Consider the following 57671-nt stretch of genomic DNA (forward strand, 5'->3'; position numbering starts at 1 on the left):
ATACGAACAGCATCAGTGGTAGGTATATCCACATAGACCAAGCCATAACGTGTTTGCGGGTCAATGACTGGTGCAATCATCCGAACGCTACCTGAAACGGCTGAACGGCTAGGATCAGGTGAGATGATATGCGCTGTCATGCCTTTTTTAAGTTTATATAAGTCTGTCGAGGTTACTTCGGCACGCCATTCCAAACGGTTATCACGGATCAAGCGGAACAGTTCTTGTCCCGTTTGTGCCAATGAGCCAACTGTTGCTGTACGTGCTGAAATAACCCCATGATCGGGTGCAATCACTTGGGTTTGTGTTAAACGAAGCTGATTACTGTCAATTTGGGCTTTAGCAGCATCTAAACGGGCTTGTGCTGTACTTTGAGAAGTCAGGTATTTTGTCGCTTCTTGTTGTGAAATTGCACCAGTATTTTTGAGTTGTTGAATACGTTGATTATTGATACTGGCATCAGCTAGCACAGCTTTCGCTTCTGCATAATTGGCCTTTGCTGTCGCTAATTCAGCACGAATACTTTCACTGTTAATTTCAGCCAAAACTTGCCCACGTTGTACGCTATCTCCAACGTTGACATTGACTTTGGTAATTCGTTGCCCCGAAAGTTCACTGCCAATCACCACTTCTTGCCATGCAGCAATATTGCCATTGGCTGTAAAGTTTTGCTTCCAGTTTTGCAGTTCGGGTTGCATCACCGTTACAGTCAGTGCTGGTTTTGCACTAGAAGCGGATGTTGCTGCATTTTCTGGAGAAGGCTGTTTTTTATTTGAAGATTTCCATCCAATAAAAGCCACGATTAGCACAATAAAAATAATTGCAATAATGATCCCGAGTTTTGAGTTTATGCGCTTTTTTTTCATTGGGTCATGCGATTTCATTTTAGTTTTTTAAATGAGTAGAGATAAGTTGAGTATCTCTAAAGGCTCTATGTTTGGTCAAGTTGCAATACAGCGCTTAATGTGATTTTTTGAAAGTTAAGCAGTTAAATTTTGCTATAGAGAGGCCGTTGAAGTTAGTGATATTTGTTGTTTTATGGCCTTGATTATTAGATGGCTTGAGTGGTTAAAATTATTTATATGTTTTTAATATAGAAACCATCAAGATCAGCATAATTTTGTATAAAAACTACAAGACCATTCACAATTTATAATATTTTTTAATAAATAAATACCATGAGATCTTGCTTTTTTATTTAAAAAATCACGCTTACAAAATGAGAAAGTAAGTTTAAGTAAGAGTGATTATCATTTAATATGGCGGCTTAATTTAGATGACTGTTTTAGAGCCTCCTATGCGAAAAATTAAACCCTTAATTGTGATGATGGCAGTGGCGACAAGTGCTGCAATTGCTCATGCTGAACAACAAGATGCTTCATTGTCTCAGTCGAGCAATGGTAATGCAAAACAACTGAGTACGATTACAGTAGTCGCGAGTGCAGATGCATCAGCAGAGGGTTTAATGCCAGCATTTGCTGGAGGACAGGTGGCTTCTGGTGGTAAAGTTGGGATATTTGGCAATCAGAAAAATATAGATACACCGTTTAATCTAACCAGCTATACCAATCAATATATTCAAGAGCGACAAGCAAAAAGTGTTGGGGATGTTTTAAAAGCGGATCCAAGTGTTCGTGTCGGACGCGGTTTTGGTAATTTCCAAGAAAATTATTATATTCGTGGCTTTAACTTGGGCTCAGACGACACAGCCTATAATGGCTTATATTCAATTTTACCACGTCAGTATATTCCTGCAGAGCTGTTTGAACGTGTTGAAGTATTAAAAGGGGCATCCTCATTTTTAAATGGAGCAATGCCAAGTAATGGTGGGATTGGTGGTGCAATTAACTTATTGCCGAAACGTGCAAGTAACGAACCACTTAATCGTGTCACAGTAGGTACGGACTTTAATGGCGGTTATATTGCCAATGATATTTCTCGCCGTTTTGGTGAAGATCAACAATTCGGCGTACGAGTAAACACAGCATATCATGGCGGTGATACTGCTGTTGATAATGAAGAAGCATCTTTAGGCTTAGCTTCTATAGGTTTGGATTACCGTGGTGATCGTTTACGTCTTTCTGGAGATATGGGTTATGTGAATAATCGTTTAAAAGCGACTCGTCCAAACGTGACTTTAGGCGCGGGTATTACCGAGATTCCGAAAGCAATTGATGGCTCAGATAACTTTGCACAAAAATGGACGTATTCAAATGAAGAGGATATCTTCGGAAGTTATCGTGCTGAATATGATTTAGCAGATAATTTAACAGCTTATGCTGCTTATGGTTTTCGACATGGCGAAGAGCAAAACAGTTTAGCAAATATGACATTGACCAATCAGACAACAGGCGCGGGAACCATTTATCGATTTGACAATGCGCGTGTAGATATGGTCAATACTGGTGAAGTTGGTGTGCGTAGTAAAGTAAACACAGGTTCAATTGAACATAATTTAGTGCTATCTGCATCGGCATTTCAACAGAACACCCGCAATGCTTATGTGATGGACTATAAAAATACATTAGCCAACAATATCTATAATCCAATCCAGTATGATCAACCTGCTTATTCACAAAATGCGTTGTTTGGGAATAACTTAGATACACCTAAATTAACGACTCGGACGCGTTTAAGAAGTATTGCCATTGGCGATAACCTCAAAGCTTTAGATGATAAATTAACAGTCATGCTCGGTGGACGTTATCAAACCATCATGCAAGAAAACTATAATTATGGAACTTCAACTAAATCAGGTGAGTATGATGAAAGTAAGTTTACCCCTGCTTTGGGTCTAAGTTATAAAATTCTGCCTGAAGTTTCAGTTTATGCAAATTATATTGAATCTTTAGCTAAAGGTTTGAGTAATACCAATTCAACGACGAAAGAAACCACAACACTCAAACCATTCGTTGCTAAACAAAAAGAAATTGGTGCCAAATATGAAAATGATCAGTTTGGTGCAAGCCTAAGTTTGTTTGATATCGATAAGCAGCGCGCAGTACTTGAAAACAGTATTTTTAGTGATGCGGGTAAATATGTACATCGTGGTGTTGAACTCAATACTTTTGGTCAATTGACGGATTCTTTAAAAGTGTTAGGTGGTGCAACTTGGATTGATGCAAAGCAAAAAAATACAGGAAATGTTAACTACGATAATAAAAAGGAAGTGGGTGTTGCAGAATTTCAAGCAAATGTTGGTGCTGATTGGAAATTGCCAACAGTTCACGATGTGTCTTTAAATGCTCAAGTCACCTATACAGGTTCGACTTATGCGAGTTTAGACAACAAATTGAAAGTAGGTGATTGGACAACTTTAGATCTTGGTGCGACATATAAAACTCAGTTGGGGCAAACACCGACAACTTTTAATTTCCGTGTAAATAATGTTTTCGATAAAAACTATTGGTCATCAGTTGGTCTATTTGACAACATCAACAGTACTTCTAACACCAATAACGGTTACTTGGTTGCTGGGCAACCTCGTACATTCATGTTAAGTGCTGCATTTGATTTTTAAATACCATAAAAAAATGCCCCAAATTTGGGGCATTTTTTATAACAGTATATTTTTATAAAATGGTTTTTAGACGTTGAATCACTTGCTCACATTGAGCAATATCTGCGACCAATGCCATACGGACATGACCTTCACCAGGATTGCCTTGTTCAGTATCACGAGACAAATAACGCCCCGGTAAAACTTTAATGTTGGCTTTTTCCATTAACATTTTGGCAAAGTTTTCATCATGATCGACTTTTAACCAATAATAGAAGCCTGCATCAGGCTTTTGTAATGGTAAAAGATGACCGAGTTCATTTTGGAACAAATCAAATTTGGCACGATACAGTCTGCGATTTTCTTCAACATGTGTTTCATCGTTCCAAGCAACAATTGAAGCCAATTGATGTTGGACTGGCATTGCAGCGCCGTGATAAGTGCGGAATTTTAAATAAGGTTTAAGTAAGTTTGCATCCCCAGCAACAAAACCTGAGCGCATACCCGGTAGGTTTGAACGCTTAGACAGAGAATGGAATACGATACAATTTTTATAGTCGTCACGACCTAATTCAGCACAGACCTCCAATAAGCCGATCGGTGCTTCATCAAACCACAATTCTGAGTAACATTCATCAGACGCAATCACAAAGTCATATTGGTCAGAAAGTGCAATGAGCTTTTTAAATTGTGCTTTTGAAAGTACCGCACCAGTAGGATTTCCCGGCGTACAAACAAACAAAAGTGCAGTTTTTTCCCAAACTTCAGCAGGTACAGCATCAAAATCACCGAGGTAATTGTTGTCTTCGGTACAGTTGACAAAGTATGGCTTGGCACCAGCTAAAAGAGTCGCACCTTCATATATCTGATAGAACGGATTAGGCATTACCACATAAGGTGCGTCATCACGATTAATCAAGGCCTGTACAAAAGAGAAAATCCCTTCACGTGTACCTGTAACTGGAAGAACATGATCTTCGGCACTGATCGCATTCAGTTTAAAACGACGGGTTAGCCACTGAGCAATACTTTCACGAAGTTCTGGTAAACCTTTACTGTTTGGATAAGTTGAAAGGTGCTGAAAATTATCAATGATCGCTTGCTTCACAAACTCAGGAGCAGGATGCTTTGGTTCTCCAATTGAAAGTGGGATCAAAGGTAAATCTGCAGGTTTTACATCCTGAAAAAGCTGGCTTAACTTTTCAAATGGATAAGGATGTAATAAAGACAAACTAGAGTTCATGAAACAATTACCACGATAGAAAGTAAGATTAATGTTGCCCACAGATTTGATTTGATGCTTCATCTAATGCCGCTTTTAATTTTGCGGTAAAGACTTCAGCCTCAGCTTCAGTGAGGGGGGTGCCATCTTTTTTGGTGACAAAGAAAATATCTTCTGCTTTTTCACCCAGCGTGGCGATTCTAGCAGAATGTATGTCTAAACCTTGCATCATAAATAAACCACCAACGCGTGCAAGTAAGCCCGGTTGGTCGAGGGTAGAGATTTCTACCATATTTTGCTGCAAAGCTTCGTTAAGTGTTACATCCACGGTATTTTCAATATCGAAGTGGCGAAGTTGACGTGGAATACGACGTTGCATCAAACCCGGATATTTATCTGATTCGCTTAAGGCTTTAATTAACGCCTGTTTGACTGTTTCTTCACGTTCAGGATCGGTTAATAAGGTACCGAAACGATCCAAGACTACATAAGTATCTAAACTAAAGGCTTTGGTTGCAGTGATAATCCGTGCATCTTGGACATCCAGATTCATACGATCCAAAATTGCCACTGTAGTGGCAAACAGATTGGGTTGGTCTTGAGTATAAATAAAGATCTGTACAGCATCTTGTGCTGCTTTACGGTGCGCACGCATGAGCACCAATGGTGCAGGGTTGTCGCCGTGTTGCAAAATGGCGCGAGTATGCCATGCAATTTCATCTGCGGATTCTTTAAGGAAGTATTCGTCCCCAAGCTCTTGCCAAACCTTTTCAACTTGATCGAGTGGAAACTCATCCACCAAGACTTCGCTTGCAGAGAATTTGGTATCTTCAATCAGCATTTGATAATCAACAGGTCGACCCAAACCAGAACGAATTACATCACGCGCATGGGTATAGAGTTGACGCATCAAAGAAGAGCGCCATGTATTCCAAAGTTTTGGATTGGTGGCATTGATATCGGCAACCGTCAGCGTATAGAGATAATCTAAATGCTCCATATCACCAAGCTTTTCAGCAAACTCTTTCACCACATCTGGGTCAGAAATATCTTTTTTCTGTGCGGTCATCGACATCAGTAAATGGTTTTGGATGAGCCAAGCAACCAGATTACATTCGCGCTCAGTAAACCCATGCGCAAGACAGAATTCAATTGCATCTTCAGCGCCAAGTTCACTGTGATCTCCACCACGGCCTTTGGCAATATCATGGAATAATGCAGCAAGGAATACGATGTCACGGCGGACTAAGCGTTGAAATACAGAACTGACAACAGGATAATCTTTGGCAAAGCCAGGTTCTTTAAAACGATTTAAATTACGAATTAACAGTAAGGTATGTGCATCGACGGTATAAATATGGAACAAGTCATATTGCATCAACCCCATGATTTGCCCAAAAGCAGGAATATAATTTCCTAATACACCATAACGCTTCATTGCCACCATGGTTTCATATAAACGATATGGAGAGCGGATGATCGCCATGAATAATGCTTGATGGGTCGGATTATCACGAAATGCTTGATCAATGCGTTTTGCTGCTAAAGTCAAAAGACGCAATGTACGTGCACGAATACCCTCGATTTCAGGGCGATTCGCCAAGATATAAAAAATCTCTAAAATAGCGCTTGGATTTTCGGAAAAGGTTTTATGTTGTTGAACGGCAAGCTTGCCATCAACCAATTTAAAATGTTCGTTAATATTTTCGATTTTACGTTCATAGTCGGGTAAGCGTGGGGTAATCACCGATTCATTAAAATAAGCCAATAACATTTCATTTAAGGTCGAAACCTGTTGCGCGGTACGATAATAACGCTTCATGAACTGTTCAATTGGATAATTTGGATGATGATCATCTTCTCGTGTATAGCCAAATTTAGCTGCAATATCACGTTGATAATCAAACAATAGGCGATTTTCATCACGTTTGGTTAAACGGTGTAAATGATGGCGGATTTCCCAAAGAAAGTTTTCAGCTTCTTCTAGGACGCCCAATTCAAATTCAGAAATAAAACCCAAATGAACCAAGTCGTAAATACGATTGACCCGAAAATGCCGTTTGGCAATCCAGCCAATTTGGTTAATGTCCCGAATACCACCGGGTGCGTTTTTAATATCGGGTTCTAAATTGCTTTCAGTATTGTTATGTTGCGCATAACGTTGTGCTTGTTCATCCATCTTGGCATCAAAGAAAGTCTTATCTGTCCAAGTTTGGGAAACGACACGACGAGGCCATCTTGCCAGATGTTGATTGCCAATAATTAATCGCGCTTCAATCAGCGAGGTTGCCACAGTGAGATCATTGGTGGCTTGTTCAAAACAACTTCGGATGGTACGTACACTGACACCCGGTTTAAAATTCCCCACATCCCAAAGTGTAGAAATAAATTGCGTCACTGTTTGTTCTTGTTCAGGAGAAAGATCTTCTTCTGAAAGAATCATGATGTCGACATCGGAATAGGGCAACATTTCGCGTCGCCCATAGCCACCAACAGCAAATAAACCGAGATCTGTTTGATCTAGCCCCGAATGCTTCCAGAGAAACATAAGGGCTTCATCTACCACATTTGAACGGGTACGGACAATTTCGCGTATTGTTGTACCATGATCATAGGCCTCATTTAACTGTTGCTCAACATCGCTACGCCATTGATTAATCGCTTTAATGTCATGTATATCAGTTACATATTCCAATAGAGGAGAGGTGTTGATCATGGATGTCTTGTCCGCAAATATATTGGCTAGTTGTTTAAATGAACAGTGACTTTTGCAGCCGTTTCTTGTGCAAGTTCACGTGCTTGGTCTGTTGTTTCAGCACGTGCTGTTGCCACGCCCATACGACGACGTTTAAATCCTTCAGGTTTACCGAACAGGCGTAAGTCTGTCGCAGGATTTTGCAAAGCAAGATTTAAGCCTGAGTATGAAAGATTCTTTGCATCCATACCTGCATAGATTACAGCACTTGCAGCAATACTATGTCGTTCAGTATTGACAGGTAAACCCAAAATCGCACGTGCATGTAATTCAAATTCGCTTTGGAATTGTGATGCAAGTGTGACTAAGCCTGTATCGTGTGGACGCGGTGATACTTCACTAAACCATACTTTATCACCTTTTACAAACAGTTCTACCCCAAAAATCCCACAGCCACCAAGTGCTACAGTGACTTTATTGGCAATGCGTTTGGCTTCATTTAAAGCTGCTTCTGTCATTGCTTGGGGCTGCCAACTTTCTACATAATCGCCTGAATCTTGACGATGCCCAATTGGATCACAATAAGCGGTTTCAATTTCACCTGTTTCTGGATTTTTCGAACGTACAGTGAGTAAGGTGATTTCAAAATCAAAGTCAATTTGTGACTCAACGATGACTGTACCTTGATTTACCCGACCACCAGTTTGAGCATATTCCCAAGCCGCATCTACTTCTGCATATTCTTTGACACGAGATTGCCCCTTACCAGAGGAAGACATTACAGGTTTAACAAAGTTAGGATAACCAATGTCATCACATGCAGAACGGAAGCTTTCTAAGGTATTGGCAAAACGGTAAGCGGAAGTGGGTAAACCAAGTTCTTCCGCCGCTAAGCGACGAATCCCTTCACGGTTCATGGTTAAATTCACTGCTTTTGCAGAAGGGATCACGGTTGCAATATTTTGTTGTTCGATTTCGACTAATACTTGAGTAGCAATCGCTTCAATTTCTGGAACAATAAGATTGGGTTTTACTTTTTCAATTAAAGCTTTTAATTCTGTTGCATCTGCCATGTTTAAGGCATAAGAGAAATGAGCAACTTGCATGGCAGGTGCGTTTTCGTAGCGGTCTGCCGCGTGAACTTCAACACCAAGTCGTTGTAATGAAATCACCACTTCTTTACCAAGCTCTCCTGAACCTAACAGTAAAACTTTAAATGCAGATGATTGAAGTGGGGTACCAATAGTAACGCTCATGCTATTCTTCCATGCTTGTCTTATGGACTGTTAGCATAGCAGAACTCAGGCGTGTGTTAAGGGCTGATTGACATAAAATAATGATATTGTCTAACAGATTTTTTTATAAAGTTTTTAGCTTATAGGCGGTTTGCCACTACAAATGAAGTGGCTTTGAATTTGCGCAAGAAAACTGATCAATAATTTTTGATCAATTCTTTTTACGAACCAACAGAATCAACGCAATTAGGCAGATCAGTAATTCTACAAAAAACGACCAATGCAGTATAAAGTTTAACCACCACGGCTGATAACGTGAGCTGACTTCAAAAAACACATAGGGTTGATCAATAAACGGTGCAAAAAGCCAAACATCACCTACAAAAGTATCCAAGCCGATATGTAGCAGGGCAGCACCCGAAAAAAGACTGATCATCAGGGCAGGTTTAGCCGTGTATTTTGAATGGATGAAATAAAATAAAGCGATTAGAAAGATTGGAATCCAAAATGAAAACCAATGTAAAAAATACTTATGGTGATGTACCGATCTATGATCGAATAAATAGAAATAGAATAGATCAATATCAGGAAAAACTGCACCAAGCATAATCAGCGTAAAAAAAGCTTTATTGGTGATTTTTGTCTGTTTAAATTTCTTGAGTAAAAGTTTAGCCAGTATATAGCCAGAAGGTAAGTGTGCGATAAACATATCAAGTTGCGTATTTTAAATATTTTATTTGAAAGCAATCATACACAACTAATTAATTCACATGGTTTTTTATTGTAAATTAATTAGATGAAAGCATTTTAAATCCGAAAGACTTTAAATTTACACGCTGATCTGCTGATGCATTAAAATATGCTTTAATCAACAAAACTACAGATAGGTATAGACCAAGCCATAGGCCAATGCTGCTGTGAGTGTCGCCAAAACGATTCTTTTAAATTTAAAATACAATCCTGTGAGTACAATAAAGCCCACCAACATCGCAAAACTTTTATTTGGAGTTTCGATCAATGGTGGAAGAGTGGCGACAATTAACATTGAACTGATTGCTGCAATTCCAATACTGCCTAATGCAATTTTTAACCATGTTGCGCCACGAGTTTGTGTGTGTTGTTGGCTTTTTTGCAGCAGATAGAATGGACCAAAGCGTGAAGCAAAATTTGCAATACCGACCAATATCCCCACCAAGATAATCTGTAAATCCATTTTAAATACTCACTTCATCAGTTTGCTTTAAAACATAATGTTTAAATAATCCCGCTAAAATCCCAGATGCAATCCCAATAAAAATTGCTGCCGACATGTTGATAAAATAACAGGCCAATGCGGAAACCACTAAAGATACGGCAACCACAAAAGTATGTTTTTTCTCAAAGGCTGCGAGTAAGAAGCTTAAGAACAATGCAGGTAACAAGAAGTCTAAAGCGGCTTGTAAAAATTGCGGCAAGTCGCTGACTTGATCTGCAAATAAACCACCTAAAAAGGAACCTAAGGCCCATGACATCCAGCTAAACAAGCTGAGTCCTAACATCCAAGACTCTGACCATTCCTGACGACGTTGGGAAAGTTTAATCATTCCAGCCGCAAAAACTTCATCGGTTAAACCCCATGCCCATACTGCGGTCTTTTTTAGGTTTAAACGGTCTTGAATCAGGTTTTGTAAGGCTGGCCCATAAAGTACATGGCGAATATCCAGTGCAATGACTGTAAGTGCTGTCATCCAAATAGATGTGCCACTGCCCAATAATGCAACCACAAGAAATTGGCTAGCACCAGCGTACATAGAGCAAGATAGAAATAAGGCTTCCCATGCACTAAAACCAAATTGGGTCGCGGATACACCAAAGGCAAAAGATACAGGCAGATAAGTAAAGATGATGGCTTGACTGTCTTTAGCGCCTTGCCAAAAGCCAGCAGTTTGGACTGAGGGATTGTGCTCTGACACAGGACACCTAAAACGAGAGTAAAACAAAAGGTAAAATCAAGATTGTGTATTCTACCCGAATTTACTAGCATAGTAGCGAAATGTTTATTTAGGCGTAACTTTATGTTCGCAAATCAGTCGAAATTATTATTGAGTATGACCTTGGTGTTAGGTGTTTTAGGTTTACAAGCATGTGGTAATTCATCTTCTGAACCTAAAGAAAAAGTTGAAATTAAAGCTGCGCCAAAACTAACCAATGATGCGACAACCTATGCCAACGAAGCATGGAAACTGATCAATCAGGTGGAACCCTTTGTCTACCGTAAGCAATTAAATTTGATTGAAGACAGTGTACGTAAACCTTTACGAAAGCTCAGTACCGACTGGCGTATCAATGTCAAAATGACCGATTCAGTGACAGAAGGTAAATACGCGTTGTGTCGTAAAGCCATGACCAGTTTAGACACTTGGGCAAGATCGACATTGGAAAAAGATGGTGAAATGCAAAAAAATCAAGCGCAATATGAACGTGATAAAGCCCAGTGCAAAGATGCAATTGAAAATCCAAGTTTAGGTAATACCAAAGCAAATAATAATATTTTTTAAATGATTTTAGAAAAAATGGCGCAAATATGCGCCATTTTTTTATTGATATAGATCTATGTTAAGTACGTTCGGTGTTACTTAAGGTTTTAACGGATTGGTCGATGCTGTTTTCACTGCTTTGTCTTTAGCAGCAGTTGATTTTGCAGCAGCGTCATTTTTCACTGCTTTGGTTGTTGCTTCAGCTTTTGCTTTGCTTGCAGCAGTTTCAGTTTTTACCTTTGCCGCTGCTTCTTTCGGTTTCGCTTCAACAGCTTTTGTTGCAGCTACACTTTTGTCTTTTGCTTGCGTTGCATCAGCTTTGGCTTTTGTACTTGCAGCCGTTGCTTTTTGAGTCGCTTGAGCTGCAGGATTTGCAGCGACGCATTTGCCACCTTTATGGTTTGGGCCTGTACCACCAACCAATGTTGTACCTTTAGGGCAAGCAAAAGCAGAAGCGCTAAGTACAGTGAATAATCCCGCTGTGAGCAATGTTGTGATTTTTTTCATTTATTTCAACTTTTATTGAGATGGCATTAGCGCCTCGCTAAAATATAATTGTATTTTTCACAAAGTAGAATAAATAATTTGTATATTTTATTTATAAAATGATTATATATTCCAGCCGTTTAAGGTGAATTTAATATTTGTCTAAAAGTAGAAAAGTAATGAGTTAAATTAGAGTTGGCCGAGTGAGTGAGCTATAGAATGTAATTGCTTGATATCTAAAATTTCTATTTTTTTAAAGGCAATTTTTAAAACGCCTTGTTGTTCGAGTAAATGTAATTCTTGGTTAATGGTCTGACGTGAGCATTTGAGCAGCAATGCCAATTGTTCTTGAGATAAATGAATGATGTTATTTTCAATACGGATATGATTGCCATAGCCGTTTAAGATAAACATCAAACGCTGAGCCAATCGTTGTTGTATATGCTGGGTTTGAATTGAAATGAGTTCTAAAAAAGCAAAGCGAAGTTTTTGACTGGTCAATTGGGCGATATGGAACCAATATTGCGGATAGTCATTTAGAATTTTCTGAATCGCTTGGCTGGGGAGATGTAAAACTAAACATTTTCCAACAGCAATGGCATCATGAGAACGTGGTTGTTGATCCACCAAAGAAATTTCTCCAAACCACATAATCGGTTCTGCAATAGCAGCAACGGATTCATTTCCTTCAATATCAATATAGCCTAAGCGTACCCGACCATCTAAGACCGCATAGATGCCATTAAATAGATCGCCTGATCTGAAAATCGCTTGATCACGCTCAAATTTTTGATAATGGGCTTGTTGTTGAATCAATTGTTGAAAAGGAATAGGCAGTTGTGAATACCATAAATTCTTTGATAATAATTCAAGGTCCGTTGAATTCAGCACAATATGTCCTTTTATGTATCATTGTTAATCTTTGCTTTGATTTTCAAATATATCTAACAGCATAGTCAGTAGGATAGAAAGTTCCTTAGATAAAATCAGTAGCGATAAGCACTGAGTAGAACCATTTACAATCCTCCTTTAAGAGCAGCAATTTAGCGTAAATATGACAGAGTCACTGGCCATAATGTATCAATAAATTTATTGTGAAAGCTGTTGTTATTTACTTCTTTGCAAATTTAAATGAAAAATCAATTCAACTTGTCAGCTAGACGACAACTTTTATCTTAGCGCTTTTATATAGTGAAATGAAGAGATTAACAAGGACGCTGAAAATGAACAGATTAGAGCAACTTCTTAGCCAGTACGCAGCTTATCATTTAGACCATAAAAATGTATTTACGCATTTTATTGGTATTCCGATGATCGTATTTTCAATCATGTGTCTAACGGCTAGAGCAGGGGTGATGCTTTCAGGTTTTGAAATCACTTTGGCATTGATTCTATTGGTTTTAAGTGTGATTTATTATTTTAGTCTGGATAAATTATTCGGCTTTTTAATGTTGCTTATTTATGCAGTAGCCTATCCATTTGCCTATAAAATTGCTCAATTAGGCATGGGAACTTGGCTAAGTATCAGCATTGGTACTTTTGTTGTAGGATGGGTATTCCAATTTGTAGGGCATTTTTATGAAAAGAAAAAACCTGCATTTGTTGATGATTTAGTCGGTTTAGCGATTGGTCCATTATTTGTCTTAGCTGAGTTTGTATTCTTGCTGGGTTTTCGTAAAGATTTACAAGAAAAAATGCTAGCAGAAGCCAGAAAGCAACGTACTGCAATGGATGAAAAATCATTAGACGCTTTACACGCGAAATAATTTGAAAGATAAAGAATCTAGTTTATGATAAAACCCTTTAAGTCAGTAATTTAAACTGACTTAAAGGGTATCGACTTCTATATTTTTGTTTGTTTTAGAATAAGAATTCTTTGATAAATATCACTAAACCAAAGAAAAAAATGGCGCAACCAATATAAAATTTTATTTTTTTAATCAGTGAAGAATTGAACATTGGCATCGTCATATGGTCTGTATAGTATTTCATTGGATTGCTTCTAAATAACGGCGATTCACTTCTTCCCAATTCACAACATTATAAAATGCCGCAATATATTCGGGACGACGATTTTGGTATTTTAAATAATAAGCATGTTCCCAGACATCTAAAGCCAGAATCGGGATATTGCCATTCATTAGTGGTGAATCTTGATTGGCACTGCTTTCTACGATGACTTTCTTTTCAGGGGTTACGCTTAACCATGCCCAGCCACTACCAAATCGTGTCAGTGCTGCTTTAGTAAAGGCTTCTTTAAAGTTTTCAAAACTGCCAATATCTCTGTCAATTGCTTCAGCGATTTGTTTAATCGGCTCTCCACCACCTTGAGGGCTCATTACTGTCCAGAATAAAGAGTGGTTAGCATGTCCACCACCATTATTAATCACGCTATTTTTAAGATCAGCAGGAACTTCATTCACTTTTGAAACCAGTTCTTCAATCGACAACTTGTCCCATGCTGTGCCTTCAATTGTGGCATTGATATTATTGATATAGGTTTGATGGTGCTTGGTATGGTGGATTTCCATTGTTTTTGTATCAATATTAGGTTCAAGTGCATCGTATGCATAAGGCAGTTGTGGAAGCGAGTAAGCCATGAATCAATCCTGTGATGTTAAGTATAGTGATAATGCTAATAATTATCATTATTATATATGAGCATCAAAAGTGCAACCAACTTAACTTTATTATTGTGTAGCTGATTTCAAAATAGAGATGATCAATTGAGGCAGGGGCTTAGCGATAGACGCTTGGCGCGTTTTAAGATGTAAATAAATATCGCGTATATTTACTGGAATATTATAATTTTAAATGTTGATATTTTTTTATAAAAACCTGAATACGTGTTTCATTAAAAAGCGGAGTTAAAATTAGATCGATAAGGCGAATGGTCAAAGTGATCTGCAAATCAATCAACAGATCGTTGAATCTACATTTAGAAAACAAGTTTTAAATATTCGTCAGACATTTATAAACCAAACTAAAACCAGTGAAAGATTCTATGATGAAAAAAAACAGGTTGAAGAAGTCTTCAACCTGTCTCATCAAAGCATGAGATCCGTTTATACGTTAAAACGGAAGTGCAATACATCACCATCTTGAACGATGTAAGTTTTACCTTCTAAACGCCATTTTCCTGCTTCTTTAGCACCGTTTTCACCGTTGTATTGGATGAAATCATCATATGCAATACATTCTGCACGAATAAAGCCTTTTTCAAAGTCAGTGTGGATTACACCCGCAGCTTGAGGTGCAGTTGCTCCCACTTTTACAGTCCAAGCACGAACTTCTTGAACACCTGCTGTAAAGTAAGTTTGTAAGCCAAGTAAGCTATAACCTGCACGAATTACCACATTTAGACCTGGTTCTTCCATGCCTAATGCTTCAAGGAATTCAGCACGATCTTCATCATCCAACAATGAAATTTCAGCTTCGATTTGGTTGCAAAGCGGAACAACGATTGCATTTTCCTCAGCAGCTAACTTTTTCACAGCTTCAAGGTGTGGGTTATTTTCAAAACCATCTTCTGCAACGTTTGCGATATACATGGTCGGTTTTAATGTCATTAAACCAAAACCACGCACAAGTTTACGTTCATCATCATCTAAATCAGCCGCACGAGCTGGCTTGCCTTCATCAAGTAAAGGTAGAATTTTTTCTAAAACTGCTTTTGTTGCAAGGGCTTCTTTATCACCGCTTTTTGCAGATTTTGCCAAACGGGTAACTGCTTTAGTTACAGTTTCCAAGTCAGCAAGTGCAAGTTCAGTATTAATCGTTGCAATATCATCTAATGGATCAATTTTACCATTTACATGAATTACGTTTTCATCTTCGAAACAACGTACAACGTGAGCAATTGCATCAGTTTCACGGATGTTTGCAAGGAATTGGTTACCCAAACCTTCGCCTTTAGATGCACCCGCAACTAAACCTGCAATATCCACAAATTCCATCGTAGTTGGAATAACACGTTGTGGTTTAACAATGGCTGTTAATTTGTCTAAACGTGGATCAGGTACAGGTACGATGCCTGTATTTGGTTCAATGGTACAGAATGGGAAGTTTTCCGCAGCAATAGCAGCTTTAGTCAATGCATTGAAAAGTGTAGATTTACCAACGTTCGGCAAGCCGACAATACCGCAATTAAAACCCATGAAATAACTCACAAAGTGTTATATAAAAATTGCGGATGATTTTACATGAAAGCCATGACAAAGTCAGGTCTACGACCTATAAGTTTTAAAATCAGATCATCTCAAATATATCAAGTGCTACATATTTGCCTGAGATCAGCACTTTTATTGAACAAAATGAGCATTCTAGGGGAGTGACAATTGATTTAGCATAATTTTTATAAGTGGATCAATTAAGTAAAGTTACTATCCTTCGTCTAACGACGACATCCATGTCGCCCTACAGATGGAGAAGCCTTGTATAATTCAACAAGGCAAAAGCGGAATCTATTTTATTTATATTGATGCAAATGAAGTTAATTGGAAAAACTTAAATCTTCCGCTTATCCAACTGGCTTGCCAAACTGTCACCAAATGCTTGAACGATCATGACCAAAGCCACCAAGACCACAATCACAGCAAACATCATTTGCATATCAAAGCGTTGGTAACCATAACGGTAGGCAATATCACCTAAGCCACCAGCACCAATTGCACCCGCAATTGCAGAGGAGTTAATCATGGTGACAATTGTGACTGTAAAACCTGCCACAATGCCGGGTAACGCTTCAGGTAAAAGTACATGCCAAACGATTTGCTTACGGTTACAGCCCATCGCTTGTGCAGCTTCAATTAGACCTTGATCAACTTCACGTAAGCTAACTTCTGCAATACGGGCAAAGAAAGGTGTCGCTGCTAAAGTTAATGGAACAACAGCTGCCCAGACTCCGTAACTGGTTCCGACAATCCAACGGGTTAAAGGAATCAGCGCCACCATTAAAATCAAAAAGGGAACAGATCGGGTAATGTTGATCACCGTGCCTAATGCATGATTAATCTTTTTAGATGGATAAATCCCTTGTTCAGATGTATTGACCAAAATCACTGCCAAAGGTAAGCCAATCAAAAAGGCAACAATGGCAGATACGCCAACCATCAGTAAGGTATCTATGGTTCCTGTCAGCAATAAATCAATGAGTTGGTCTTGCATAGCCAAGTACCTCTATTTGCGCAATTTGATGTTTTAACCTTTCTTGTAAATTATGCAGGTCTAAATGGGTTTGTTCAGTACCGACAATCAGCGTTCCAATCAAATGGTTTTGGATATTGTCGATATGACTTTGATATAAATGTACGGATTCTTCAAAAACTTGAAAAAGTTCCACTAAATCAGGTGAATTTTTCGGATCGGTTTCATAACGTAGTTTTAAAATGCTATGGGTTGAATCTTGTTGCAGCTCTGTATGCACTGGAAAGGGCAAATCGAGTTGTTCTAGGTTTAACAATTCTTGTGTGATTTTCTGCTGAGGCTGTGAAAACACGGACCAGACTTGTCCTGACTCAACGATTTCACCATGTTCAATCACCACCACTTGATCGCAAATTTCACGAATCACTTGCATCTCATGGGTAATTAAAACAATGGTAATTCCCAATTCTCGATTGATTTTTTTCAGCAAGGATAACACCACTGAGGTACTTTCAGGATCAAGTGCAGACGTTGCTTCATCACACAATAATATTTCTGGATGATGCACCAGCGCACGAGCAATACCAACACGTTGCTTTTGACCACCAGACAGCTGTGAAGGGTAGTTATGCGCTTTATTTCCCAATCCGACCAGGTCTAAAACATCGTTGACTCGTGTTTCAATTTCAGCTTTATCGACATGGGCAATTTTTAAGGGCAAAGCCACATTGTCCCAAACCGTTTTGGCAGACATTAAATTAAAATGCTGAAAAATCATCCCGATTCTTTGACGTGTTTGAATCAATTCAGCATGACTGAGTTCAGCCAAATTTTGTTGATGAATATGAATACTGCCCTCAGAAATACCTTCTAAACCATTTAAGGTTCGAATTAAGGAAGATTTACCTGCGCCACTTTTACCGATGATGCCGAAAATCTTGCCTTGAGGAATATCTAAGTTGATATTTTTTAACGCATGGATCTGTTGATCTTGCCCATCATAGTATTTATTCAGATCACGAATTTTGATATGAGGGACTGAAAAATCAACATGCGAACCGAAACTCACCATTTCTATTCTCCTTATTTCCAGCCTGCAAACCACATATCTTTGCCGAAATCTTTATCTAAAATATCTCGAACTTGCTGTGAGTTTTGGAAAGCTTGAATAAATTTCTCTAACTTTTGATTTTTGTCTTGATAATCGGTACGTGTCACAAAAAGAATGGCGTACTTTTTATCAACGGGATCTAAAAACAGGGCACTATGCGGATCGGCTTTTTTTGCCATATTTAAGTAATGTGGAAAACCAAAAATCAGATCTGCATCATCATAAGCTAAAGCTGTTTGTGGACCTTCGACTTCTAAAAACTTCAACTGTTTAGGGTTTGAAACAATATCCTGAAGTGTGGAAAGTTCATTGTTGATGTCTTTGATTTGAATTAACCCAGCACGATGTAGCAGGATCAAAGCACGCGCAGAGTTAACGGGGTCACTCGGGATGACAACACGAGCATTTTGAGGTAAGGCTGCTAAGGATTTATATTGTTTTGAATATAAACCGACATGGCTGCCGCTACCTGTACCAAAAGCATGCAAATCGTAATTGGTTTGCTTAATGGCATTCTTTAAAAATACACTTTGTTGGAAAAAGTTAGCGTCAATGTCACGGTTTTGTACCGCAACATTGGGTGCTTGCCAATCTGAAAATTCGACCAGTTTGACATGGATACCATCTTTCTCTACCTCTTTGGCAACCGTTTGTAGTAATTCGGCATAAGGTGGGCTAATGCCAATCGTGAGTACATTATCCTTTTGTTGATTTTGTACATAACGATAGGCAAAAAGTCCTAATAATACGATGACAACAGCAAGACCAATCAGCAGGTTCTTGTTTTTGAGTTTAGAAACTTGGGACATGAGTTATTCCTTATTTCCAACCTGGGAACCATAAATTTTCACCAATATCATCATTTAAAGCCTGTTTGACCTTGTCCGAAGTTTGGTAAATTTTTACAAACTCTTTTAACTGTTTGGCTTTTTCTGGGTGCTTTTGCTCATAGTCATCTTTTACAACAAACAAGATGGCATAACGTGTATTGGTATTATCATCGAGTAATAATGCTTTGTTTGGATCAATGGTTTTTGCAAGACGTAAATAAAGTGGGTAGCTAAATACTAAATCAGCATCATCTACAGCACGCGCAGTTTGAGGTCCTTCAACTTCAATAAATTTAAAGTTTTTAGGATTTGAGCTAATGTCTTGTAAGTTTGATAAATGGTTATTCGGATCTTTCAAGGTGATGAGTTTAGCCTGTTGTAAAAGTAACAGTGCACGACCTTGGTTGACTGGGTCATTTGGAATTACTACACGTGCATTTTCTGGTACCGCCGCTAAAGAATCATATTTTTTAGAATATAAGCCCACATGAGTTGCAACACCTGTGGCAATCGGTTTCAGTTTAAAATCAGTTTCTTTTAACGCATTGCTTAAAAATGGTTGGTGTTGGAAATAGTTTGCATCAATATCACCATGATTTAGTGTGATATTCGGTGTGTTCCAATCTGAAAATTCCACCAGTTTAATATGAATCCCTTGTTTCTTGGCTTCCTCTGCTGCAACTTGTAAAGGCTTGGCAAAGGGTGGGCTAATACCAATGGTGATTTCTTCTGAACTGGCTTTTTTATGTTGGTTCCAATAAAAAAGTCCTGCAATCACGGCAATAATGATCACGCCAAGCAAAATAAATTTATTCGTGGAGCCTGATTTTTTGGATGGATTACCATTTGCAGGTGAGTTTATTTGAGTCATGTGACACCCCTTAAAGTGAAATTATTCAATTCATCATGTTTGCTGATTAGGTTATTTAGGCAGTTTGCTTTTGCCGATCTGCCGTTTCGATGCTGTTGTTATGATTTGAGTTTTGACATCGAAAATCAGCAGCAGGGTGTTGTTGGGTTAAATGATCACCCTGTTTAAAGATTTTGTTGCGTAAAGAACCACTTTCATATTTGGTTTTAAATCTGCCACGTTGTTGCAGTTCAGGAATAACAAAATGAATAAAGTCATGATGTGATTCAGGCGCAACAGTACGCGTTAGGTTAAAGCCATCAATACCTGTTTCATCAATCAACTGAATTAATTTTTCAGCAATTGTTTCACCACTTCCAACAATCAGTGGATAACGACCACCGAGTTGATGCTGTGCTTTAAGATCGTTAGGCGTGATCTGGTTTTCCTTAAATTTATTATTGACTGAAGCAATACTATTGGTTTGTTGATATGGGATGGCCTCATCATCAGCATATTTGGATAGGTCGATACCGACTGAACTTGAGAAATGTGCTAAACCTGCTTCTGGACTTGCATAGCGAGCATATTCAGCTAATTTCTCTTGAGCTAATTCATCTGTTTCTGCTGTAACCACTGTGATTCCCACAAAGATTTTAATATCTTCTGGATTACGGTCTTGCTGTACAGCCAATTCTCGAATCTTATCCACTTGTTGTTTGATTTTTGCAGGTTGGTCCCCGCCAATAAAGACACATTCTGCATGACGTGTGGAGAATGCTAAACCGCGTGGTGAAGCGCCAGCTTGAAAGAGCACAGGGGTACGCTGTGGTGAAGGTGAGACTTGGAAAACACCTTGGCTTTGATAAAAGCGCCCTTGATGGTTAATTTGATGAACTTTTTTCGGGTCAGTAAAAATACGCTTTTGCTTATCTTTTTGTACTGCATCATTTTCCCAAGAACCTTCCCAAAACTTATAGCAAAGCTCTAAAAATTCTTCAGCTTGTTCATAACGTAAGTCATGATCTTTTAGACCTTTTTGTCCAATCAAGCGTTCAGCACTGTCCAAATACCCCGTCACAATATTCCAGCCAATCCGACCTTGTGTCAGATGATCTAAACTCGCAAAGCGCCGTGCGAATTGGTACGGTGTTTCATAACTTAAGTTTACGGTCACGCCAAAACCTAGATTTTGGGTTACCGCTGCCATTGCTGAAATCAGGGTAGATGGGTCATGACTCGGCAGTTGAATGGACTCTTTTAAGGTTAAATCTATACCATTCTGGTAGACATCATAAACACCGGTAATGTCTGCGATAAACAACCCATCAAATAAACCTTGCTCCAAGGTCTTAGCGAGATCAGTCCAGTAATTGAGCTCATTAAAACGATGAGATTCATCACGTGGGTGGGTCCATAAGCCGTGATTGATATGACCGACACTGTTCATATCAAAAGCATTGAGTAAGATTTGTTTTTTTTGTGTTGCATGTTGAGATGTATTTGTCATTACAATGTCCCTCTGCGTGGTGGAAGGATGTTGTTTAATACATAGTTTCCAATAAAATAATATTTCCAGCGTGATGCATCATGCAGTGTATGTACCCGTACATTGCGCCAATGTCGATCTAAACCATCGGCACGTTGGCTACCACGACTTCCAGCCAACTCAATCAATTTTGAAGACGCTTTTAATGCTGTTTCTGTACTGTGTGCACGGACTTTAGCTACATCTAGTGAGGCTTTGGCAATATTTTCAACTGTAGGTTGTGGTTTTGCTGCATCAATAGATTGAGCAGCTTGTTTTAATAAAACCTCACTTGCTCTTACATCCGCAGCAACACGACCTAATTCATAAATAGTCAGTGGATCTTGGTCTGCACGTTCTACATTGGCATCAATCCATGCGCGTGCTTTTTTAACCCGTTCTATTGTTTCTTCAAAAGCTGCACGTGCAATGCCTGTTTCAATCGCAGCATGCATAATTTGTGCAAATGGCCCAACGAGGGTGGGTTCAGAAAATGCGGTGTCAAAACGAATGACATATTCAGATTCCACAAAAACTTGATTGAATTTAACGGTGCCACTGCCTGTGGTTTTTTGTCCAAAGCCTGACCAATCATTGATACGTTGTAAGCCTTGTGCATCGGCAGAAATAAAAGCTAAATATTCACGTTCTTCAGCATCACGGACTAATGTCGGAATGCGATGGGCAAATAGACTGCCCGTGCAATAGAACTTTTCCCCATTGACCACATAACCATGTTCAGTTTGACTAATTTGGGTATGCTTTTGTGCAGCAGTCTTGGTCTTAAATTCAGCGAGGGCATTGCCAAAACGTGCGCCTTGAAGTACTTCGCTATAGAGTTTTTCCTTTTGCTGCTCTGTACCCGTATTACGTAATACTTCCAATGCATAAAAATGGTTTTGTGGGATTTGACCAATAGAGCCATCTACGCCACTGAATAATGCAATTATTTTAGCAACAGTATGACTAGATACTTCTGCACCACCATATTGCCGCGGTACTGTGATCGCCCATAACCCTGATTGACTAAAAGCTTCAACCTCATCAAATGGTAAAATTCTTTCAGCATCACGGCGTACTGCATTTTGTTTAAATTGCTGACTCAACTGTTGCGCGATTTCTAAAGCTTCTTGATCATTTTGAATAATATGTGCTTGCGCAAAGGGATGATTGTGTACATCCAATGTTTTATTGATATCTTGATAAGTTGTCATATATATTTCCCTGATGAGTAACAAAGTCGTTTAACTTTAAATCCATGCATGGCGCTGATTTTGCGTACCATTTAAGTAATAGTTTCCAATGGCATGAAGTTTCCAACGCACAGGGTCATGTAAGGTATGTACACGAGCATTACGCCAGTGTTGATCGAGATTATGAGTTTCTAGACTTGAACGACTACCGCCTAATTCAAGTAGCTTTTCAGAGATAAGGAGTGCTGCATCGTTGGCATACACTTTTGCCTCAGCAACGATAATGGAGGCTTTACTGGCTTGTTCAGGACTGACGATGTCTTGTGAATCTAACTGATCTAAATATTCTGCGGCTTCATCAAGCAATAAAATGGATGCATCGAGTAAGATATTGAGCTTACCGACTTCTTGTAGGGTATACGCTTCAAAACTGGCTTTATCCACATTGGCATCAATGATTGGGCGTGCTTTATGGATTGCAGATAAAGTATCTGCAAAGGCAGCTTCTGCAATGCCCACATCAATCGCAACCTGAATCAGTTGTGAGTACGCCCCACGATATTTTGACGCATCGGCAAGTGGTTTTTCATCCATAATAAGATCTGGATGAACCACAACTTTTTTTAAACGCACTGTGCCACTTGCCGTTGTACGTTGTCCAAAGCCATCCCAATCATCAACAATTTCAACACCGTCAGCTTTTGCATCAATAATCGTTAAAACAATATGACCATCTGGATGAATTGCACGTATCGCCAACCAATCGGCAAAATATGAACCCGTTGAATAAAACTTCTCACCATTTAAAAGGTATTGACCATTGATCTGTTCTAAACGTGTTTCAATAGTGCGGGTATCTTTGGTATTGCGTTCTGGGCCACCATTAGAAAGACGTTTACCATTTAAAATTTCAGTATAAATAAACTGTTTTTGCTGTTCATTGGCAATATGCTCAATGGCATTTAACAAGCCAAATTGATTTTGAGGAATCTGACCAACACTGGCATCTGCCTTGGATAAAATACGGAAAACATGCGCAAGAGTTTTATTTGAAACTTGAGCGCCACCATATTTTTTGGCAATACGAATTCCGCCTAATCCTTTGAGGCTTAATTCTTGAATGACATCAACAGGTAAAATTCGTTGTTGATCACGTATATTTCGTTCTACCAAAGCAAAATCAGCAACTTGGTAAGCTGCATTTATTGCTTGTTGATCGTTTTGGATCACAAAGGCTGAGGTAGAAGAATTCAAACTAGACATATTGGCACCTTTCAATAGATACCAAAACGCTAAGCAATATTGCGGTAAAAATTAAACGAACTATTGTGCTTAACTTATCTAAAATTATTGTTAGGATAAAAATCGCAAAGTTTTTTAATATTGAATATATGTTAAATAATTGAAATTTATAACTTGTTTTGAATTTCTCTGGTCGAACTCTTAGTCTGAAGCAGCTTTGTTATTCCTATCACGAATAAAGAATAAAGAAACTGATATAACCATAGAATAAGCATTGGGTCATATGACGAGCGATTGAAGTAAAAAGTACATTGTAATTCAGGTGATGAATGTCTAAAGTACACAAGATTACTCAGGATTAATCTTAACTTTTAGATTTATCTAAGCTTTTAATTAAAAAAATAATTTGGAGACTACATGCGTACGTTGTACCAATTCCCACTCTCGCATTACTGTGAAAAAGCCCGTTGGTTGCTTGATCATAAAGAATTGGATTTTGTTGCGCAGAATTTAATCCCAGGTGTCCATCGAGCATTTGCACAACTTAAAACAGGGCAAAACAAGCTGCCTATTTTAAAAGATGGAGAACGTTTTATTGCGGGGTCAACTCAAATCGCATTGTATCTAGATGACGTTTATCCTGAACATCGACTGCTTCGTACAGATCACACGCTTCGCGAAAAAACCTTAGAAATTGATTTGATTGCCAATGAGTTAGGTATTCATGTACGTCGTTGGGGATTGGCACATGCTTTAGCAGAAGGCGATGAACCGCTAGAAATTATGATTGGTGAAAAAGGCTATTTACGTCAATTTGAAAAAATTTCAAAGCCTATTCTTAAAACCATGGTTTCAAAAAGTTATCAATTGGACAAAGAGAAAGTCGAAGAATCTAAATACAATTTAGAACTGACTATCGACAGTTTAAATAAGATTTTGATTGATAACGGTTGCCGTTATTTTGTTGGCGATCGCCTTGGTTTGGCAGATATCTCGGTATGTTCAATCCTTGCACCGTTATTAGAATTGCCTGCTACACCGTGGGAAAAGGAATATGCAGAAAATATTTCTCAAGAATTTACCGAATTTAGCCAACATTTGTTAGAACTGCCTTTAGGGCAATACGTGAAAAGAATTTACGCCACTGAGCGCAATGCACGTGTAGATTGGCGAGGAATGTAAGATTTCAAAGCAAGAAACTCTCCAATTTACTGAAAAATTAAGTATCATAGTGTGGAATTGGAGATTTTTTAATGCAGAAGTTCGTAATTTTAGGTGCGATAAGCACTGTTTTATTGATGGCGGGTTGTACTGAGAAAAAGCCTGCAACTCCTGAAGAAATTTGGAAAGGTTACTGTACCAGTATTGGTAATGCTGCACGTTCTATTACTTTAGATCGTCAAAATGGAATTACCAAGAAAGAAGCAATTGAATATGCAAATAAAGTCACTGATCCAACAACTAAGGGCTTTGTACTTGAGTATTTAGAGAAAGTCTATGCATTATCAGATGCAGAGCTAAAAGCGGATAAAGATGCAGTTCAAGCAAAGTTTAAGAACGAAGCATTTGAACAATGTCTAAATACACCGCATGATCCGACAAAAATGCCAGATTATAAACCGTTCTAAGGAGCGGTTTTTTTATGGCTTAAAGCACAACAAGCAGGCTATATACCTGATCAGCAGACAATGAAAGAATACGATTTGTGTACATTAGAAACGTGAAGTTTGAGTAATCAGTACATGCAGGCTTTTGAGTGCTCATCGCTTTAAATCGTTTATGTGTGTTTTTGCATGAAGATTACCATGACATGGTCTTTTTTATCTTGAGTTATCGAGAATATATAAGTAATCGACAAGCCTCGTCACAAAAAATGATTAGCATAAAAATTGAAAAGCATATATACAATATAGAAATAGAAAACAAAAAGTAGCATAGGAGTGAGACAATGGAAGTAGTTGCTTATTTACATAATGCAGATTTGCTCTTAGAAGATGACAATGGTGTCGCTGTGATTAGCGGAAGTCATTATGTGCTGAGTTTAGGTGATCAAGTTTTTTTTCAAGAAGTCATTGATGAACGAGCAAAGTTATACCAAGTAAAAATTTCATTTGCGTGTACTGAACATTCAATGTTTCATGAAGATGAAGTGCAAATGAAATTTGAAGGTTGTCGTACGGAATTCCAAAAGTATGTAGACAGTACGACAGTCCACTAAGGTGGAATGTACTTTGTTCTAAAAAAAAGGCAACATATGTTGCTTTTTTTATGGCTGAAACAGTCTAAAGGCAAGGTAAACATAACTTCAATCTTATTAAAGTGAAGTTCATGTTTTACAAAGATAATATTTTTAGAGCTTTTTCAAATTAATTTGAGAAATAATTTACATAAACGTCTGATGAAAGCGTACTGTGTAGATCTGTAGTTAAATGAAGCGAAAAGTGATGAGTATTTATTTATAAAATAATGGTCATCACGAATTAATACGCTCATTGCATTAACTTTTGGCTTGATTTTTAGTAAAATTTGACAGTCCATATTGCCTGTGAAGCTTTAATAAGCAGGAATTCACAGGTAAATTTTTAAAAAGAGGAATTACACCGTGCTAGAAGCTTACCGCCAACACGTTGCAGAACGTGCCGCACTCGGAGTCCCACCGAAGCCACTTGACGATGCTCAAACTGCTGACTTGGTTGAATTACTAAAAAATCCACCAGCGGGTGAAGAAGCATTTTTAGTAGATTTGCTTGAAAACCGTGTTCCAGCAGGTGTTGACCAAGCTGCATATGTAAAAGCTGCTTTCTTGACTGCTGTTGCTAAAGGTGAAGCGACTTCTCCATTGGTTTCTAAAGAGCGTGCGGTTTACTTACTAGGTACTATGCTTGGTGGTTATAACGTAGCACCTTTGGTTGAATTGCTTGATGATGCTGCACTTTCAAGCTTAGCTGCTGAAGCATTGAAGAAAACGCTTCTTGTATTTGATGCGTTCCATGACGTTGCTGAAAAAGCCAAAGCGGGTAATGCAAATGCACAAGCCGTTATGCAATCTTGGGCTGATGCTGAATGGTTTACTAGCCGTAAAGACGTTCCAGAAGAAATCAAACTTACTGTTTTCAAAGTAACTGGCGAAACAAATACTGATGATTTGTCTCCTGCACAAGATGCTTGGAGCCGTCCAGATATCCCATTGCATGCAAACGCAATGCTTAAAAACGTACGTGATGGTATCAACCCAGAAGTTCCTGGTGAAGTTGGTCCATTAAACCAAATCAAAGAACTCATCGCAAAAGGCAACCAAGTTGCTTATGTTGGTGACGTTGTTGGTACGGGTTCTTCTCGTAAATCTGCGACTAACTCAGTGCTTTGGTTCTTTGGTGATGACATTGCTCACATCCCGAACAAAAAAGACGGTGGTTACTGCTTAGGTTCTAAAATCGCTCCAATTTTCTTCAACACAATGGAAGATGCTGGTGCGTTACCTGTAGAAATTGATGTTGCTAACATGAACATGGGCGATGAAATCGTTCTTAAAATTGATCATGCTGCTGCAAAAGTCACTGCATTTAAAGCAGGCGAGCAAATCGCTGAATCTGAGTTGAAAACGCCTGTTCTTCTTGACGAAGTTCGTGCGGGTGGTCGTATCAACTTAATCGTTGGTCGTGGTTTGACAACTAAAGCGCGTGAAGCTTTAGGTCTTCCAGCATCTACTTTATTCCGTGTTCCAGTTCAACCTGAAAACACTGGTAAAGGCTTTACTCAAGCTCAGAAAATGGTTGGTCGTGCTTGTGGTCTTCCAGAAGGTCAAGGCGTTCGTCCAGGTACTTACTGTGAACCGAAAATGACGACTGTTGGTTCGCAAGATACGACTGGTCCGATGACTCGTGATGAATTGAAAGACTTAGCTTGCTTAGGTTTCTCTGCTGATCTTGTGATGCAATCTTTCTGTCACACAGCTGCATATCCAAAACCAGTTGACGTTCAAATGCAACATACGCTTCCTGATTTCATCATGAACCGTGGTGGTGTTTCATTACGTCCAGGTGACGGTATTATTCACTCTTGGTTAAACCGTATGCTTCTTCCAGATACAGTTGGTACTGGTGGTGACTCACATACACGTTTCCCAATCGGTATTTCATTCCCAGCGGGTTCTGGTCTTGTCGCGTTTGCTGCTGCAACTGGTGTTATGCCGTTGGATATGCCTGAGTCGGTACTTGTTAAGTTCAAAGGTAAAATGCAGCCTGGTATCACGCTACGTGACCTTGTACATGCAATTCCTTACTACGCGATTCAAGCGGGTGACTTAACTGTAGAGAAAAAAGGTAAGAAAAACATTTTCTCTGGTCGTATCTTAGAAATCGACTTAACAGAAATGGAAACAGACTTAACTGTAGAGCAAGCATTCGAACTTTCTGATGCTTCTGCTGAACGTTCTGCTGCTGGTTGTTCAATCACACTTTCTGAAACGAAAGTTGCTGAATACTTGAACTCTAACATCACAATGTTGAAGTGGATGATTTCTCAAGGTTATGGCGATGCACGTACTATGGCGCGCCGTGTTGAGAACATGGAAAAATGGTTAGCGAATCCATCACTTCTTCAAGCTGATGCTGATGCTGAATACACTAAAGTGTATGAAATTGATCTTGCTGACATTAAAGAACCAGTTCTTTGCTGCCCGAACGATCCAGATGACGCTAAACTTCTTTCTGACGTTCAAGGCGTTAAGATTGACGAAGTGTTCGTTGGTTCTTGTATGACGAACATTGGTCACTTCCGTGCAGCTGGTAAATTACTTGATAAAGTACCTGGTGGTTCATTGTCTACTCGTCTATGGTTGGCTCCACCAACACGTATGGACGAGCATCAATTGATGGAAGAAGGTTTCTATAACATTTATGGTAAAGCTGGCGCGCGTACTGAAATGCCAGGTTGTTCATTATGTATGGGTAACCAAGCACGTGTAGCTCCGAACACAACTTGTGTATCGACTTCTACGCGTAACTTCCCGAACCGTTTAGGTCAAGGCGCAAATGTATACTTAGCTTCTGCTGAGCTTGCATCTGTTGCTGCGGTACTTGGTAAATTGCCTTCTCCAGAAGAGTATCAACAATATGCTGCTCAAATCGACAGCATGTCTGCTGACATCTATCAATACTTGAACTTCGACAAGATGGGCGAGTATACAGATGCTGCTAAAGACATTGATACTAAGAAAATTGCTGCTGCTCAATTGAGCTAATTTATTGAAAAATAGATTAAATTGAGTTAAAACTAAGGGCTGATTAATCAGCCCTTAGTTTTTAGATATAGTGTGTACAGAATTGAAATGATGCAAAAATTAATAACAGTTTTAAAGGATTTATCAGAAGAGTTTAATCTCGAAGATTATGACTGGGGAATTCCAAGCAGTTGTCCAATAGAAATTCCAGAACTAAATGACTCTAATTTTGAAAAAAATAGATACCTAAAAGAAAATTTAAAAGATTTTTTATTAAAACAGCACTCTCTAGATTGTTATTATTGGATTATCCAACAGTGGGGTGGCATCGGTTCTTTTAAACAAAATGACGTTAATGATGCCAGAATCAAAAAATTTATAATTGAAATGGGGCAAGATAAATTAACTAAAAATTCATTTGATTGTATTTCTTCATTTTCTAAAGTTGCTTCATTTATTAATCCTGATAATCATGCAATTTATGATTCAAGAGTGATTTATGCATTAAATTGGTTGATTTTTAATTATGCACCTGAAATGGAGTTGTTTTATCAACCTTTAGGGAGAAGCTCTGAGTTAGCTAAATATGACATGCAAACTATTTTTCGATTAAGTAAGAAAAAATATGTGTACAGAAGCAATAAAAGTGCTTATCAAGAATATTGTAAATTAATGAAAGAGTTATCAGTTGAGGTTTACGGGAAAGGCAGTAAGCCATATTTAATGGAGATGCTTCTTTTTGTAATCGCACCAATTAAAATTGTTGGAGATATTGAGGCTAAAGTTTCTGTTGCTATAAATTATTAGATATTAATAAAATAAAAGGTATCGATGAGTATTTTTCTTTAAATGTGGAATACTCATATTCTTAATATGTTATTGATAAAAATAAAAATCTGTTAAATATACATTTTTAGAATATCAGTCATCATATTTTTAAAATCTAAAATAACGACATAATGATTGATGCTCGATGGATCAAAATCAGTGTTCACAGAATCAAACAATGTATTTGTTAGTGGAGTGATATCAAAATTATCGATAAGACAAGGGGTGCCTGAATTAAAATACTCAATATAATAATTAACTTTTTTTTGCATATTCTGAGTATTTAAAACTAGATAGAATGAATATCGGTCATGCAATACGTTATTTGAGAAAACGGAAGGGCTGGACTCAGCAGCAATTAGCCGATTTTTCCAATACTTCAAAAAGTAATATTTCCAATCTTGAGAACGGTAATCAAGGGTACAGTCCTGCAATACTCCAGTACCTTGCTGAAGCATTTAATTACACTGTAGCGCAATTGTTTTTATTGGCAGAGAGTTTTGATGACGATGAAAGCATTGCTGAGAACTGGGATCAGATACCCATAGATGGACTATTTATACCACTGCCTAAAGATATTCAAGATAATTTAAAACAGTTTATACATAGCTTGATTAAAAATAAGTCCTAATTCTATATCTCATATTTATTAATCTTCTACGATTGATCTTCATTTTCTATTTATCTCATTATGCATAATGATTTTAAACAATTTAATCTAACTTGATATAATTAAAATGAAGCCGTATGTGTCTTTGAAATTTATCACTTTTATATTCTAACTGTGTTTTAAAATAATAATACTCATTTAACTTATTGATCAAATGATTAGACAATAAAAAGCCCCTTATTCAGGGGCTAGTCGTATAGATCACTCTATACTTATATAAGGCTCATCTCATACTGGTCGTATTAAAACACAAAATGAGATATTCAGCCATAAAAAAGATGAGCCGTAGCTCATCTTTTTTACACAAGAAAATTAATGTGCATTTGCTACAGCAGGAGCAGCTGTCGCATCATTTGCAGCTTTACGAGTAGGTGTGTAATTTAAACCTAAAGTCGAGCTGGTATATGTGCGCACTTGATCAAGCAGAGCAGGGTTGGTATTTAAATCCTGTTGATAAGACTTCACAATCTCATGCAATTTTGGATTCCATTTACCTTTAACTTGCTCAGGGAACGCTTTTTCCATCAAGCTCAACATAATGTATGGAGAGGTTGATGCACCAGGAGAAGCACCAAGAAGACCTGTGATTGAACCATCTTTAGAGGTGAAGATCTCAGTACCGAATTGAAGTGTTGCAGGTTTACCCGGTGCTTTTTTGATGATTTGAACACGTTGGCCAGCTTGGCTTAAAGTCCAGTCTTCAATTTTTGCATCTGGATAATACTTTTTCAATTCATTGAACTGATCTTGCTTAGACATCGCCACTTGGCTGACTAAATATTTCACCAAGTCCAGATTTTCCATTCCAATGGTTGCCATCGGAATCACATTGTTTTTGTTGGTCGCATCAATCAAATCAAACTGAGAACCATTTTTTAGGAACTTGTTTGAATAGGTTGCGAATGGACCAAACAATACATACTTTTTACCATCAACATAACGAGTATCAATGTGTGGTACAGACATTGGAGGTGCACCTAATTCAGGCTTACCATAGACTTTTGCAGTATGTTGTGATGTAACAGCCGGATTGTCTGTCATCAAGAAAATACCACCGATCGGGAAGCCAGCATATTGCTTAGTTTCTTCCAGACCTGTCATTTGTAATAATCTAATCGCAGCACCACCCGCACCAATAAACACATGACGAGTTTTAACATGGCTGGTTGTGTTGGTTTTTAGATTTTTAAACGATACAGTCCAAGTTTTGTCTGCATTTTGACTAATACCTGTTACTTCAGATGAAGTTTCAAGTTTGAATTTAGGCTGTTTTTTCAAATGATCAATTAATTGGGTCGTAATTGAACCATAATTTACATCAGAACCTACGTCCATACGTGTTGCAGCAACTTTTTGGTTTGCATCACGGCCTTGCATAACTAAAGGCGCCCATTGCTTAATTTCAGCAGGATTTTCAGTATATTTTAATCCTTCGAACATTGGACTTTGGCTCATCGCTTCATAACGTTTTTTCATGTAGTTCACACTATCGCCCCAAACAAAGGCAATATGTGGTACAGGATTAATAAAGCTGTTTGGTTGACCCAGCACGCCATTTTTGACCTGATAAGCCCAGAATTGTTTACTTACTTCAAACTGTGAAGCAGTATCAATGGCTTTTTTAATATCAACTTTACCGTCTTTCTCAGGGGTATAGTTCATTTCCATAAAGCCAGAGTGTCCCGTTCCTGCGTTGTTGAATCCCGCAGAACTTTCTTGACCTACCTGATCCAAACGTTCATACATATTGATGGTCCAGTCTGGTTCAACTTCATTGAGGTAAGTCCCCAAGGTTGCACTCATAATACCGCCACCAACAAGTACCACATCTACAACTGGTTCATCTGTTGTTGTGTTGACTTTTTTAGAAGCAATTGGTCTGAATAAAAAGATCAATCCAATAACAAATATAACCCCGATGACAATCAGTAGGTATTTAAAAAATCTCTTCATATATTTCCTGTTTCATCAAGTTTTAATAATATTGTAATGTAGAAAAGTTACATAAATGTTAGTTTGTGTAATGATTTTTTTCGTAAATGATTTAAATATATGAAATAATTTGTTTTTAAATTTGTAAAGATGTGTATAAAAAACAACCAGATTAAAATTTGATTAGTATATTTGTGTAATAAATATTCAAAAAAGTCTTAGACTAAAGTACTATTTTTTGTAGGTGTTAAGCTTTTTGTAGCTTTAAGTTGGCTAAAAAATATGCTGAAAAGAAGAGTTTTTCAGCCTAAATATGAAAACTCTTCTCAAGATTTTTTGCTTATTCAATCATCATGAGGTCTGATTTATTTTCAAGCTTTAAAGGACGTAAAGCAAAAATAGAACGAGTATGGCGAATCCCTTTCATTGAATATAAATTTTTACGTAAAAAGCGCTCATAATGTTCAGCATTTTTCACCGCAACTTTGACCAAATAATCATAATCACCTGTTACCAAATGCGCTTCTACAACCTCAGGCATTTGACTGAGTGCATCACTAAATTGTTCTAAGATCTCGTCATCATGACGTTCTAAGGTGATCTCAATAAAAAATAGTTCATTAATCCCGATGGCTTTGGCATTTATGGTTGCAGTATAGCCTTCAATGACATTTAAAGATTCTAGACGTTTAACACGTGTCCAACATGGCGAAGAGGAGAGTCCAACCAGTTCAGAGAGCTGAGCGACCGTTAAGCGACCATCTTTTCGAAGTGCCGATAAAATTTTGCGATCAATCCTATCTAAAGTGTACTGACTTTCATTCATGAGCTTTACCACAGAAAATATTTTCGAGAATAATGGAATATATGAAAAATCATTCCGAAAATACTGGAGATTTATATTAAATACGGGAAACATTCTATTCAGTAGAACGCTAGAATAAACTTATCAAATCAAAGACATTTGGGAGACTGGCTTTGATTTAGCGGATAGTATCTTTAGAGGAAAGGGTGCCTTTAACGATACTGTCCGCGACCTTATTCTACGCTTTAAAAAAATTATAAAAATAGTTTTAAAACGATAAAATTCAACCGCGCCTTCACAAATTGCATCTGATTCAATAAGACATTGTAATCTTATTTAGGGTCTGTAGACATTTCATAAATGGCTTGCGTTGTAGGTTAAAATTGAGCAGACAAGGCATGAAACGAAGAGAATAGCGAGACTATTTTCGAGTTTCATAACGAAGGCTGAGATAATTTTAGCCACAACCCTGAGCAAGAACAAAGCACTGCTTTGTTTGCAGCGCAAGGCGCAGCGGGGGACTAGCGTGTTTTTTGCCGCTACGTCGTTACGAACTACTTATTTAGAATGACTAAATTTCGTATTTCGTGCCTAGTATCGCCTAAAAAACACACGTAGTCGCAAACATAGACGAATTATCAACAGACCCCATTGTATAACAAAAAATTATGCAATGAATAAGATATATTTATACTTTGAGTTCGATGCTTTAACAGTCAAAATAATCAACAAAATTGTAAACTCAAGCAGCTGAAGATGTGCAATTAAATCGAGAAGTATTAAGATGATTTATCTTTAAAATAAAGAATAATGCATGCGATTCACAGCTTGGTACACACTCCGAAAATTTGTATATGACAATTTGCATAATGAAGATTATGAAACGTGGTTTAGTCGTGCGATCAATTTTTCTTTGATTTTTCTAATCATTGGTAATGTTGTCGCGGTACTTTTAGAATCAATCAATGATGTTTATAAAGCCTACCAGCTTTACTTTGATGCTTTTGAGGATTTTTCAATCATTGTATTTACAGTTGAATATATTTTACGTTTTTGGAGTGTTGCAGAAAAGGAACCGTTTGATTCTGAGTGGGGAGTACGCTGGAAATATGTGACTAGTGGCGCTGCGATTATCGATTTACTGGCGATTTTACCTGCATATATCAACTTCTTTGTACATATTGATTTGAGATTTTTGCGGATTTTACGCTTACTGCGTTTATTAAAACTTACTCGATATTTTATTTCACTACAGATTTTACTGCGCGTTATAGAACGTGAAAAAGGTTCATTTCAAGCCGTGATTTTTATTTTGGTGATTATGATCGTGATGGCGGCAGCTGGCATTTATGTTGTCGAAGGTCGTGCGCAACCCGATGTCTTTAGCTCAATCCCTGCATCTATGTGGTGGGCGGTGGTGACGCTCACTACAGTGGGTTATGGTGATGTCACGCCAATTACCCCACTTGGACGTTTCCTTGGTGCTTTGATTACCATACTCGGTGTTGGATTGGCTGCTTTACCCGCTGGTATCTTGGCAAATGGTTTAGCCAATGAGTTGGAATTAAGAAAGCAACAACTGGAGTTAAAGTTTCGAGATCTGTTAGAAAGCTGTGAAATTGACATCATTCATGATGAAGACAAGATTGATGATATTCGTAGAGATGTTGGCTTATCTGCTGAACAGACGCGAGATATTGTTTTACAACTGATTCGTGAACGTAAAGAACAGGAATTGGAAAGAGAAAAAAACAAGTATTGTTTCTGTCCAAATTGCGGTTATAAGTTACCTGAGTGAGTATGATTCAAAAGGGATTTATACAATCAAAAATAAATGAGAAAGTGAAGTGTAACGATTAAAAATAACTTTTTCTAAAGTTACACTTCAGATACAATGTAAATGATCAGGCAATTACAACTGAACAAAAGAATGGATTGTCGACATAACGCATTGGATTGTAATGAAGTATGAAAATCAAAAGTTTATCAAAAATTATTTTATGTGCTGTAATTTCTCTAAATACAGGCTGCGCTGCTGTCATGGCAACAAAGCAACCGACAAAAAAAGATTTATCAATATTTAATAAAGGTGTAGATCGTAGTTTAATTATTGCTGAAATTGGGGCACCTATTACATCTGAATTTAAAAATGGTAAACGTTATGAAATTTACACATTTATGCAAGGGTATTCAAAGGCCAATAAAATAAGCCGTGCGGTTTGGCATGGTGCGGCAGATGTTGTCACTTTTGGACTTTGGGAAATTATTGGCACACCAACAGAATCAGCTTTTAATGGGAAGAAAACTTCTTATGAAATGATTTTTGATGCTGATGATCATTTAGAAAGCTCTAAATTATTGACAATGTCAGAGTATAAAAATGATTCAAATTCTGCTGCTGAAATAGAAGTTAAAAAATAGATAAATACTTTATAAGAATAGAAACAAGGAAGCGCAGCGCTTCCTTGTTTCTATTCTTATGTACCTTTATCAAGGTTTAATTAGGTCATCATCTGCATAGCACTATCCATTCTTAAATTGGCTGAGACGAATCAATGCTCGCTTTATTTGCGCTAAGTGCTTCACAATAACAACGATAAATTCAATCTGTATAACGATGAAAATTCTTCTAAATATTTTGACCAACGAATAGCCGAATAAGAGTTTTAAATTTATTTTTTACATATTTTTTAATGAATTATTGAGTAAATTTAAGTATTAATAACGCCATAAAAGTTTTGAATGGTTAACAATGAACATTAATGTTGATATTTTTGGCACGATTGCAATTGCTGTAGCCGTTCTTTTTATTGGTTATTTTCTAGTAAATAAGATCAGTATATTAAAGCAATATAATATTCCTGAACCTGTCGTGGGTGGGCTAATTGCTGCTGCTGTAACTTTTGTGCTTTTTAAGCAATTTAATTTAACCGTAAATTTTAATGCCAATATTCAACAAAGTTTTATGTTGATGTTTTTTACTTCTGTTGGACTGAGTGCAAGTCTACTTAAGTTAAAAGAAGGGGGCAAGTCGCTGCTTCTTTTTATGGTCTGCGTAGTGATTTATGTGCTACTGCAAAATGCTGTTGGGATAAGTTTGGCAACCGCACTCGATTTAAACCCTTTGATTGGCTTGATTGCAGGATCCGTCACTCTAACTGGTGGGCATGGTACCGCTGGAGCATGGGGCAGTATTTTTGAAGAAAATTATGGTATCAAAGGTGCGATTGTCTTAGGAATGGCGAGTGCGACATTTGGTCTGGTCATTGGTGGAATGATGGGTGGTCCAGTTGCAAAATTTCTGATTCGTCGTTATCAATTGGCTGAAGAAATAGCGCCATCAGCAGCGCGTATGCAAGCTCCTCCATCTGCTGAAACAGCGCCATTTGAATATCCAGAAAAAACCCGTTTGATTACCGCCGATGATGCGGTTAAAACCATAGGAATGTTTGCACTGTGTATCGTGTTTGCTAATTTCATGACGGGTGTTGCTAAAGGACAATGGTTTGAGTTACCGACTTTTGTATGGGCATTGGGTTGTGGGGTGTTTTTACGTAATACACTGGAATATGTATTTAAAATTGAACTGTTTGACCGTTGCATTGATGTGTTTGGTAATGCCTCGCTGGCATTATTTTTAGCTATCGCCTTGATGTCTTTGCAATTGTGGTTACTTGCTGATTTAGCTGGTCCATTGGTAATTATTCTTATCGTTCAAACTGTTTTTCTTGCTTTATATCTATTTTTTGTCACTTTTCGAGTTATGGGTAAAAATTATGATGCTGCAGTATTGTGTGCAGGTCAGTGTGGGGTAAATTTAGGTGCAACACCGACTGCCATTGCCAATATTCAAGCGGTAACGAATACTTATGGACCATCACATAAAGCGTTTTTAATTATTCCTCTAACGGGCGCATTTTTTGTTGATATTGTGAATGCTGTGGTCATTCAAACCATTACAAAGTTCTTTTAAATGTTCTTTTAGAAAAAGCGATGTGATGACTTTAGGATTTGAAAAAAACAGCCACAAGAAAGTGGCTGTTTTTTGTATTTAAATCAGTTTGATCATTACTCTATTGAATCTCACACTGTTTTATAAGATTTATATAGGTGTAGTAAATCGTGATTTAGACTAAGGTTTTCTGTTAGTGACTTTAAACTTTCAAAAACACTTAGATGAGGAATTGAATATTTGAGCGAGATCAACGCTTAAAGGATGTAACGGATTGAAGTTTTACTCAAAAATTTAATGAACACAGTAATATACTTTAAATATGAATCATCATAATATGTATGCCACAAACTCTGTATTTGATATATTTTACGTGTTCAAGCTTTGAAATTAAGTCAGCGTTAGGCACTTGCATTTATTTCATCAGTGTAGAGTTTGAGCTTATATACTTAAATTGGATCACACTCGTCTAGGATGATGTATGTCTAAAACGAAACAACCAACCTCAAAACAATTACTGTCAGTGATTCAGACGCAGACAGCAATTGCAAAATTGGGCTTAGATATCAATGCTGTCATGACCTTAGTGGCAGAGCAAGTTCAATTGATTACCCATGCAAAAGGTGCAATTGTAGAGCTCGCTGAAGAAGGTGATATGGTTTATCGTGCCGTTTCGAATGGTGCAAATCAATTTCTAGGCCTACGTTTGAAGATGGATTCTAGCCTTTCAGGGCTTTGTATCGCGCAGAATACGACTTTATATTGTAAAGACAGTGAAACTGATGAGCGTGTAGATCGTGAAGCATGTAGACGGGTTGGGCTGCGTTCTATGGCTGTTGTACCACTAATTCATTGTGATGAACCGATTGGTGTATTAAAAATTTATTCAGAACGGGTAAATGCCTTTAAAGAAAGTGATATCAATTTACTTACACTCATGTCTGAACTGATTGCTGCTGCGATGTATCATGCCAGTAAGTTTGGTGCTCAAGAACTCTATAAGCTTGCGACACAGGATCAGTTAACAGGACTTGCTAATCGTGCTTTGTTTCTTGATTGTTTAAGACAAGGTGTTGAACAGGCTAAACGTACACAAAAGCTACTTGGAATCTTGATTATTGATATGGATGGTTTGAAACCAATCAATGATCAATATGGACATCGTTTAGGTGATGAGGCGTTAAAAGAAATTGGTAAACGTATCGTCAATATTACCCGACATGATGATTTGGTTGCACGTTTAGGTGGTGATGAGTTTGCAGTGATATTAAGTAGTCTTGGCGATCAAGAGCTGGCAAAAAAAGTCATGAATCGTATTGTTGAGGCGTGTGGATTACCGTTTGTATTTGAAAACGTCAAATTGACTATGGGTGCAAGTGTAGGTCTGGCTTTATTTCCTGAAGATGGTATTGAACTCAATAAGTTGATTGAGTTTGCAGACCTTAAAATGTATGAACATAAACGTTCTAGAAAAATGATTAATCTAAATACTTGAGATTTAAGATCTTTAATAGGAAATAAATTTTAGTGAAGTTTAGGTTTGTTTAATATTAATTATTTGGAGCATATGCATTGAAAGTATCTGCAAATAAGTATGTACAAGTATTTATCAATTGAATGTAGCTCAAATTTAACCTGACAGCCTCAATAGAATATCGATAACTGTCAGATCAGCTTTAAGTAAGGACATTTTAATATACCTTAAGTTTTTCCAATCAGTAAAGATAGGATTCCTGCAGCAATCAAGGGACCCACAGGAACACCTCTGAGTAATGCAACTCCAGCGACTGTTCCAATCAATAAGCCTGCAACGACATTGGGTTGGCTGGTCATTAAGGAAACGCCACGACCACCTAACCATGCAACCAATAAACCGATCGCAATGGCTGTTAATGATTTCCAATGCATAAATGATTTTAAAATGACATCACCGGGGATTTTGCCGCTGGCAATTGGAGTAAGCACGCCAATGGTTAAAATAATAATGCCGACTTCTAAACCGTGAGTTTGTAATAATGGGAAAAACTCACTTAAAGGTGTGATTCTAAAGACGATCAAAACCCCAGCTGCAATGGTGACCGCAGTATTGTGACTAAAGATACCGCAGGCCAGTAAAACAAGGAGCACAATTAAATTTAGGTCCAGACTAGAAAGACTCATCAATATTCATCATTAAAAATTAATACATCACCCCATTATACTGAAAAGCAGCATGTGAATTTGTCTTGTCAGGCGATGATTCACATTTAAATTCCGCCGAGTGCGGATTTAATGGACAATAAATTTTTCAGTTTCAGCACCCAATAAATTCCACTCATACTCAAAGTCTTGGGCCAGTTTAGACAGATTTGTTGATTTAAGCTGTTGTATTAAAATATTTTGTGCTTCTTGCATGGCTTGGTTTAAAGCCTTGTTCACTACCAATTCAACCAGACAGTTGGGTGTTTCTTGTTCATTGCCAATGGCAAAAATAGTAGGTTCTCCAACAGCCTGATAAATATCAAATAAAGATATTTCCTCTAAAGCTTGTACTAAGGTCCAGCCACCACCGGGGCCTTTGTCTGCATGGACAAAGCCTGCTTTTTTTAAACCAGACATGGTACGACGTACTACGACAGGATTGGTGTCTAACATGATTGAAATTTGTTCAGAGGTGAACGGTTTTTTTTCACGGGCCATATGTAATAGCACATGCAACATTCGAGAAAGCTTACTGTCTTTACGCATAGTTCTTAAGTCAACGCTCTTTTGTTAATTGTAACATTAAAAGTTGCAAATATAAAAATAACTCAATATAGTAACTTTTAAAGTTACTTATTGGTGTTGAAAATGAACTACGATGTTGTAATTATTGGTGGGAGTTATGCAGGTTTATCAGCAGCATTACCATTGCTTCGTGCTAGAAAAAAAGTGTTAATGATTGATGCAGGCATGCGTCGTAATCGTTTTGCTGAACATTCGCATAATTTCTTAACCCAAGATGGCAATACGCCAGCAGCAATTATTCGTGATGCAAAATTACAGTTGGACAAATATCAAACTTTGTCATGTATTAACGCATCAGTCACCGATGTGAGGGCTGTCGGGCAGCAATATGAGATTCAAATAGACCAAGCCGATGACACGGGTACAACCATTCAAGTCAAAAAAATAATTATTGCTACAGGTGTTAAAGATGATTTACCTGAAATCGATGGTTTAGCAGTACGGTGGGGGAAAAGCATTTTTCATTGTCCATACTGTGATGGCTATGAGTTAAATCTGGGGATGCTTGGAATGTTATGTTCAGGTTTACATTCGATCCATATGGCACTGATGTTGCCCGACTGGGGCAATACCACTTTATTTTTAAATGATGCAATTTCACAAGCTGAATTAGATCCCGTCATACTTGAGCAACTTAAACAAAGAAATGTGAAATTGGATACACGCAAAATTGTCAAAATACACAATCATTGTGATTTAGTTTTTGAAGATGGTGAGCAGGTTCAATTAGATGGATTATTCGTCTCTACTTTTATGCGCATCAACGCTCCTTGGGTTAAAAAACTGGGGATAGTGCTTGATGTAAATGAATATAGTGAAGCCATTCAAACCACAGCCATGAAAGAAACCAATCTTAAAGGGATATATGCTTGTGGCGATATTACCCGTTCAGGTGGGTCAGTTGCTTTCTCAGTCGCAGATGGGGCACTAGCAGGTGTTGCTGTACATAAGTCATTTATCTTTAATACCTGATAAAAGCATCTATTGATTAATCAATAAGGCTAAAAAAAGCCTGAATGTTGTTTGGGTTTCAATTCACGATACTTTAAAATGTATCGTGAATTTTTTAAGGTATTGATTTATGTTCTTGGAAAAAATGTTGCAATCACAAGGCTTTGGTTCACGTAAGCATTGCCAACAACTCATTAAAAATGGTGCAATTCAAATCCAAAACGAGGTCGTTACCGACCCCAAATTTAAACTTGATCCTCAAAACCTAGTATTTTCAGTCTATAGCGGAACATTTCAATACCGTGAAAAAGTCTATATTGCCTTAAATAAACCGCAGGACTACGAATGTTCCCATCAATCAACACACCATTTTAGTGTTTTTGATTTATTCGATGATGTCCTTATGAACCGTGGTTTACAAACTGTTGGTCGTTTAGATCAGGACACGACGGGTCTATTGTTACTGACGGATGATGGGCAGTTTTTGCAAGCATTGACTCATCCTAAAAAGCATGTGGCTAAAGTTTATCAAATACAAACAGCAGATCCGATTACAGATGATCAGATTCAACAACTTGAACAGGGTGTAGAATTACGCAATGAAAAGGGTACATTTGCAGCAACAGATGTACAGCGCTTGGCTGAATATGCATTACAAATCACTGTGCACCAAGGGGTTTATCATCAAGTCAAACGGATGTTGGCTGCTGTGGGGAATAAGGTTGAAAGCTTGCATCGTGCACAAGTCGGGCAATTAGCACTCAAAGAATTAGTTGAAGGTGAGTGGGTTTATTTGACAGAAGATCAGGTGAATGCTGCTAGAAATAGTCAAAATGAACAAATAGTGATTTGATCATGGCTTTAAAGCTCTATATTGCTGTTTTAGATGAAATGCCAGACTTTATGGTTCCAACCCTTGTTGCACACGCAGTCTTGGCTGCGCATTTACAATTCGTTCAAGATGCTGATGTCGAAAGTTATAAAAATTGGTTAGAACATTCTTTTCGTAAAGTTGTGGTCAAGGTGAATCAAAAAGAATTTGATAAAATTGCTCAATTAAAGTGTTATTTAGGGCATGAAAGTACAGTATTGGATGCTAAAAAATCCTGTGCTGTGGTCTTTCCTATTTCACAGGACACGGTACCCAATGTACTTAAATTCGCAAAGATGTGGAAACCTACGTTGAATTGATTAAAAAATGCATTGTAAAAAAACTACTTGAGGAAACAATGAAATGTCTGGAATTCATTGTCTTTAACAAAGCCCATTTGTTCATACAGCTGATGTGAATGGTAATTGTTTTTCTGGGTCTCTAAACTGATCCGTTGCGCATCTTCATGGCGTGCAAACAGAATTGCAGTATCAATCAGTTGTTTGGCAGAACCTTGTCGACGAAAAACAGGTGTTACATAAACATCATCTAAAATATAGTACTTTGAACAAGAAACAGATGAAAAGCCTTGGTATAACAGCACAAAGCCTGTAAAAACATCATCTTTTACATGAATAAAGATAACACTTTCTTGATTTTCAAAACGTTGTTTTAAAAAATTAAAGGACTCTTGGATATTGGAAGATGCGCCGTAAAATTGGCGATATTCATCAAATAAAGTAGCAAGTTGATTTAAATCTTCTTTGGTCGCTCGTCTAACGATCATTTATTACTCCTTGCAATGATTTTTATCTTTGCAAAAGAGCATAACCAAAAAATAGAAAAGTAAACTTAATTATTTGTTTAAAAATGCGACAGTGTTATTTTTTGTCACTTTCACCCAAGATGGCATTTAACTCTGCAAATAGATCTTCATCGTCATCATTTAAATCAACAGAAGAATTGAGTTGCCCGTTTTGTTGGTCTTGCTTAAGTTTTCTCAGCTTGAATAACTGATCCATATTGATATTTTGATTTTCTATGGCGAAAGGGATGGATTTTGTGATGACGACTTGTTTAAAAAACAGTCGAACTGCTTGTGCAGGCGTAATCCCCAATTGTTTAAAAACAGCAAATGCTAGTTTTTTTTCTTGTGAATCAAGGCGTACTTGATAGACTTCGGTTTTTCTCATGAATAGTAACCAAACAAAATTTGAGTTTGAATGCTTATTTTAATCAAAGCTTTCGGAATTTCAATGCTTAATCGTCAAAAAGTCATATATTTGTCATTACGTCAAAATTACAGTGTCAATTCATAGTCAGAACAAAAGCAATATTCGACTTGTGTAATTGGGTCAAGGAACTCAATTTTTTTGGCTAACAGCTGTAAGGGTTGTGAAAAATCAGCAGCATTTTTATGTAGAACTTGCGGGTAAAAAGGGTCATTTTTAATTGGAATATTTAACCAATTTAAATGTACCCGTAATTGATGTTGTTTACCTGTAGTAGGCTTTAGTAAGTATTTTGCCCAAATTTGATTGTGTTCAATTAGATTAATTTCGGTATATGAGTTTGATTTTCCCTCAACAACTTTCATGGTGTAAAAGGGTTCACCCTTTTCCATTCTCAAATCAACAGCACATGGAAATTTTAAATCAGCATTGAATTGAGCAATCGCTTGATAGGTCTTATTGACTTGTCGCTCAGCAAACATTTGTTGATATAAACCACGTGTTTGAGGGCGTTTAGAAAACAATACAACGCCAGCAGTTTCCCGATCTAAGCGATGGATTGGGGTGAGGTCTGGGTTGTTTGTGGTTTTTTTTAAACGAACTAATAATGTTTCTTGTATATATTGCCCTGATGGGCTGATGGTTAAAAAGTGAGGCTTGTCTACGACAATTAAATCTTCATTTTCAAACAATATCTTTTCTTGAAATGGCACATGAATTTCATGGGGTAAAAATCGATAGTAGTAAAGATGGGTATTCTCTAGATAAGGCTGATCAACCGTTAATGCTTGACCTTGTATATCGATGATGAGTTGCTCTTGAAAACGTTGTTGCCATTCATTGGCTGAAATATGTGGAAAATGTTCACATAAATAACTGAATAAATTTTTAGGTAAAGCTGCTAGCTTGGGGAGATAAACTTTTGATGCAGTTACGCCATCTCTCATTGGTGGTTGATATTCTGAAAGAGCGGTGACGGGTTTCATAAGCGTATTTTTTATGCAGATAAGTTTAAAGTGAGTTGTCTAAGCGTGTTGGAAAGTATCAAAACATGATTTCTAAACAATGCAACATAGGTTTTAAAGTCACGCAATGCTATCATATTGTCTGGTTTGAATCATGTCGTGAGCGTTATGCAATATTCATATAAATTAAGTCTGAGCAATGAACAAGACACCGAAATGTTGGCACAAAAGTTAGCTCAACATATTGCAAAAGGCGTGATTTATTTAATCGGTGACTTGGGGGCAGGTAAAACCACACTTACACGCTATTGGTTGCAAAGTTTAGGTCATCAAGGTGCGGTTAAAAGTCCAACATATACCTTGGTGGAACCTTATAATATCAATGCGAAAGAGGTGTTTCATTTTGACTTATACCGTTTAAATGATCCTTATGAGCTTGAATTGATGGGTATTCGTGATTATTTAGAGGTCAAGAATGCTTTATTCTTATTTGAATGGCCTTCTAAGGGCGGTGATGAAATTCCACAGCCAGATCACGTCATTCGCATTTTAAAAACAGAAGATGAAGCTGCACGAGAAGTGGTCATTGAAAGTATTTCTGCTGAATTGATTGAAGCGTTGACTTGATCAATGTTTTCAGCATTTTAAGCCCATCATATATTTTAATTTATTTAAATTTTTAGGTTAATTGAATGCAACGCGAAGATATCAGTTTAAGACGTATCCAAAATCTAGATCCAGCACTGGCCAACCAAATTGCTGCAGGTGAGGTGATTGAACGACCATCATCGGTAGTGAAAGAGTTGCTTGAAAACTCGATTGATGCAGGTGCGACTGAGCTGATTATTCGTGTGGCAAATGGCGGCAGTACCCTGATTGAAATTATTGACAATGGTCGAGGTATTCACGCTGAGGATCTAGCACTTTCAGTCACCCGTCATGCAACCAGTAAAATTCAATCTGCTGAAGATTTACATGCAATTGTGAGTTTGGGCTTTCGTGGTGAGGCGCTTGCATCTATCGCAGCGGTTTCGCGTTTAACCTTAACCAGTAGTCAGGATGATTCAGGTGTTGGTTACCAACTGGAAGTCAATGGTACAGCATTTGATCATCAAGATATTCAAGCGGTAGCAACCCAACAAGGTACACATATCCGTATTCAGGATTTGTTTTTTAATGTGCCTGCGCGGCGTAAATTTTTAAAGAAACCAAGTACTGAATTTGGTCATATTGAAGAAATTGTACGTCGAATGGCACTTACGCATTTCGATATCCGCTTTGTTTTAGAACATAATGACAATATTCGCCTTAATTTGCCGATTGCAGATAGTGGTGAGCTAAGATTTCAACGGGTACAGCAATTATTAGGTCGCCAATTCACTGAAAATGCTTACTGGATAGATGCAGACAGTATTAGTATGCGTTTATCAGGTTGGTTAGGACATCCTTCAGATGCGCGTGCACAAGCCGATTTGCAATATGTCTATGTGAATGGTCGTATCGTCAAAGATAAAACCATTTCTCATGCTTTGCGTATGGCATACGATGGTATTTTGCATGGGCATCAACATGCAGCGTATTTGCTGTTTTTAGAAGTTGATCCTGAAAATATTGATGTGAATGTGCATCCAACTAAGCATGAAATTCGCTTCCTAAATCAGCGTGAAGTGCATGAGTTTGTACGACATTTTGCTAAAGACACCTTATCTCAATTCCAAACTGCAACTGCGGATTTGTCTTCTGCAATGAAGCAGGATAGCGCAAAAGAAAATCAAGCATTGCCAGCACAGCCACGTTATCAGGAACAATTTCATTTGCATCGCAATGCGCCAGCTGAGCAAGATGTAAGTGATCAAAATAACCGAAGCAATTCAGATGGGTCTATACAGCATAGTGGTCTAACAGATTTTAGTGATGGACATGCCCAAACAGTCAATTATTCCCACTATGAACCACAACAGCAGTATCGAGGCACTCAACAACTCAATAACGCCTTGAAAAGCTATTTAGCCCCTTTACGTGAGTCTGGGGATGCTGATCAAGAATTAACAGATCAAGCGTCCTATGAGCGATCTGTACAAGAAATCCAAAATAAACAGGTCCATCAGGTTGATGAATATCCGTTGGGAATTGCAATAGCGCAATTACATGGAATTTATATTCTTGCACAGAATACGGAAGGACTGATTATTGTCGATATGCATGCAGCGCATGAACGTATTTTGTTACAACAAATGAAATCTGCATGGGATAAACCAGAATTTTGGACCTCACAGCAGTTGCTTATTCCTAAAGTTATTTCGATTACCCGTATGCAGGCAACCCGTGTTGATGATTTAAAACCACAGTTGGAACGCTTAGGTCTAGAAATTGATCAATATGGTGATGATCAAGTGATTGTACGTGGTGTGCCTGCGATTTTACATAAAGCAGATTTTGAATCCTTGGTACCTGAATTACTCAATGATTTAGATCCAAATGATGAAGCGCAGGCGCTACAGCAAAAGCGTGATCAAATTTTAGCAGGCATGGCATGCCATGGTGCAGTGCGTGCTCATCGAATGCTGAGTCTTTCCGAAATGAATGCTTTGTTGCGTCAAATGGAACACACAGAATTTGCCAGTCAGTGTAATCATGGTCGACCAACATGGCGAGCATTTCCATTACCCCAATTAGATAAATTATTTGCTCGAGGAGAGTAGTTGTACATGTCAAATCAATTGCCCGTCATCAATTTAATGGGACCAACCGCAAGCGGTAAAACTGCTTTGGCATGTGAACTGTATGATCATGGGAATTATGAGCTTATTTCTGTAGATTCTGCCTTGGTCTATAAAGATATGGATATTGGTACTGCAAAGCCAACCAAAGCGGAGCAGGAGTGTTATCCGCATCATTTGATTGATATTATTACCCCACTAGAGGTTTATTCTGCTGCTGAATTTGTCGAGGATGCTTGTAGACTGATTGATGATATCCATGCACGCGGTAAAACACCTATTTTAGTTGGCGGTACAATGCTATATTTTAAAGCGTTGCTTGAGGGGCTCTCTACAAATTTACCAAGTGCTGATTACGAGATTCGTGCTGCGATTGAGTTAAAAGGTGAAACGGAAGGCTGGCAATCGGTGTATGATGAATTAAAATCTGTTGATGTATTGGCAGGTGAAAAATTTAAAGTCAGTGATAAGCAAAGAATCATTCGCGCTTTAGAAGTGTATAAAATTACTGGTCGTCCGATTACTCAACTACAGGCGGAACAACCGAAGAATCAACCGTACCGATATGATTTTCATAATTATGCTTTATTGCCTGATCGCCTAGAGCTGCACAAGAGAATTGAACTTCGTTTGGAAAAAATGTGGGAAATCGGATTTTTAAATGAGGTTGAAAATCTTATGAAAAAATACGATCTCGAAGAAAATTTACCTTCTTCACGCTCTGTTGGATACCGACAGGCGATAGATTTTTTAAAAAACAGTGATTTGAGTCAAGAAAGTGAGCGTCAAATGAAGGATAAAGCACTATTTGCGACACGACAATTAGCAAAACGTCAATACACATGGTTACGATCTTTGCAAGAAACACACTCTTTTCAAACTTTTTTTACGATAAACCAAGCACAAGAAGACTTGCGAAACTTATACGGATAAAGCAAAATTTAACAACTACCTTTTTTATAAATTTTAATTGAAAAATAAAGGTAGTTTTTGCGCTGATTTTAATTTTTTTTGGAGTATAAAATGTCTAAAGGTCAAACTTTACAAGATCCGTTCTTAAATTCTCTCCGTAAAGAACGTATTCCTGTTTCTATTTTTCTTGTAAACGGTATTAAATTACAAGGTCATATTGAATCTTTTGACCAGTATGTTGTTTTGTTGAAAAACACAGTAAGCCAAATGGTTTATAAGCATGCTATTTCAACTGTAGTACCTGCACGTAATCCACGTCCAGCTGGTGCTCCTGCTGGTGCTCAAGGCGCTGCTGGTGGCTTCGGCGGTCAAGCTGGCGGCTTCGGTGGTCAAGCTGGTGGCTTCGGTGGTCAAGGTGGCTTCGGTGGTCAACAAGGCGGCTTTGGTGGTCAACAAGGCGGTTTCGGTGGTCAAGGTGGTTTCGGTAGCCAAGGTGGCTTCGGTGGTCAAGGTGGCTTCGGTGGTCAAGGCGGCTTCGGTGGTCAAGGCGGCTTCGGCGGTCAAGGTACTGACTTTGGCGGCGAAACAAAATTTGAAGATTCACAAGAAGATGAAAACAATCGTTAATTTCTTGATTTAACAAGAACGATTGTAAAAGAGACGCCAAATTGGCGTCTCTTTTTTATTGGTGTTGCTAAATTTAGAGATAAAAAAACCAGTGCAAGGCACTGGTTTTTAATTTAACGACTGAGCGCAGACTTAACTTTCATTTTTCTTTGGATCTAGGCTTGGATCTTTGATTTCAATGTAAGTATTTGCACGTAACTCTCTTAACCAGCCATCATATTCTGATTCGAATTGACGTTCACCTAAAATTTGGCGAGCCATACGCTTTTGGTATTCAGAGGTCATATCTTGTTGACGTGTGCCTGTGACTTGGAGAATATGCCAGCCAAATTGAGTTTGAAATGGTTTGCTGATTTCGTTGACTGGCGAACTCTGCATGAGTTTGTCAAATTCAGGAACCATCATACCAGGGCTTACCCAGCCAAGACTCCCGCCATCACGAGCAGAGCCTGGGTCATTTGAATAGGTTGAAGCAAGCGTAGCAAAATCATCACCTGCTTTTAAGCGGTTATAAATACTATCAATGGTTTGCTTTGCATTTTCAGGGCTAACAACTTCTGATGTTTTAATCAGGATATGACGCGTATTAAATTGCGGAACTAAAGCTTTTTGCTCATTCGATTTTTTTTCTAATAATTTTAAAACATGAACACCATCTTTTGCTGGAATTAAGTCAGTGGTTTGTCCTGGCTCAAGAGTCGTAACACGTGCAGCAAGATCTGTTGGAATATCTGAAAGCGGACGGAAGCCCATATCAGCACCATCGACTTTAACTTGGGCTGTGCTAAATTTCTTTTCTAAGCTTTTAACGTCATTGCTGTCTTTTAAGTCAGTACGAACTGTTTTTGCAATACTTTCTAACTCACTTGCAGGCGCTTCTCCTGAAATACGCATATGTAGTACATGGACTTGACTACCAACAGCAGCTTGACCTTCAGGTGATTTTAAGAAGTTTTCAACATCAAGGTCAGTGATCTTGATACGAGACATCACTTGTTGTTGACTCAATCGTTGAATGAGTAAATCTTCTGCAACACGGTTACGAAGTAATTCATAGGTACCGGGTGCAACAGCATCTAATTTTTTTTGAAAAGCTTCTAAAGAATTTGCACCAGATTGTTGAGCAACTTTTAATACGGCTTCATTTAAGCTTTTTTCATCTGCTTTTAAGCCATACTTCTTTACTTGTTCAAGCTGTGCATCATGGGTGATGAGCTGACTCAGTACTTGCTGTTGCAGAATGTTTTGTGGTGGGATTTCTTTCTTTTGTGCCTGAAGTCGATGTGTCGCTTCAGCAACACCTTGGTCTAAATCACTTTTTAAAATTGCTGTAGAACCAACAATTGCAATGATTTGGTCCTGCGGAGCAGCATAAACTGATACCGAGGTGGAGATGAGTAAAGCTAAGGTTGATGCTTTAAATAATTTTTTAAATTTTTGCGTCTTCATTAATGTGTCCAAGATTGATTAGCTTTATCAAAACCTAAAATACGATTTTCAAGTAATGAACTTAACTTGTTGTTCAAACCACCAAGTCCTTTTAGTGTGATCTCAGCCATCACTGCGCGTTTTGGCTTTGTATCAGGAAGAGAAACGTCATCTAGATCATTAAAGTACGAGCGACCATAGACGGAAATTCCCCAACAACAAGATTCATAATTCACACCCAATAAATATTCGCGTGCGACATGGTTGTCAAGGTCATATTGAACATGCCCCATAATACGCCAGTTGTCTTTTACAGGCTGTATAAATGATGCAACTGCTTGATCATATTCTCGTTGACGGTCAGGAAGGTTATTGCGATAAAAATAACCGACGTTATAAAGGTTTCCACGCTGGCCTGTATAATACAGTTGGAAGTCATGTTGTGCGCTATCACCATTTGACATCCACGCTGAGTTGGTACTCAATGTGAAGTTTTGTGAAAGTTGGCTAGAAAGACTCAGCACAGGGCCGGTATGTTTTTCTCTGTCTAAATCATCAGTATTGTTAAGCAGTGTAACTTTTCGATCATCAAAATAATAACTTTGACCAATACTGGCTCTTAAACGCTCTAAGCCCACCGTATCAAATAAACTATAACTTAAGCCTAAAGATAAAAAGTTATTGTCTTCTAAGCGGTCGTGTCCATAAAAGCGATACGGGCTAAACAATTGATCATAGCTGATAGAAGCTGTTGTTGAATCAAAGTTTGGATAACCTGTTTGATTTTTATATGGTGCGTAAGCGTAGAAAGCACGAGGTGTAATAGTCTGGAGGAATTTCCCGTCCTTTTCAAAAGTTAAACCCGTATCCAAGGTAAATTGAGGAACAACAACGGATTTATTTTTGCTATCTTGGCTTTGGTTATTTAAGTTAAGTTGATCTACCGTGGTTTGATCATAGAAAGTATTTAAACTACGTACAGAAACTTCAGGGATCACAAAAGACCATGGATTGCGGAAATTATAACGTGTCGCAAATTGGTTATATAAACGTGTACCACTTGGCTGGTTGTTATAATCAGCATCGTTGATGTCTTTTTGGAAATACGCAGTATCGTTATTAAATTCGTATTCCAAACCTTGCGGATTTCCAGCGACATAGTTCAGTAAAAACTGTGGTAGGCGGGCATATGGCTTATCTACATCTTTGATGGTTTTATCAAGTGTTTGAAAGTCTTCAACTTTAAGCTGAGCTTTTAACCCAGGAATACCGTGATTATAGTTAAGTTCCCAAGCGCGGCGTTGGTTAAGCTCTGTGCGGGAATTTGGATTGCTATCTAGATCTGAGAAGAAGTCTTTATCAGAAACATAGTTATATTCTAAATTGGTTGACCACTGTTTGGTGATATCCCACTTGTGTAGGAAATGGAGGTCTTTACGATCTTCATCATTATAGTCGCGGTCAGAGGGTAAGTAACTTCCCCAAACGCTACCAGCACCAAAGTTCTCAGTTAAGTAGCGAAATTCACCTTGAGCCATAAGACCACGGTCAGTAATCAGTCGTGGTGTAATGGTGGCATCATAATTAGGTGCCAAATTTAAATAAATAGGAACTGCGAGTTCAAAACCGCCATCATTGGTAAAGCCGAAACTCGGGCTTAAAATCCCGGTTGTACGGCGGTCATCGATCGGGAAGTTAAAGTATGGAACTGCGAGTACAGGTACATCCTTAACATAAAGTTTAGTGCCGCGCGTTACACCACGACCAGTATCTTGATCCAATTCAATTTTATTGGCCTGAATTTTCCAAGTGGGTTTTTCATCAGGTGGGCAGGTGGTATAGGTTGCATTTTCAAGGATGATATTGGTTGGTGAGGTTCTTTCTATTTTTTCTGCATGACCATGTGCGTGAGTCAATTCTGCAATATAGAAACTATTATTTAACCGCCCAGTTTCATCTTTGAGGTTGTAATCGATCTGATCACTCTGCGCGATAATACCACCTTGCGCCATTTGTACATTGCCTTTCGCTTTGGCGAAAGTTTGTGTTTTATCAATGGTCACTTCATCAGCACGGATCATGCGTCCAGATTGATCAATGACCACATCACCAGACAGAAAGGAGTCGCCATTGGGATTGTAATACCCATTATCTGCGGTAATCACAGATGAGGCTTCTTCTGGATTTGTCGATTTAGCTTGAGTACTAAAAGGCGTTACCCAGACACCTTCACAATAACGGGTACTTGGATTTTTTAAATCACGTACCTGCGCTTCAGGTGAGTTTTTGTCCACATAATATTGTTCAAAGAAATTTTGCCCTGCAAAGCTTTCTTTGATGGCTGCATTCAGTTGCTTATTATTAACTTCAGAAACAGTGTCTGTCGATTCAGCATAGCTGGATACTGAACTTCCACAAAGAAGTGTCAAAATAGCAGTCGCTAAAGGATTAAATTTAAACTGATGCTTCATTTGTCTCATTAACCAAATATGCTAATCGCAATTAATTATTGTCGCATCATAGAGAAAAAGTCGATAAGTAGCTACACTTAGCACTTCAAAAATTCAGCCTGAATTAGATTAAATTGCAAATGAATACACAACGTGAACAATTGATACAAACATGGTTAACATCTGTACTCAGTTCAGATCAATTTGAAATCAATTTTTTAGCAGGCGATGCGAGTTTCCGTCGTTATGCACGAATTACCTTGAATAATAAAACATTTATGCTTATGGATGCACCTCCTGAGAAGGAAGATTGTCGTCCTTTTGTTGCGATTGATGAATTCTTTGACACAAATGGGGTGCGTGTACCTCATATTGTTGCCAAGGACTTAGATCAAGGTTTGTTGCTACTTGAAGATTTTGGCGATGTATTGCTATCTACACAATTGAATGATCAAACGGTAGATGTACATTATGCGCAAAGTTTTAAGCAGTTGGTGCAGTTACAGTCTATTGCTACTGCTTCATCACAATTGCCAGCATATGCCTATGAAAAGTTGATTTCAGAAATGGAATTGTTAACGGATTGGTTGTTACCATCATTAGCAATCCAAGTGACAGATGAAGAACATGCGTTAATTAAAAGAACTTTTGCTATCCTTGCCAACGCTGCTTTGGCACAACCTCAAGTAATCGTACATCGTGATTTCCATAGTCGTAATCTGATGATTCTTGAAGGTGAGAAAGACCAAGGCGTGATTGATTTTCAAGACGCAGTGATCGGTGCGGATACTTATGACTTGATTTCGATTACCCGTGATGCCTACGTACAGTGGGGTCCTGAGCGTGTGTATGCGTGGTTTAAAGTATTTTATGACTTATTGCCAGAATCTGCGAAGCAAGATCGTGATTTTGATCAATTTAAACAAGATGCTGACTTTATGGCAATTCAGCGCCATATCAAAATTTTAGGTATTTTCGTTCGTTTGTTTGAGCGTGATGGTAAGTCTGGTTATCTCAAGGACTTGCCTCGTGTCATGTGGTATTTACTGGAAGAGGCAAAACCTTACCCAGAATTACAATCGTTTATGCATTTTATCCATGCACGGGTTTTGCCGAAATTTGAAGAAAAATATGGCACATATGAGGTGGTTGCAGCATGAAAGCGATGATTTTAGCTGCTGGTCTAGGCAATAGAATGCGACCTTTGACCCTCTATAAGCCAAAGCCTTTATTGGAAGTAGGCGGCAAAGCACTAATTGTATGGCATATTGAAAAATTAAAAAAAATGGGTGTGACTGAAATCGTGATTAACTCTGCATGGTTGGCAGATATTCTGATTGGCACCTTGGGTGATGGCTCACAATTTGGTGTGACTATACGCTGGACGCGTGAAGATGAGGGCTTGGAAACTGCAGGTGGGATTATCAATGCCTTAGCACTTCTCGGTGATCAACCTTTTATTCTGGTCAATGGCGATGTATGGACCACTTTTGATTTTGCATCATTATTAGATATCAATCTTGCCGATGATCTTGCGCATTTGGTTTTTGTTAATAATCCTGAACAGCATCCTCAGGGCGATTTTACCTTGGCAAATGGTCGCGCTTATACCTTTGATCAAAATCAGCAAGGTGAAAATTTAACTTACAGTGGTGTCGCTGTGATCAACCCAAAAATGTTTGATGGTCTGGAGCATGGTAAAAGACCGCTTGCACCCTTGCTTAAACAAGGCATGCTAGATGGTAAAATCTCTGCTGAGAAAATGCAGGCAGCGTGGGTTGATGTGGGTACACCTGAACGTTTAACAGCCTTGGATTTGCAAATAAGACAGGGTGAGTATATTTAAGTGAGGATAAATACGCCTAAGTGCGTATTAACTCATCGTTAACTACTGTTCCACGGGCGAGAAATAGGTATACTTTCAGCTAACTTTTTAGAGATGTTATTTGATCATGCATCCATTTTTTCAAGAGTTAAAGCAAGGCAGTCTAAAGCTTGGCTTAAAACTTAGTGATGAAGCATTAGGATTATTGTTGCAATATCAAGATGCACTCGTCCTGTGGAACAAAGCTTATAACTTAACAGCGATTCGCGATCCAAAAGAAATGTTGGTTAAACATTTATTGGATAGCTTAAGTATTTTAAATGATTTACCCGCTGGTCGTTTACTCGATATTGGTACTGGCGGGGGGATGCCAGGGATGATCATTGCACTGTGCCAACCTGAACGCCAATGTGTTTTGTTGGATTCAAATGGTAAGAAAATTCGTTTTCTGAAACAGTTTATTGCAGATTTAAAACTAAAAAATGTTGTCGCAGTTCAGACACGTGTAGAAAATGAAGATAGTATCCATGATCTAGGGCAATTTGATGTGATCACCAGTCGTGCATTTGCTTCATTGACAGATTTTGTGACAGCTTCAGAACCTTATATGCATGAACGCAGTATCATTGCGTCAATGAAAGGTTTGATTCCCACTGAAGAAGTTGATGCTTTAAAAGACAAGTGGAGTTGTGACATTATTGAATTGCATGTACCTCGGTTGGACGAACAACGTCATTTACTTTTATTAAAACAGATTTAAAACAGACTAAGGGTTGGGGTTACCATGGCTCAAATTATTGCTATCGCAAACCAGAAAGGTGGCGTAGGTAAAACCACGACAGCCGTGAATTTGGCTGCCTCTTTGGCAGTGTTGAAAAAGCGTGTTTTATTGGTGGATATGGACTCACAGGGTAATGCTACCATGGGGTCGGGTATTCAGAAAAATGATTTGTTGTATTCAGTCACCGATGTACTTCTGGGTGAAGTACCGATTGAAACTGCAATTAGTAAAGCTGAAGTCGGTTATAAAGTGCTTGGCTCAAATCGTGATTTGGCAGGTGTTGAATTGGCAATCGCAGAGCAAGATGGACGTGAGTTTATTTTGCGTAATGCTTTACAGCAGATTGAAAAAGACTTTGATTATATTATTGTTGATTGTGCACCAAGTTTAAGTTTAATTACGGTCAATGCTTTAGCCGCAGTCGATGCAGTGATTATTCCAATGCAATGTGAGTATTATGCATTAGAAGGATTGGCAGATCTGACCCAGACCATTGATAAAATTCAGCAGGCTTTAAACCCTGAATTGGAAATTATTGGGGTGCTTCGTACCATGTATGATGCACGTAATGCACTCACTCGTGATGTTTCTGCCGAATTAGAACAGTATTTTGGTAAGAAACTTTATGATACAGTGATTCCGCGTAATGTGCGGTTGGCCGAAGCGCCAGCACATGGATTACCGATTATTTATTTTGAGAAAAGCTCTAAAGGTGCAATTGCATATTTAAATTTAGCAGCTGAAATGTTGAAAAAGAGTAAAGTGAAAAAAGGAAATAAAGCATGACCGTGAAAAAAAGAGGGTTGGCAAAGGGTCGTGGCTTAGATGCATTATTAGGTTCAATCCAAAAAGAAAAATTACAACTTGAAGTTCAAGCATTGGATCATGGCCAATTAAAACAGATGGATGTAACCCAATTAAAACGTGGTGCATATCAACCCCGTCGGTTTATTGGTGAGCAAGATTTACAAGAACTTGCAGCGTCAATTAAAAAACATGGTGTAATGCAGCCGATTGTGATTCGTCCGATTGAAAATGACGAAACACCCTATGAAATCATTGCAGGCGAACGCCGCTGGCGTGCTGCTCAATTGGCGGGTTTAACTGAAATTCCTGCAATTGTACGTGATTTGACCGATCAAGTTGCGATTGCCTTGGCATTGATCGAAAACATTCAGCGTCAAGATTTAAACCCTGTTGATCAAGCGTTAGCATTACAACGCTTCCATGAAGAATTTGGGCTTAGTCATCAAGAAATTGCGGATACCGTAGGTAAAGCACGTACTACCGTGAGTAACCTATTGCGTTTATTAAGCCTAGAAGATGAAATCAAAGATTTAATGCAGCAAGGTTTGTTAGACATGGGACACGCCCGTGCGATACTGACACTAAAAGCTAAAGATCAATTGCAAATTGCAAAAATTGTGATTGATAAGAGTTTATCTGTTCGTCAAACCGAGCAGTTGGTGCGTGATTGGAATACACCAAAGCAGGAAAAATCTAAAGACCCACTCGCACCAGATGTACAACAACTGACTCAGAAACTGTCAGAGCGTTTTAGTGCCAGTGTAAAATTAGACTATAACAAACAGGGTAAAGGGAAACTGGTCATCAGTTATAACTCGCTTGATGAGTTAGATGGAATTTTAAATATCTGTTTACCAGAACAATAATGTTTAAGCGATTTAATTAATTTGGGGAACTAAAGATGTGGGAACTTGTTAAAGCCGGCGGTTGGTTAATGCTGCCATTGGTTTTATGTTCAATTTTTACTGTTGCGATTTCAATCGAGAGATTTATACGGCTGAAACGATCTTTAGTTCTACCTAAGTCGCTTATGATGCAAAAAGGTCGTAATGTTGACGATGTTTTAGATGAAATGGAACAAGATCAAGCTGTTTGCCAAACTGCATTGGGCTATATTTTTAAAGATGGTATAGATGCTTACGCTCAAGGTGAAGCATTTGCACGTGCTCAGATGGAAGTGACTGCTTCACGTGAAATTGGATATTTAGAAAAAAATATCAATTTCTTAGGTACATTGAGCGCTGTTGCACCGTTATTGGGTCTATTGGGCACAGTGATTGGAATTATCGAATCCTTTTTAGTCATTGATTTAGGTACGAATGCCAATCCAACCATGATGATTCCTGGTATTTCTAAGGCATTAATTACCACAGCTGCCGGTATGGTGATTGCTATTCCTGCACTATTTGCCTACCGTTATTTTCAGCGCTTAGTTCAGGAATATGTGGCTGAACTCGAGCAACAGTCGACTTTATTTCATGCCGCCTTATTTTTTCAGAAACACCTTGAAAATGAAAAAAAGAAAGCTGGTTAAATCCGTTTTAGGGGTGTTTCATGAAATTTAGACGCAGAACAGTTGAAGATATTCATATTAATCTTACGCCATTGATTGATTGCTTGTTATTTATATTGGTGATTTTATTACTGACCACCACCTTTAATCAGCAAAGCCGGATCAATCTTTCTTTACCGGATGCACAAGGTGTTCCGCCAAAAGAATACAAAAATAAAATTGAAGTCATGGTAGACTCGGCAGGACATTATGCAGTAAATGGGCAGGCACTTTCGAGTAAAGAGTCGGCTGATTTAAGTACTGCAATTAAGCATGCAGCAAATGATAATCGTGATCTGATGTTTGTGATAGCTGCAGATGCTAAAGCGACGCATCAAGATGTTATTCGAGTGATGGACGTCGCAGGACAGCTAGGTTTCGTTAACATCAATATCAGTACCAAAGTTCCATCTCGAGGTTATTAATTAGTGAATCAGGATTTTAAGGTCTATGTCCGTCTTTTGGCGTATTTAAAGCCGTATTGGGGGGCAGCCTTACTCGTTATTGTTGGATTTGGCTTAAATGCAGCAACTGAAGTCTCCGTAGCAAAGTTACTTAAATATATTATTGATGCAATTCAAGGTGGTAATCGTGGCGATCTTGATTGGTTTCCCGCACTGATTATTCTATTGATATTCTTCCGTGGTTTAGGTTTGTTTATGGGTGGCTACTTTACTGCAGTCATCTCAAGAAGTTTGGTGTTTAGTATTCGTCAAGAAGTTTACGCCAAGCTCCTAAAACTTCCAGCGCAGTATTATTTGGATAATTCATCTGGTCATATCACAGCAAAAATAATGTATAACGTGGAGCAACTAACCGCAGCT

At 38.2% G+C, this 57671-nt stretch carries 55 protein-coding genes (2 of these 55 cut by a window edge); 28 read left to right on the top strand and 27 right to left on the bottom strand.

Annotated features, from left to right (window positions below; genetic code table 11):
• Positions 1 to 884: the 5' portion of an efflux RND transporter periplasmic adaptor subunit gene (locus ASC84_RS00800; RefSeq protein ID WP_056510736.1), read on the bottom strand. The gene continues 310 nt to the left of window position 1, outside the view; the window shows 884 of its 1194 coding nt (coding positions 1-884); it begins with the start codon at positions 882 to 884; its stop codon lies off the left edge, out of view.
• Between the two features lie 413 nt (positions 885 to 1297).
• Between ASC84_RS00800 and ASC84_RS00805 the strand changes: the two genes are divergently transcribed.
• Entirely contained in the window at positions 1298 to 3520 is a 2223-nt protein-coding gene (locus ASC84_RS00805; RefSeq protein WP_056511862.1) for a TonB-dependent siderophore receptor, read from the top strand.
• A 52-nt stretch (positions 3521 to 3572) separates the two neighbouring features.
• Here ASC84_RS00805 and dapC read toward each other — a convergent pair whose 3' ends face one another.
• The 6 genes from dapC to ASC84_RS00835 form a co-directional block, all read right to left on the bottom strand.
• Positions 3573 to 4742 (bottom strand): succinyldiaminopimelate transaminase, encoded by a 1170-nt coding sequence (dapC, locus tag ASC84_RS00810; protein WP_016539515.1) that lies wholly within the window; start codon positions 4740 to 4742, stop codon positions 3573 to 3575.
• A 28-nt stretch (positions 4743 to 4770) separates the two neighbouring features.
• On the bottom strand, positions 4771 to 7437 hold the full coding sequence (glnD, locus tag ASC84_RS00815) for a [protein-PII] uridylyltransferase (RefSeq protein ID WP_056510738.1): 2667 nt from the start codon (positions 7435 to 7437) through the stop codon (positions 4771 to 4773).
• 26 nt (positions 7438 to 7463) lie between these two features.
• Entirely contained in the window at positions 7464 to 8672 is a 1209-nt protein-coding gene (purT, locus tag ASC84_RS00820) for a formate-dependent phosphoribosylglycinamide formyltransferase (RefSeq protein ID WP_034617391.1), read from the bottom strand.
• A gap of 190 nt (positions 8673 to 8862) precedes the next feature.
• A complete protein-coding gene (locus tag ASC84_RS00825) occupies positions 8863 to 9360 on the bottom strand; it encodes a metal-dependent hydrolase (protein ID WP_056510742.1) in 498 nt (165 codons plus the stop codon).
• 168 nt (positions 9361 to 9528) lie between these two features.
• Positions 9529 to 9864 (bottom strand): L-valine transporter subunit YgaH, encoded by a 336-nt coding sequence (gene ygaH / locus ASC84_RS00830; protein ID WP_056510745.1) that lies wholly within the window; start codon positions 9862 to 9864, stop codon positions 9529 to 9531.
• A 1-nt stretch (position 9865) separates the two neighbouring features.
• The gene (locus ASC84_RS00835; protein WP_004720941.1) at positions 9866 to 10603 is read right to left on the bottom strand and encodes an AzlC family ABC transporter permease; all 738 of its coding nucleotides are present in this window, start codon (positions 10601 to 10603) and stop codon (positions 9866 to 9868) included.
• Between the two features lie 102 nt (positions 10604 to 10705).
• Here ASC84_RS00835 and ASC84_RS00840 point away from each other — a divergent pair, with 102 nt between their 5' ends.
• Positions 10706 to 11188 carry a hypothetical protein gene (locus tag ASC84_RS00840; RefSeq protein ID WP_056510748.1) on the top strand — a complete coding sequence of 161 codons (483 nt, stop codon included), beginning with the start codon at positions 10706 to 10708 and terminating at the stop codon, positions 11186 to 11188.
• 78 nt (positions 11189 to 11266) lie between these two features.
• Here ASC84_RS00840 and ASC84_RS00845 read toward each other — a convergent pair whose 3' ends face one another.
• Positions 11267 to 11674: a hypothetical protein gene (locus tag ASC84_RS00845; RefSeq protein WP_056510751.1), complete on the bottom strand. Its 408-nt coding sequence runs from the start codon at positions 11672 to 11674 to the stop codon at positions 11267 to 11269.
• Between the two features lie 168 nt (positions 11675 to 11842).
• Complete coding sequence (locus tag ASC84_RS00850) at positions 11843 to 12544, bottom strand: Crp/Fnr family transcriptional regulator (protein ID WP_056510755.1); 702 nt, start codon at positions 12542 to 12544, stop codon at positions 11843 to 11845.
• A gap of 332 nt (positions 12545 to 12876) precedes the next feature.
• Here ASC84_RS00850 and ASC84_RS00855 point away from each other — a divergent pair, with 332 nt between their 5' ends.
• Entirely contained in the window at positions 12877 to 13419 is a 543-nt protein-coding gene (locus ASC84_RS00855; protein WP_004821154.1) for a DUF962 domain-containing protein, read from the top strand.
• A 222-nt stretch (positions 13420 to 13641) separates the two neighbouring features.
• On the opposite strand, the gene ASC84_RS00860 is transcribed toward ASC84_RS00855, so the two are convergent.
• The 9 genes from ASC84_RS00860 to ASC84_RS00900 form a co-directional block, all read right to left on the bottom strand.
• On the bottom strand, positions 13642 to 14253 hold the full coding sequence (locus ASC84_RS00860) for a superoxide dismutase (RefSeq protein WP_056510760.1): 612 nt from the start codon (positions 14251 to 14253) through the stop codon (positions 13642 to 13644).
• 465 nt (positions 14254 to 14718) lie between these two features.
• A complete protein-coding gene (gene ychF / locus ASC84_RS00865) occupies positions 14719 to 15810 on the bottom strand; it encodes a redox-regulated ATPase YchF (protein WP_004720929.1) in 1092 nt (363 codons plus the stop codon).
• 349 nt (positions 15811 to 16159) lie between these two features.
• The gene (locus ASC84_RS00870; RefSeq protein ID WP_004720927.1) at positions 16160 to 16819 is read right to left on the bottom strand and encodes a methionine ABC transporter permease; all 660 of its coding nucleotides are present in this window, start codon (positions 16817 to 16819) and stop codon (positions 16160 to 16162) included.
• Positions 16800 to 17870 (bottom strand): methionine ABC transporter ATP-binding protein, encoded by a 1071-nt coding sequence (locus ASC84_RS00875; RefSeq protein ID WP_056510763.1) that lies wholly within the window; start codon positions 17868 to 17870, stop codon positions 16800 to 16802. The genes ASC84_RS00870 and ASC84_RS00875 overlap by 20 nt, the downstream gene beginning before the upstream one ends.
• An 11-nt stretch (positions 17871 to 17881) precedes the next feature.
• Positions 17882 to 18718: a MetQ/NlpA family ABC transporter substrate-binding protein gene (locus ASC84_RS00880; protein WP_056510766.1), complete on the bottom strand. Its 837-nt coding sequence runs from the start codon at positions 18716 to 18718 to the stop codon at positions 17882 to 17884.
• 10 nt (positions 18719 to 18728) lie between these two features.
• Positions 18729 to 19610: a MetQ/NlpA family ABC transporter substrate-binding protein gene (locus ASC84_RS00885; RefSeq protein WP_056510770.1), complete on the bottom strand. Its 882-nt coding sequence runs from the start codon at positions 19608 to 19610 to the stop codon at positions 18729 to 18731.
• Positions 19611 to 19665: 55 nt separating this feature from the next.
• A complete protein-coding gene (locus ASC84_RS00890; protein ID WP_056510774.1) occupies positions 19666 to 21099 on the bottom strand; it encodes an LLM class flavin-dependent oxidoreductase in 1434 nt (477 codons plus the stop codon).
• A complete protein-coding gene (locus tag ASC84_RS00895; protein WP_056510776.1) occupies positions 21099 to 22331 on the bottom strand; it encodes an SfnB family sulfur acquisition oxidoreductase in 1233 nt (410 codons plus the stop codon). Before ASC84_RS00895 ends, ASC84_RS00890 begins: the two co-directional genes overlap by 1 nt.
• 36 nt (positions 22332 to 22367) lie before the next feature.
• A complete protein-coding gene (locus ASC84_RS00900) occupies positions 22368 to 23573 on the bottom strand; it encodes an SfnB family sulfur acquisition oxidoreductase (protein ID WP_056510779.1) in 1206 nt (401 codons plus the stop codon).
• Positions 23574 to 23969: 396 nt separating this feature from the next.
• Between ASC84_RS00900 and ASC84_RS00905 the strand changes: the two genes are divergently transcribed.
• The 6 genes from ASC84_RS00905 (at position 23970) to ASC84_RS00935 (ending at position 30232) form a co-directional block, all read left to right on the top strand.
• Positions 23970 to 24734, top strand: coding sequence for a glutathione S-transferase family protein (locus ASC84_RS00905; RefSeq protein ID WP_004821170.1), 765 nt, complete (start codon positions 23970 to 23972; stop codon positions 24732 to 24734).
• Between the two features lie 71 nt (positions 24735 to 24805).
• On the top strand, positions 24806 to 25180 hold the full coding sequence (locus ASC84_RS00910) for a hypothetical protein (protein WP_004720910.1): 375 nt from the start codon (positions 24806 to 24808) through the stop codon (positions 25178 to 25180).
• Between the two features lie 320 nt (positions 25181 to 25500).
• Positions 25501 to 25770: a hypothetical protein gene (locus tag ASC84_RS00915; protein WP_004720907.1), complete on the top strand. Its 270-nt coding sequence runs from the start codon at positions 25501 to 25503 to the stop codon at positions 25768 to 25770.
• 384 nt (positions 25771 to 26154) lie between these two features.
• A complete protein-coding gene (locus tag ASC84_RS00920) occupies positions 26155 to 28794 on the top strand; it encodes a bifunctional aconitate hydratase 2/2-methylisocitrate dehydratase (protein ID WP_004720906.1) in 2640 nt (879 codons plus the stop codon).
• 87 nt (positions 28795 to 28881) lie between these two features.
• Positions 28882 to 29580, top strand: coding sequence for a hypothetical protein (locus ASC84_RS23105; protein WP_227515071.1), 699 nt, complete (start codon positions 28882 to 28884; stop codon positions 29578 to 29580).
• Positions 29581 to 29899: 319 nt separating this feature from the next.
• A complete protein-coding gene (locus ASC84_RS00935) occupies positions 29900 to 30232 on the top strand; it encodes a helix-turn-helix domain-containing protein (protein WP_056510780.1) in 333 nt (110 codons plus the stop codon).
• 351 nt (positions 30233 to 30583) lie between these two features.
• On the opposite strand, the gene mqo is transcribed toward ASC84_RS00935, so the two are convergent.
• A complete protein-coding gene (gene mqo, locus ASC84_RS00940) occupies positions 30584 to 32224 on the bottom strand; it encodes a malate dehydrogenase (quinone) (protein ID WP_056510782.1) in 1641 nt (546 codons plus the stop codon).
• 319 nt (positions 32225 to 32543) lie between these two features.
• Positions 32544 to 33029 carry an Lrp/AsnC family transcriptional regulator gene (locus ASC84_RS00945; protein ID WP_004720894.1) on the bottom strand — a complete coding sequence of 162 codons (486 nt, stop codon included), beginning with the start codon at positions 33027 to 33029 and terminating at the stop codon, positions 32544 to 32546.
• A 793-nt stretch (positions 33030 to 33822) separates the two neighbouring features.
• On the opposite strand from ASC84_RS00945, the gene ASC84_RS00950 reads away from it, so the two are divergent.
• The 4 genes from ASC84_RS00950 (at position 33823) to ASC84_RS00965 (ending at position 38455) form a co-directional block, all read left to right on the top strand.
• A complete protein-coding gene (locus tag ASC84_RS00950; protein ID WP_056510785.1) occupies positions 33823 to 34806 on the top strand; it encodes an ion transporter in 984 nt (327 codons plus the stop codon).
• Positions 34807 to 34976: 170 nt separating this feature from the next.
• Entirely contained in the window at positions 34977 to 35429 is a 453-nt protein-coding gene (locus tag ASC84_RS00955; RefSeq protein ID WP_056510788.1) for a hypothetical protein, read from the top strand.
• Positions 35430 to 35760: 331 nt separating this feature from the next.
• Positions 35761 to 36981 carry a sodium/glutamate symporter gene (gene gltS, locus ASC84_RS00960; RefSeq protein ID WP_004720888.1) on the top strand — a complete coding sequence of 407 codons (1221 nt, stop codon included), beginning with the start codon at positions 35761 to 35763 and terminating at the stop codon, positions 36979 to 36981.
• A 460-nt stretch (positions 36982 to 37441) separates the two neighbouring features.
• A complete protein-coding gene (locus ASC84_RS00965; RefSeq protein WP_056510791.1) occupies positions 37442 to 38455 on the top strand; it encodes a sensor domain-containing diguanylate cyclase in 1014 nt (337 codons plus the stop codon).
• Between the two features lie 206 nt (positions 38456 to 38661).
• On the opposite strand, the gene ASC84_RS00970 is transcribed toward ASC84_RS00965, so the two are convergent.
• Together ASC84_RS00970 and ASC84_RS00975 are read right to left on the bottom strand one after the other, a co-directional pair.
• A complete protein-coding gene (locus ASC84_RS00970) occupies positions 38662 to 39120 on the bottom strand; it encodes a DUF441 domain-containing protein (protein WP_056510794.1) in 459 nt (152 codons plus the stop codon).
• 108 nt (positions 39121 to 39228) lie between these two features.
• A complete protein-coding gene (locus ASC84_RS00975; protein WP_004720880.1) occupies positions 39229 to 39687 on the bottom strand; it encodes an Rrf2 family transcriptional regulator in 459 nt (152 codons plus the stop codon).
• 102 nt (positions 39688 to 39789) lie between these two features.
• Between ASC84_RS00975 and ASC84_RS00980 the strand changes: the two genes are divergently transcribed.
• The 3 genes from ASC84_RS00980 to ASC84_RS00990 all read left to right on the top strand — a co-directional run bounded on the left by ASC84_RS00980 (position 39790) and on the right by ASC84_RS00990 (position 41868).
• The gene (locus ASC84_RS00980; protein ID WP_056510798.1) at positions 39790 to 40698 is read left to right on the top strand and encodes an NAD(P)/FAD-dependent oxidoreductase; all 909 of its coding nucleotides are present in this window, start codon (positions 39790 to 39792) and stop codon (positions 40696 to 40698) included.
• A 109-nt stretch (positions 40699 to 40807) separates the two neighbouring features.
• The gene (locus tag ASC84_RS00985) at positions 40808 to 41530 is read left to right on the top strand and encodes a pseudouridine synthase (protein WP_056510802.1); all 723 of its coding nucleotides are present in this window, start codon (positions 40808 to 40810) and stop codon (positions 41528 to 41530) included.
• A gap of 2 nt (positions 41531 to 41532) precedes the next feature.
• Positions 41533 to 41868, top strand: coding sequence for a peptidyl-tRNA hydrolase (locus ASC84_RS00990; protein WP_056510805.1), 336 nt, complete (start codon positions 41533 to 41535; stop codon positions 41866 to 41868).
• 23 nt (positions 41869 to 41891) lie between these two features.
• Here the strand turns inward: ASC84_RS00990 and ASC84_RS00995 are convergent, their stop codons facing one another.
• The 3 genes from ASC84_RS00995 to ASC84_RS01005 form a co-directional block, all read right to left on the bottom strand.
• Positions 41892 to 42335 (bottom strand): GNAT family N-acetyltransferase, encoded by a 444-nt coding sequence (locus ASC84_RS00995; RefSeq protein WP_004720871.1) that lies wholly within the window; start codon positions 42333 to 42335, stop codon positions 41892 to 41894.
• 94 nt (positions 42336 to 42429) lie between these two features.
• On the bottom strand, positions 42430 to 42741 hold the full coding sequence (locus ASC84_RS01000; protein WP_004720870.1) for a type II toxin-antitoxin system RelB/DinJ family antitoxin: 312 nt from the start codon (positions 42739 to 42741) through the stop codon (positions 42430 to 42432).
• Positions 42742 to 42848: 107 nt separating this feature from the next.
• Positions 42849 to 43766: a pseudouridine synthase gene (locus tag ASC84_RS01005; protein ID WP_056510808.1), complete on the bottom strand. Its 918-nt coding sequence runs from the start codon at positions 43764 to 43766 to the stop codon at positions 42849 to 42851.
• Positions 43767 to 43913: 147 nt separating this feature from the next.
• Here ASC84_RS01005 and tsaE point away from each other — a divergent pair, with 147 nt between their 5' ends.
• The 4 genes from tsaE to hfq all read left to right on the top strand — a co-directional run bounded on the left by tsaE (position 43914) and on the right by hfq (position 48004).
• Complete coding sequence (gene tsaE, locus ASC84_RS01010) at positions 43914 to 44372, top strand: tRNA (adenosine(37)-N6)-threonylcarbamoyltransferase complex ATPase subunit type 1 TsaE (RefSeq protein ID WP_056510810.1); 459 nt, start codon at positions 43914 to 43916, stop codon at positions 44370 to 44372.
• A 65-nt stretch (positions 44373 to 44437) separates the two neighbouring features.
• Positions 44438 to 46447 carry a DNA mismatch repair endonuclease MutL gene (mutL, locus tag ASC84_RS01015; protein WP_056510813.1) on the top strand — a complete coding sequence of 670 codons (2010 nt, stop codon included), beginning with the start codon at positions 44438 to 44440 and terminating at the stop codon, positions 46445 to 46447.
• Positions 46448 to 46453: 6 nt separating this feature from the next.
• Complete coding sequence (gene miaA, locus ASC84_RS01020; RefSeq protein ID WP_056510816.1) at positions 46454 to 47398, top strand: tRNA (adenosine(37)-N6)-dimethylallyltransferase MiaA; 945 nt, start codon at positions 46454 to 46456, stop codon at positions 47396 to 47398.
• Between the two features lie 90 nt (positions 47399 to 47488).
• Positions 47489 to 48004 carry an RNA chaperone Hfq gene (gene hfq / locus ASC84_RS01025; RefSeq protein WP_004720864.1) on the top strand — a complete coding sequence of 172 codons (516 nt, stop codon included), beginning with the start codon at positions 47489 to 47491 and terminating at the stop codon, positions 48002 to 48004.
• 132 nt (positions 48005 to 48136) lie between these two features.
• Here hfq and ASC84_RS01030 read toward each other — a convergent pair whose 3' ends face one another.
• On the bottom strand, positions 48137 to 49453 hold the full coding sequence (locus ASC84_RS01030; RefSeq protein ID WP_056510818.1) for a peptidylprolyl isomerase: 1317 nt from the start codon (positions 49451 to 49453) through the stop codon (positions 48137 to 48139).
• The gene (locus ASC84_RS01035) at positions 49453 to 51903 is read right to left on the bottom strand and encodes an LPS-assembly protein LptD (protein ID WP_056511869.1); all 2451 of its coding nucleotides are present in this window, start codon (positions 51901 to 51903) and stop codon (positions 49453 to 49455) included. Before ASC84_RS01035 ends, ASC84_RS01030 begins: the two co-directional genes overlap by 1 nt.
• 119 nt (positions 51904 to 52022) lie before the next feature.
• Between ASC84_RS01035 and ASC84_RS01040 the strand changes: the two genes are divergently transcribed.
• From ASC84_RS01040 to msbA, 8 genes are all read left to right on the top strand, one after another.
• The gene (locus ASC84_RS01040) at positions 52023 to 53042 is read left to right on the top strand and encodes an aminoglycoside phosphotransferase family protein (RefSeq protein ID WP_056510819.1); all 1020 of its coding nucleotides are present in this window, start codon (positions 52023 to 52025) and stop codon (positions 53040 to 53042) included.
• Positions 53039 to 53728 carry an N-acetylmuramate alpha-1-phosphate uridylyltransferase MurU gene (gene murU, locus ASC84_RS01045; RefSeq protein ID WP_056510822.1) on the top strand — a complete coding sequence of 230 codons (690 nt, stop codon included), beginning with the start codon at positions 53039 to 53041 and terminating at the stop codon, positions 53726 to 53728. Before ASC84_RS01040 ends, murU begins: the two co-directional genes overlap by 4 nt.
• 106 nt (positions 53729 to 53834) lie before the next feature.
• Positions 53835 to 54467: a 16S rRNA (guanine(527)-N(7))-methyltransferase RsmG gene (rsmG, locus tag ASC84_RS01050; RefSeq protein WP_004720854.1), complete on the top strand. Its 633-nt coding sequence runs from the start codon at positions 53835 to 53837 to the stop codon at positions 54465 to 54467.
• A 24-nt stretch (positions 54468 to 54491) separates the two neighbouring features.
• Positions 54492 to 55274, top strand: coding sequence for a ParA family protein (locus ASC84_RS01055; RefSeq protein ID WP_004720853.1), 783 nt, complete (start codon positions 54492 to 54494; stop codon positions 55272 to 55274).
• Positions 55271 to 56161 carry a ParB/RepB/Spo0J family partition protein gene (locus tag ASC84_RS01060; RefSeq protein ID WP_004720851.1) on the top strand — a complete coding sequence of 297 codons (891 nt, stop codon included), beginning with the start codon at positions 55271 to 55273 and terminating at the stop codon, positions 56159 to 56161. Before ASC84_RS01055 ends, ASC84_RS01060 begins: the two co-directional genes overlap by 4 nt.
• Before the next feature lie 35 nt (positions 56162 to 56196).
• A complete protein-coding gene (locus ASC84_RS01065; protein WP_056510825.1) occupies positions 56197 to 56829 on the top strand; it encodes a MotA/TolQ/ExbB proton channel family protein in 633 nt (210 codons plus the stop codon).
• A gap of 20 nt (positions 56830 to 56849) precedes the next feature.
• Positions 56850 to 57272, top strand: a complete 423-nt coding sequence (locus tag ASC84_RS01070; RefSeq protein ID WP_056510829.1) for a biopolymer transporter ExbD — start codon at positions 56850 to 56852, stop codon at positions 57270 to 57272.
• Between the two features lie 3 nt (positions 57273 to 57275).
• On the top strand, positions 57276 to 57671 hold the 5' portion of the coding sequence (gene msbA, locus ASC84_RS01075) for a lipid A export permease/ATP-binding protein MsbA (RefSeq protein ID WP_056510831.1). 1335 nt of this gene lie beyond the right edge of the window; the window shows 396 of its 1731 coding nt (coding positions 1-396); the start codon lies at positions 57276 to 57278; the stop codon falls past the right edge of the window.

This window comes from Acinetobacter sp. Root1280 (genome assembly GCF_001425285.1).
Lineage (GTDB): Bacteria > Pseudomonadota > Gammaproteobacteria > Pseudomonadales > Moraxellaceae > Acinetobacter > Acinetobacter guillouiae.

Excerpts from the sequence above, each read along its gene's own strand:
- ASC84_RS00870 (WP_004720927.1), bottom strand. The coding sequence starts at position 16,819 with ATGCAAGACCAACTCATTGATTTATTGCTGACAGGAACCATAGATACC.
- ASC84_RS01055 (WP_004720853.1), top strand. The coding sequence starts at position 54,492 with ATGGCTCAAATTATTGCTATCGCAAACCAGAAAGGTGGCGTAGGTAAA.
- ychF (WP_004720929.1), bottom strand. The coding sequence starts at position 15,810 with ATGGGTTTTAATTGCGGTATTGTCGGCTTGCCGAACGTTGGTAAATCT.
- ASC84_RS00825 (WP_056510742.1), bottom strand. The coding sequence starts at position 9,360 with ATGTTTATCGCACACTTACCTTCTGGCTATATACTGGCTAAACTTTTA.
- ASC84_RS00840 (WP_056510748.1), top strand. The coding sequence starts at position 10,706 with ATGTTCGCAAATCAGTCGAAATTATTATTGAGTATGACCTTGGTGTTA.
- ASC84_RS00990 (WP_056510805.1), top strand. The coding sequence starts at position 41,533 with ATGGCTTTAAAGCTCTATATTGCTGTTTTAGATGAAATGCCAGACTTT.
- ASC84_RS00985 (WP_056510802.1), top strand. The coding sequence starts at position 40,808 with ATGTTCTTGGAAAAAATGTTGCAATCACAAGGCTTTGGTTCACGTAAG.
- ASC84_RS01040 (WP_056510819.1), top strand. The coding sequence starts at position 52,023 with ATGAATACACAACGTGAACAATTGATACAAACATGGTTAACATCTGTA.
- ASC84_RS00910 (WP_004720910.1), top strand. The coding sequence starts at position 24,806 with ATGCAGAAGTTCGTAATTTTAGGTGCGATAAGCACTGTTTTATTGATG.
- glnD (WP_056510738.1), bottom strand. The coding sequence starts at position 7,437 with ATGATCAACACCTCTCCTCTATTGGAATATGTAACTGATATACATGAC.
- murU (WP_056510822.1), top strand. The coding sequence starts at position 53,039 with ATGAAAGCGATGATTTTAGCTGCTGGTCTAGGCAATAGAATGCGACCT.
- ASC84_RS00955 (WP_056510788.1), top strand. The coding sequence starts at position 34,977 with ATGAAAATCAAAAGTTTATCAAAAATTATTTTATGTGCTGTAATTTCT.
- ASC84_RS01060 (WP_004720851.1), top strand. The coding sequence starts at position 55,271 with ATGACCGTGAAAAAAAGAGGGTTGGCAAAGGGTCGTGGCTTAGATGCA.
- ASC84_RS00975 (WP_004720880.1), bottom strand. The coding sequence starts at position 39,687 with ATGCGTAAAGACAGTAAGCTTTCTCGAATGTTGCATGTGCTATTACAT.
- ygaH (WP_056510745.1), bottom strand. The coding sequence starts at position 9,864 with ATGGATTTACAGATTATCTTGGTGGGGATATTGGTCGGTATTGCAAAT.
- hfq (WP_004720864.1), top strand. The coding sequence starts at position 47,489 with ATGTCTAAAGGTCAAACTTTACAAGATCCGTTCTTAAATTCTCTCCGT.
- ASC84_RS00895 (WP_056510776.1), bottom strand. The coding sequence starts at position 22,331 with ATGACAACTTATCAAGATATCAATAAAACATTGGATGTACACAATCAT.
- ASC84_RS00945 (WP_004720894.1), bottom strand. The coding sequence starts at position 33,029 with ATGAATGAAAGTCAGTACACTTTAGATAGGATTGATCGCAAAATTTTA.
- gltS (WP_004720888.1), top strand. The coding sequence starts at position 35,761 with ATGAACATTAATGTTGATATTTTTGGCACGATTGCAATTGCTGTAGCC.
- ASC84_RS00880 (WP_056510766.1), bottom strand. The coding sequence starts at position 18,718 with ATGTCCCAAGTTTCTAAACTCAAAAACAAGAACCTGCTGATTGGTCTT.
- ASC84_RS00860 (WP_056510760.1), bottom strand. The coding sequence starts at position 14,253 with ATGGCTTACTCGCTTCCACAACTGCCTTATGCATACGATGCACTTGAA.
- ASC84_RS00970 (WP_056510794.1), bottom strand. The coding sequence starts at position 39,120 with ATGAGTCTTTCTAGTCTGGACCTAAATTTAATTGTGCTCCTTGTTTTA.
- purT (WP_034617391.1), bottom strand. The coding sequence starts at position 8,672 with ATGAGCGTTACTATTGGTACCCCACTTCAATCATCTGCATTTAAAGTT.
- ASC84_RS00935 (WP_056510780.1), top strand. The coding sequence starts at position 29,900 with ATGAATATCGGTCATGCAATACGTTATTTGAGAAAACGGAAGGGCTGG.
- dapC (WP_016539515.1), bottom strand. The coding sequence starts at position 4,742 with ATGAACTCTAGTTTGTCTTTATTACATCCTTATCCATTTGAAAAGTTA.
- ASC84_RS00905 (WP_004821170.1), top strand. The coding sequence starts at position 23,970 with ATGCGTACGTTGTACCAATTCCCACTCTCGCATTACTGTGAAAAAGCC.
- ASC84_RS00965 (WP_056510791.1), top strand. The coding sequence starts at position 37,442 with ATGTCTAAAACGAAACAACCAACCTCAAAACAATTACTGTCAGTGATT.
- ASC84_RS00845 (WP_056510751.1), bottom strand. The coding sequence starts at position 11,674 with ATGAAAAAAATCACAACATTGCTCACAGCGGGATTATTCACTGTACTT.
- miaA (WP_056510816.1), top strand. The coding sequence starts at position 46,454 with ATGTCAAATCAATTGCCCGTCATCAATTTAATGGGACCAACCGCAAGC.
- ASC84_RS01035 (WP_056511869.1), bottom strand. The coding sequence starts at position 51,903 with ATGAAGCATCAGTTTAAATTTAATCCTTTAGCGACTGCTATTTTGACA.
- ASC84_RS00950 (WP_056510785.1), top strand. The coding sequence starts at position 33,823 with ATGCGATTCACAGCTTGGTACACACTCCGAAAATTTGTATATGACAAT.
- mutL (WP_056510813.1), top strand. The coding sequence starts at position 44,438 with ATGCAACGCGAAGATATCAGTTTAAGACGTATCCAAAATCTAGATCCA.
- ASC84_RS01000 (WP_004720870.1), bottom strand. The coding sequence starts at position 42,741 with ATGAGAAAAACCGAAGTCTATCAAGTACGCCTTGATTCACAAGAAAAA.
- ASC84_RS00855 (WP_004821154.1), top strand. The coding sequence starts at position 12,877 with ATGAACAGATTAGAGCAACTTCTTAGCCAGTACGCAGCTTATCATTTA.
- ASC84_RS00980 (WP_056510798.1), top strand. The coding sequence starts at position 39,790 with ATGAACTACGATGTTGTAATTATTGGTGGGAGTTATGCAGGTTTATCA.
- mqo (WP_056510782.1), bottom strand. The coding sequence starts at position 32,224 with ATGAAGAGATTTTTTAAATACCTACTGATTGTCATCGGGGTTATATTT.
- ASC84_RS00900 (WP_056510779.1), bottom strand. The coding sequence starts at position 23,573 with ATGTCTAGTTTGAATTCTTCTACCTCAGCCTTTGTGATCCAAAACGAT.
- ASC84_RS00890 (WP_056510774.1), bottom strand. The coding sequence starts at position 21,099 with ATGACAAATACATCTCAACATGCAACACAAAAAAAACAAATCTTACTC.
- ASC84_RS01065 (WP_056510825.1), top strand. The coding sequence starts at position 56,197 with ATGTGGGAACTTGTTAAAGCCGGCGGTTGGTTAATGCTGCCATTGGTT.
- rsmG (WP_004720854.1), top strand. The coding sequence starts at position 53,835 with ATGCATCCATTTTTTCAAGAGTTAAAGCAAGGCAGTCTAAAGCTTGGC.
- ASC84_RS01030 (WP_056510818.1), bottom strand. The coding sequence starts at position 49,453 with ATGAAGACGCAAAAATTTAAAAAATTATTTAAAGCATCAACCTTAGCT.
- ASC84_RS00885 (WP_056510770.1), bottom strand. The coding sequence starts at position 19,610 with ATGACTCAAATAAACTCACCTGCAAATGGTAATCCATCCAAAAAATCA.
- ASC84_RS00915 (WP_004720907.1), top strand. The coding sequence starts at position 25,501 with ATGGAAGTAGTTGCTTATTTACATAATGCAGATTTGCTCTTAGAAGAT.
- ASC84_RS01070 (WP_056510829.1), top strand. The coding sequence starts at position 56,850 with ATGAAATTTAGACGCAGAACAGTTGAAGATATTCATATTAATCTTACG.
- ASC84_RS01005 (WP_056510808.1), bottom strand. The coding sequence starts at position 43,766 with ATGAAACCCGTCACCGCTCTTTCAGAATATCAACCACCAATGAGAGAT.
- ASC84_RS00805 (WP_056511862.1), top strand. The coding sequence starts at position 1,298 with ATGCGAAAAATTAAACCCTTAATTGTGATGATGGCAGTGGCGACAAGT.
- tsaE (WP_056510810.1), top strand. The coding sequence starts at position 43,914 with ATGCAATATTCATATAAATTAAGTCTGAGCAATGAACAAGACACCGAA.
- ASC84_RS00995 (WP_004720871.1), bottom strand. The coding sequence starts at position 42,335 with ATGATCGTTAGACGAGCGACCAAAGAAGATTTAAATCAACTTGCTACT.
- ASC84_RS00875 (WP_056510763.1), bottom strand. The coding sequence starts at position 17,870 with ATGGTGAGTTTCGGTTCGCATGTTGATTTTTCAGTCCCTCATATCAAA.
- ASC84_RS23105 (WP_227515071.1), top strand. The coding sequence starts at position 28,882 with ATGATGCAAAAATTAATAACAGTTTTAAAGGATTTATCAGAAGAGTTT.